This is a genomic window from Viridibacillus sp. FSL E2-0187 (genome assembly GCF_038006425.1).
Taxonomy (GTDB): domain Bacteria; phylum Bacillota; class Bacilli; order Bacillales_A; family Planococcaceae; genus Viridibacillus; species Viridibacillus arvi.
This window is the reverse complement of sequence record NZ_JBBOVG010000001.1, coordinates 1-57,671: the sequence shown is the minus strand read 5'-3', so window position 1 is coordinate 57,671 and position 57,671 is coordinate 1. Positions and strand designations below refer to the sequence as shown.

Sequence of the window (57,671 nt, the reverse complement as noted above, 5' to 3'; positions counted from 1 at the left end):
CGAACAAATCAACTTAGATCCAACATTAGCAAAAGGTTTATCCATTCGTCATGATCAGGCCACTGCAATCGTCGCTATCCTTGGCATTAATATTCAATAAGAATTACAAAATAACCGTCCTCCTTCGATTAGGAGGTACGGTTATTTTTTTCTTACGCGACTCTATAATATTGCTTCGCTTCAATCTCTTTTACTGAAACATGGAGCTTCCACAATTCAATTGCAATTTGTAAAACCTCTTCACTATTATCATTTTTAAGCATCATTTCTCTTGCCTTTAACAATGCATCCGCTTCAAGAGATAAGTCTGTCAATCCGGGTACCCATTTCTTAAACTGTTCCTTATACGGATTTCCATCTTTAAAAAGATAACCCAGTTCACCAAGTTCTTCTTTTAATATTTTCGTACTAATTTCTTTTTTATACCTGAAAATTTCTTGACCTTCATGCCCAATCACAACTAAATCTTTGTGATCTATGTAAATATAGCTAATATCATCTTTGAGATATTTCATTTCAACTTTCCCAATTTTAAAGACTAATGTATCCTCGCTAATATAAATATTTAATATTTCATCATAAATGAGTAACGTCAAAATTATACCCGCTAGTAATCCAAATGCCATTGTAGCGAAAATAACCCACCCAGCATTTAGACTTGCGACCAACTTAAACGGCCCTTGAAATGGAACCCACTCTAACTTACTTGCCCATTCTGAAATTGGAGGCAAAAAATAACCTATAACCAAACCAATGAGCGGCAACATCAACCATAAAAATAATTTATCAGCTTTAGAAAAATTCAAATGCACGGTTGTATGATTCATACATTTACACTCCCATCACTTTATCACATCTGTAATTGTTTGCTTCCAAATAGCAGCCTCCTCTATTTTCATATCTAGCATTTTATAATTCAGAATGTTATCCAGCATTAAAGCCAATACTCCAGCTTTCGCTTGAATATTATTTTCCTCCATTAAGCCAAACTCTATAGCTTTCTGTAAAACTTGGACAAAGCCATCTATAAACATTTGTTGTACTTCTTTTATCTTTTCGATAAAAGTTTCATCCACTTCTTTATTGCGATTAGCATACAAAGTAAATTCACTTAATAAATTCAGCAATATATCCTGTTCTTGAATCTCATTTATATAATCCATGCCACCTAAATAAAGCTGTTCAATCAAATTTTCTTTAGTCATGTCTTTTAAATGAAAATAGTCCTCAAAAGTATAATCTTCAAAGATATAATCAAAGACCTTTTTGATTAGTTCATCTTTCGACTCCACATAATAATAAAGAGAAGGCTTTGACATCCCCAACTCTTTCGCAATCATTGCAAAGCTTGTTTTCTGAATTCCTTCTTTAGCAAAAAAGTAAATGGCCACATCTAATACACGTTGATACGTTTCTTTACCTTTATTCATATTACACCTCTTTTTACCTATCGTTAGGTCAATTAAATCATTAAATAAAGTAAGTTGTCAATCTGGTATCTCCAGTTATGTGATTATCTAATCAATGAAACCAATTATTGATCTTAACGATAGACACGATGCTTAAAAAGACTCTACTGTATTCTACGAAAATCAGGGCAAAAAAATAAGCATTCCCGAAAGAATGCTTACTACCTTAATCTTGTTCGAAAATCGTATCAGCAATGTTGTTGGCATGGTCGCCAATACGTTCTAAATTACTAATAATATCAGCAAATACAACACCTGCTGAACCCGAGCAAATCCCTTCATTTAATCGACGAATATGATGCTTACGTAAACTACGTTCCATTTCATCAATACGTTCTTCTTGCGATCTCACTTGCTGTGCCAAGGACACATCACGTGTATCCAACGCCTGCATTGCTATTTTTACTGTATCAATAACAAGCTCAAACATTTCCTCTATCTCTTGCGTCGCTTCTTGACTAAGTTTTATGCGATTTGATTCTTTATAATCAATAAGCTCAATTAGGTTTTCGACATGATCACCAACACGTTCAATATCACGAATATTTTCAAGCAGAGCATGATGGATATGAGAATTCGCACCCGATAATGATTGTTTCGACAAACTTACTAAATAATCCGTTGTTTTGTGATCTAGATTATTTATGGCCTCTTCTAATTGTGCCGCTGTACTTGCCTGCTTCACATCTAGTGTTTTTAAATAGTCCATTGCTGACGATAATCCTTGTACACCGAAATCTCCCATACGAACCACTTCTTGTTTTGCTTGTCCTAACGCAATACCTGGTGATTTAGTAATTAACGAGTAATCTAAATACTTCGGTTTATATTCAACAATAGTATCCTCACCCGGTATTAACTTGGTAACGACATAAGCCCATACACCTATTAACGGTAGTTGAATAAGTGTATTGACAACGTTGAACGTTCCATGTGCGAAGGCAATTTGCATTTTAGGTTCTAAGCCTAATATGCCAGTAACCCATTCCATATAATTCGTAAATAACCCTAGCACGAGCAAGAAAATAATTGAACCAACTACATTAAATAGTACATGTGTTGCCGCTGCGCGTCTTGCCGCAACAGAAGCCCCTAATGCTGCCAGTATCGCCGTAATCGTTGTTCCGATATTATCACCGAAAAGTACTGGCAACGCACCTTGAAGCGTTATTAAGTTTTCTGCATACAAGCCCTGTAAAATACCCACTGTTGCAGAAGATGATTGTACAATTAGCGTAAATATTGCACCAACAATAACTCCGAGTATCGGAGAATCACTCATATTTAATGTTAAATCAATAAAGGCCGGCCAATCACGTAACGGCTTCATACCGCTCGACATCAACTCTAGACCGATAAATAAACCTGAGAAGCCAAATAACACTTGACCAATATTTTGAATCTTACTTTTCTTAAAGAAAAACAGCAGAACTGCCCCAAGTGCCATAATAGGATAAGCATATTCCCCTACATTAATTCCAATGATGAAGGCTGTAACCGTCGTCCCGATGTTCGCCCCCATAATGACACCAATCGCTTGTCGCAATGTCATAAAGCCTGCGCTGACTAAACCGACCGTAATAACGGTTGTCCCTGAGCTCGACTGAATAAGTACTGTGACAAAAATACCGACTAAGACACCCATAAATGGATTTGTCGTAAAACGATCTAATAAATCTCTTAAACGGTCTCCGGCTGCTTTTTGCAGACCATCCCCCATGTATTTAATTGCAAATAAAAAGAGTCCTAGACCTCCTAGAAATTCAAAAATCATTTCTTGCCAGTTTAACTCCATGCTGCCACTCCTTCATGTTTTATCACATTTATTATAAAAAATACTGACTTTCTGTGTTGGCTTTTCACAGAGTTTTTACAAGCTCTTTACACTGCATTTACAATTCGGTCGTAATTTCGGCAAATTTCTTTATATTTTTGTGATAAGCTAAAAGATTATAGAATTTTTAATCTATTTTTATTTAACACAGTTAATGTGTTGTATAAGGTTTTATTAATAATATTCCGTCCATTGTCGTTCATAGTTTTCCTTATTTTCTTCTACATATGCATTCACTACATCCCTAAATTTAATTGTGTCACGGAAAAATGAACCGACAACTTTTAACTGAGATGACTACTATGAACTTTATTTGATAGACTAAGCCCTACAGTACATTGATATCACGCAAACAAAAAAAGCTTGGAAAACCTACTAATGTAGGCTCTCCAAGCTTTAATATTATTATTCCCACTCGATAGTTGCTGGTGGCTTAGATGTAATGTCATACAGTACGCGGTTGATATGATCAACTTCGTTTACTAGACGTACTGAGATTTTCTCTAAAACTTCCCAAGGGATTCGTGCCCAGTCAGAAGTCATACCGTCGATTGACGTTACAGCACGGATACCGATTGCATAATCGTAAGTACGTTGGTCACCCATAACACCTACGCTTTTCAGATCAGGAAGTACTGTGAAGTATTGCCAAATGTCGCGATCTAAACCATTCTTAGCGATTTCTTCGCGTAAGATGGCATCCGATTCACGTACAATTTTTAATTTTTCTTCTGTTACTTCACCAAGTACTCGGATTGCAAGACCCGGACCTGGGAATGGTTGACGCCATACGATTTCATCAGCTAGTCCAAGTTCAGAACCTAGTGCACGCACTTCGTCTTTGAATAATGTTTTTAATGGTTCGATAAGTTCGAACTGCATATCTTCAGGTAATCCACCTACGTTGTGGTGAGATTTAATTGTTTGTGCAGTTGCTGTACCAGACTCAATAATATCAGTGTAAAGAGTTCCTTGTGCAAGGAAATCCATACCTTCAAGTTTTGAAGCTTCTTCATCGAATACGTAGATAAATTCATTACCAATAATTTTACGTTTTTTCTCAGGATCTGAAACGCCAGCTAATTTGCTCATGAAGCGTTCACGAGCATCGATTTTTATAACGTTCATGTTGAAACCTTCTGTGAAAGTTTTCATTACTTGTTCAACTTCACCTTTACGGTTTAAGTTGTGGTCAACAAACATACAAGTTAATTGGTCACCAATCGCTTTGTGAATAAGAACTGCAACAACTGATGAATCTACTCCACCAGAAAGTGCACAAAGAACTTTTTTGTCACCAACTTGCTCACGGATTTTTTGAATTTCAATTTCCACGAAACTTTCCATTGACCAATCGCCTTTAGCGTTACATACATCGAATACGAATTGACGTAATAAGTCATTTCCGTATACTGAGTGACGTACTTCTGGGTGGAATTGAACTGCGTAGAATTTACGCTCAGCGTTAGCCATTGCAGCAATTGGACATGAAGTACTTGTCGCAATTGTTTCAAAGCCTTCTGGAGTTACAGTTACTAAATCACCATGGCTCATCCAAACAACTTGCTCTTTTGGTAATTCGCCGAATAATGCATTGTCATTCATTACTTGAATTTCTGCTTTACCATACTCACGGTGTGCAGCTTTTTCTACTTTCCCACCTAAAGCATGTGTCATTAATTGCATACCGTAGCAAATCCCTAAAATAGGAAGACCTAAATTAAAGATTTCTTCATCGATATGGAATGCATTTTCATCATATACAGAGTTAGGACCACCAGAGAAAATAATCCCTGTAGCATTCATTGCTTTTAATTCTTCTGCAGTAATAGTATGTGCATGCAATTCGCTGTAAACACCGAATTCACGAATACGACGAGTAATAAGCTGATTATATTGGCTACCAAAGTCAAGAACGATAATCTTTTCTTGATCTTGTAAAATTGAACTAGCTGACAACGTTTCCACCTCTTCTAATATTAATAACTGTTTACCTACTCATTTTAACATTTCTATACGAAAAGAACGCGTCTGAAATTACATCCTACGCGTCCTTATGCTCTACATCAAAAAAGGTGAATGCTAGTACATGGATTAACCACGCTGTCATTCACCTTCATAGTCAAGTTATTTACGGTAACCTGGTAGAGACATCCGAACCTTATTTTCGAACATATATGAGGGTAATCAATATATAATTTTTCTCAATTTTACATGTTGTAACGCTTAAAATCAACCGCTTGTACGATTGATTAAATATTCCCAACTTTCTTTAATCTCTAACCAATCTAATTGAGTGTAATTATTACTATAAATTTGTTGCTCATATAAAGCAGTTATTTTACTCATATGCGTAGTACTTAAGCGTTCATCTACATACTTCGCAAAGTCTTGTAAAGTCTGCCCATTCCCCTTTTTCAAACCAGCATGCTCTAATTGTTTCAACAATTGGTGGTAAGCATGGTCTATCGAGATATTTCCTGGGTTCTTCATACGATAAAAAGCAATCATTGCTTTTGGTATCCACTTTCTACGGAATAATACTAGAATTAAAGTTAGTACTAATAAAACTCCTATAATTGTTGCTATCATCATTGTAGACTTCTTACTCATTACAGGTTCATTTGTTTTTTCTTTTTGAGCTTGTTTTTTATCTTTTTCTTGCTTCTGCTTCTCTTCTTTTATTTTTTCTTCTTTCTTCTTTTCAGCTTTTTGTTGCTTTTGCTTTTCTTCTTTGTCTTCATTTTTGGGATTGATCGGTGTAGGTTGTTGTTGATTTTTCACATCATCTAATACATTATCAAAACCTTCAAAGCCTATAGTAGGTTCAAATGACATCCAGCCTATTCCAGGTAAATATGCTTCTACCCATGAATGTGCATTATTATTTGTGATGACAAATTCCTTCTGTTCACCTGCAACATTCTGCACTTCTTCACCTTCAGAAAAGCCTTTTACCCAGCGTGCTGGAATGCCAATGGAGCGTAACATGACTACCATTGAACTTGAGAAATTATCACAATAACCCATTTTTGTATCGAACAAAAACTGATCTACATAATCATCATGTTTTCCTGGAATCGCCACTTTATCACGACTATAGACATAATTGTTATATTTAAAATAATCTACAATTGCGTTAGCTTTACCGTATAAGCTCTTTTCATCTTTCGTAATGTCTTTTGAAAGTTTCCTTACTCGCTTCGGTAGAGTTTTAGGTAATTGCAAATAAGCCTTATAATCCTTCGATAACTTATTCAAATCTTTTGTGTTAGTTTTCTTAAGTGCTTTTAAACTATACTTTGGTGAACTATAGGATATCGTATAAGCTTCTAACGAAATTTCATCTTCGTCCTTTACAGAGCGGATTTTTTCACCGTCTATTTCTCGGTAGAATGACACACCTGGTTCCACATTACTAACCTTCATCAAACCATATGTCTGCATAATGAATTTAAAATCTTTCTTCATTTCAACTTCTGCAGTAGTTTGATCCATTTTACTTCCTGGTTTAATAGACAAAGGGATATTCTCATTTTGATTAAAGGCTTCGACATAAACATCACCCTCTTTACGTTCCCACCCTTTTGAAGTATAAATATCCTTTGTTTCAATTCTCCAATATTGATTACTATCAGCCTTTGCATTAAAGACGACTCGAGCATCCATTTTAAATGGTCCGCCTAGCTTTTTATCGTCTTCGACATAACCAATTTTCCCTATTGCAGAACCGCCTTTACCTTCTTGGTCCATTAGAGTAGACAGTGATTTTGGTAAAGTTACCATCGGGCCTTTTTTTGGCATCGCATAGGCAAATACTGTACTCGCAATAAGCATAACTGCTAATGGAACAAGAACAGCGATATACTTCATACCTTTTCTCTCTACAGTATTTGTCTCAAATAAATGATTTGCATATAAAGTACCAAGCAAAAGTAATCCTAAAAACATAACTCTTATAATGGCAAACTTCGCATTATATTCACTAAAAGTATCTAGCAATACTAAAAATATTATTGTTACGAGTAAGAAATGAATAATAGTATGCTTCACAGTTACCCAATAGTGAATTAGATAAATTGACATCCAAAGTAAGATAAAGAATAAGATACTTCGGAAAGAATTCTCCACACCATTCCAATCTTTTTGCATCAATGCTAACCAACTATTTTGAAAATCACTAGTTAATGTTAGTACACTCTCAATCGAAAATACTTTCGTTCCTGTATAAACGTACATTAAAAACCATAGTATATAGGCAAATTTTATAACAGCCGATATCCAGCCATTTAAATGGACTATATTCGTCAGTAGACAGATAGCTACGAATAATAAGAATAAGTTTAAATGACCTGTATTGGTCAAATTTACTATAGGCAAAAGCCATTCTCTTAACATGAAGAAAATCACTATATAGAACGCCACTAATCCAATCATTCTCTTAATAGGGTAATTCGTCATTTCAACACCCCCATAAAAGCTTCTGTAAATTGTTCTTTAGCAATCGTATTAACTCTTATACCACGTGTGCGAGCTAATTTCTCCATAGCCTGTTCCTGAGTAGACATGACTTGTCCTTTACTTCGAATGACAAAACAAAGACAGGCACGAGATGACTTTGATGCCTTTGTTAAAGTATCAAGCCACTCGGTTGTAAGCTCACTTGTCACAAAAAGAATTTGAGCAGCATTCGCTAATGTACGATCTTGTCCGTACAAAAGATTGACTGAATCCCCCAAATCATCTTGTACACTCGCCAAATGAAACATCACCTCTTGCAATTGGCTTTCTGTTTGAATTGCTTCAAAAAGCACACGATTTCTACCTGCCGACAAAAATGCCATCGTTATTTGCTGACGAACGCTCGCATTCAAGATAGAAGCAACAAATTCAACTTGCTCTTCAAATAATGCTGATGGCGAACAATCTAGCACAAGGCATAAATCTTGTGATTGTTGATCTTCAAACTCTTTCGTACGAAGCTCTCCAGTTTTCGCAAATGTCTTCCAGTGTACCCAAGACATCCGATCTCCAGGTTGATACTCACGCAACCCTGACACCATCGTCGTATCTCGTACAATTGCGGAAGATACAGGTCCAGTTCCGGTTCGCATACTCATATCAAGTGGTCTGAAAATCATTTTCGTCACATTTGGATACACAACAACAGTACGTTGAGCAGGTATGGTTTGCGTTTTTTTAATCCAGCCAAAGAAATCGCTAACTGTTATTTCAACGCCTTGTAAATAGTGCTCTCCTCGCGGTATTTCTTCAATCTCATATGTCCACTTAACTTCCTTTTTAAACCCAACTAACAATAACCTTTGCATTGGTTGCGTCGTTGCATTTATCAATACTTCACTTGCCTTCGCTTCACGAATAACTGCATATACAATTGGCCATCTATTATTGCGCTTTAGAGTCATTGTCATCTTCAATGAATCACCATTTCTCATATGTTCCTGTTCAATACTGCGCTCTATTTTCATTTTTTTTAAAGGTGTAAAAAACAACAGCAATGAATATGTTGAGAAAGGCAGTAACATGAAAAAGACAAACCAGGTTACAAAGCCACCTTCTATGATGCCAAAAACTAATGTACTAAGCAGTAGCAAAACGACTAGCATCAGGCGTAGGATTCTCCCTGAAACATATCGTAATCTACTTATTGTCATTGATTTGCAGACCTTTTAATGGGCACAGCTGTATTAATTAAAATGCGTCCAATAATTTCTTCAGGTGATACTCCATCATAACGAGCTTCAGGTCTTAGCATTATACGATGGGAAAATACAAATGGTGCTAAAAACTGTACATCATCAGGTGTGACAAAACTACGACCACGAAGTAATGCGTATGCTTGCGAAGCTTTCATTAATGCAATCGAACCTCGTGGACTAACACCCAAATATACATATTGATTTTCTCTAGTTGCACGAGATAAATCGACAATATAACCTTTCACGACTTCATCAACAAAAACGTCTTTCACCTGTTGTTGCAAAGTAATTAACTCTTCTAAAGTAATGACAGATGATAAAAAGTCGATTGGCTTACCTTGTTCAGCACGACGCAGTACTTCAATTTCATCATCATAAGATGGATATCCCATTTTCATTTTCAATAAAAATCGATCAAGTTGTGCCTCTGGTAATGGATAGGTTCCCTCATATTCAATCGGATTTTGTGTTGCCATTACAAAGAAAGGTTTTGGGATACTATATGTTTCACCATCGATTGTCACAGCAGCCTCTTCCATACCTTCAAGTAAAGCAGCCTGCGTCTTTGGAGAAGTACGATTAATTTCATCAGCCAATACGATATTGCCCATGATTGGCCCCGGTCGAAAATGGAATTCCATATCTTTTGGGTTATAAATGGATACACCTAGAACATCAGAAGGCAATAAATCTGGTGTAAATTGAATACGCTTAAATTGTGCTCCTACTGATTTTGCTAAAGCACGTACCATCATCGTTTTACCAACTCCAGGTACATCCTCTAGTAATACATGCCCTTGAGCAAGTAACGATACTACACTCAATTCAGCTATATGCTTTTTACCTATCATGACCTTTTCAATATTACGTACGACCTCTTGAAGCTTTTCTTGTGTTTCCATCAATTGAACCTCCACTTTACAAAGTCTATCGTTTTAATTCATTAGACGAAAAGTAAGTCTTATGAACCGTATTTTCCAATATAATTGGACTTATTATACCATGTCCATTAGCTTTCGTTTGATTACAAACCTCTAACAAGTTAAAGAGTAGAAAAACTATTAGCTCCATTCATCTTTTTAGTTCCTTATATTATTGCTCCTTATAGCTCTTTACTAACCCCCTTTTTCTTTATAATTTTCAAATATACTTTAGAGCAGAACTTTCATTTAATAATAGGTAACTGTTTTATTAATTAATTGCTTGTTTATAATATCTTTCACCCATGCACTTCCTTGGATTGGGATAATAAAAAAACCGAATCCCCACTTCGGGATTCGGCTCATCTATTTTATTTAATTACTTCCAAAAATCATCAAATACAGTTATTGGTAGGTGACGTTTATGTTGTGAACGTAAGTAATGCCCTTCTAAGACTTTACGAGCCTCATCAGGAATTTCTTTACCTTCCAAATAATCATCAATTTGATCATATGTCACACCTAGCGCAACCTCATCGGGTAATGAAGGTCGTTCCTCTTCTAAATCTGCTGTTGGTGTTTTTTCGTACAAATGCTTCGGACATCCAAGCTCCTCAAGTAATGCTCTACCTTGACGCTTGTTTAAACGGAATATCGGCACAACATCTGATCCACCATCACCGAACTTAGTGTAGAATCCCGTAATGGCTTCTGCCGCATGGTCTGTCCCAATGACAATCCCAGCATTTGTTGCTGCAATTGCAAATTGAGCTTTCATACGCTCACGAGCTTTTTCATTCCCTTTTACAAAGTCAGAAAGCACAACACCCGCATCAGCCAAAGCTTGTACACCAGCATCTACAGCTGCTTTAATATTCACAGTATAGACTTTTGTAGGTTGGATAAAATCAATTGCGTCTTGGCAATCCTGTTCATCAGATTGTACTCCGTATGGAAGACGTACTGCCCAGAAAGAGTATTGATCTTTACCTACTTGTGCATTTAGTTCGTCTACTGCCATTTGAGCTAATTTACCACTTAAAGTGGAATCTTGACCACCAGATATACCTAAAACGAAACCTTTGACGAAAGAATGCTTAAGTGCGTATGCTTTTAGGAAATCTACTGAACGACGAATTTCTTCTTGTACATCAATTATAGGTAATACTCGCAACTCTTTAATAATTTGTTGTTGTAAATTTGACATACTACTTACCTCCTTAACCAAGCTCGATTTGTTCAACCATATCTTTCACTTCTTGAATGTTACGCATTTTATTATCCCAGCATTTTTGGCTTAAATCGACTGGATATTCCTCTGGATTTAAAGAACGCTTATATTCATCCCATAATAAGTCTAAATTTTCGGTCGCATACTCTCTCATCGCTTGTACAGAAGGGCTTTCGTAGATTACTTGTCCATTTTCTACTACTTTCGTGTGTAAATTTTTCGCTTCAAAGTTAGTGACAAATTTGGAGATGAATGTATGGACTGGATGGAACATTTTAATACGTTCCTCCAATTGAGGCTCCTCATCAAACATCGTAATGTAGTCACCTTCAGCTTTACCATTTTCACGATCAATGATGCGATATAATTTTTTCTGCCCAGGCGTAGTCACTTTTTCAGCGTTAGCAGAAATTTTAATGGTATCTTCCATTTGTCCATTTTCTTTTTCAATAGCTACTATTTTGTACACTGCACCTAAAGCGGGTTGATCGTAACCAGTAATTAATTTTGTACCAATACCCCACATATCAACCATTGCATTTTGAGCTTTTAAATTCAAAATAGTATACTCATCTAAATCATTTGATACAACGATTTTGGCATTTGGGAATCCAGCGTCATCTAACATTTTACGTGCCGCTTTTGATAAAAATGCAATGTCTCCACTGTCTAAGCGGATACCCATAAAGTTAATTTTATCGCCGAGTTCTTTTGCTACTTTGATTGCAGTTGGAACTCCTGATTTTAGAGTATTATACGTATCAACTAAAAATACACAGTCTTTATGACGTCTTGCATAAGCATGAAACGCCTCGTAGTCATTTTTATAAGCTTGAACAAGTGAGTGAGCATGAGTGCCCGCAACTGGCAAATTAAATAATTTACCTGCCCGCACATTACTTGTTGATTCCAATCCACCTATAATTGCTGCACGTGTACCCCAAATAGCTGCATCCATCTCTTGAGCACGACGTGTACCAAATTCCATTACCACATCATCTTTTACGATTTGCTTAATGCGACTTGCTTTTGTAGCAATCAATGTTTGATAATTAACAATGTTCAGTAGAGCAGTTTCAACTAATTGTGCTTCGACTAAAGGCGCTTCAATACGAACAATTGGTTCATTACCGAAGACTAGTTCACCTTCAACCATTGAATACACATCTCCGGTAAAGCGTAAATCTCTTAAATACCCAATAAAATCTTCACTATAACCTAAATCATTTTCCAAATACTCTAAATCGCTTTCACTAAAACGGAAATCACGTAAATATTCCAGCATTCTTTCTAGACCAGCAAAAATTGCAAAACCGTTGCCAAATGGTAATTTTCTGAAATACAGCTCGAACACTGATTTTCTATTATGTATACCATCCGCCCAATAAGATTCTGCCATGTTTATCTGATATAAGTCTGTATGTAGCGTTAAGCTATCATCTGGATATTTCGACTTCATACTTAGTCCCTTCTTCCACCATCGTAATTAGTCATAGTATACACTATTTAACGTTAAACATGTTTTGAAAACCGCTATTCTATCTCATGAACCTTATATTTCTTCATTAATCCCACTGTAAATTTCTAAATCTTCTCAGTAATCCATTAACTATAAATTTGAACATTAGTTTTAAAGGTGATAACATTGTTTTGAATCGAACAATCCCGTATACTTCCAAAAAAGTGTATTAAAAATATCTGGGTATTTATCGTGATATTGCAATTTAAGGATTATGTCACATTATTTTTTGATGATGCGCATTATTACGACTTAAATCATCTGAAAAATGTAAAGACTATTAGAGACCTATTTATATAGGCCATCGGGTATTTTTTGAATTTGTCTCATTAGTTATTTTGTAAATCGGAGGATTTTATGCAATGAAAACTTATGAATTACATGTCGCAGGTTTAAAACGACATTTACCTATTATTCAAATAAAAGAAAATCTCTCTATAGCTAGTTTTGTTTTATTAGGCGATATAGAGATGGTGGATGCAGCAGCTACTGCCCTTGCTGAAAAGCTACCTGATGTAGATCTACTCATTACAGCAGAAGCAAAAGGGATTCCTTTAGTTTATGAACTTTCAAAGCGAATGAAATTACCACGTTATGTCGTAGCGCGTAAATCATTAAAATCTTATATGCTTGAACCACTTATCCATGAAGTGAAATCTATTACGACAGAAGAAAAACAAATCCTTTGTTTAGATTTTCATGATGTTGCCTTTTTAAAATATAAACGGGTTGCAATTATTGATGATGTTATTAGCACTGGTGCGTCTATCAAAGTTTTAGAAGAGCTTGTGACAAAAGCAGGGGGTCGAGTTGTTGCAAAAGCTGCTATTATAGCAGAAGGTGATGCCACTAAACGGGATGATATTATTTTCTTAGGGGAATTGCCCCTCTTCCCTCATCACCAATAAATTTACAAATCCACAAGCCAATTCAATCAAATTTTGAATTGGCTTTTAATTTTTTCTAAATTATTTCAAAAATATATCATTAGGTTATGTGAACTAGAGAACAAGATAATACTTGCAAAATGATGTAAGAACTTCACAAACCTTAGTTATTTATTTTATCATTTCTATTTATATAGGAAGAAACTCAATTTTATTTCATCATTTTGGTAAAATAATTCTGTAATTACATGTTTCACGTACTTAGTTTTTCTAATGCAAGGAGTGCTTTTTTCATAGGGATTCCACTACGAAAACCTGTAAGTTGACCATCTTTTCCGATAACACGATGACAGGGTACGATTATCAAAATTGGATTTGCACCAATTGCTGTACCTACTGCTCGCACTGCCTTTGGATTATTTATTTGATTGGCAATGGCTGAATAAGTTGTTGTTTCACCATAAGGGATTCCTTGTAATGCTTTCCAAACAGATTGTTGAAACTCTGTGCCTCCTGTATCTAAGGACATCACAAATTCCTTTTTTTCACCTTTTAAATAGTCTATCAACTCTTTTTTATACACTTCTAAATTTTCTTCAGACTCTATTAAGTTGTACTTTTTGAACCTCTTTGCGGACATCATTTCTAACTCTTCCATACTAATGCCAGCATAACTAAGTCCTTGGTCTGTAGCAGCTAAATAAATTCTCCAATCCTCATGTTGAAAACATGTCCAATAAATTTCTTTTATCATACTAATACTCCCTTTTTTCGTTAATATTTTGATGTTTCATCAGTCTGTTGGCTGAAAAAGCTCAGCATATCAAACCTTACTTTTTTTAGTGTAATTATAATATACCCAATATTGTTAGTTGATGGTTATAGGTTGTAAAAGCAAGATATCAATAATCCCACACGCTTCTTACAGAAATAGAGCGTCTCTTGCTTTAATAATGGCGGCTGAAGCCATTCTAAAATAGAAGATTATTCTTCAACTATGGTACATTTATAGTAAAGACTTTTATTCAGGAGGCTTACAAATGGATAAGGTATATGAGCCAGCTATACATTTTAATCATGTTGATTTTCAAATTGGTGACTCTAAAATAATAAAAAAAGTTACTGGATCCTTTCCAAAGGGAAAAATCACAACACTCGTTGGACCATCTGGCGCGGGCAAGACAACTTTACTCAAAATGTGCAACGGCTTAATCTCCCCTACCGCTGGTGAAATTTTCATTCATAATAAACTCATTACTGATTATGACCCAATTGATTTACGTAGAAATGTTGGAATGGCGTTGCAAGCTGCTCCTATGATCAAAGGCACAGTTTTTGAAAATTTGGAGCTTCCATTAGCATTGCAGAGCAAAAAATTACCTGAAGAAGATGCTATCTCATACTTAGATGATGTCGGATTGGAACGAGATTTTTTACATAAAAATGCAAATGATTTATCTGGTGGCCAACGCCAAAAAGTATCGATTGCTAGAACCCTAGTAAATCAATCCGAAATTTTGTTGTTAGATGAAATTACATCTGCACTTGATCGTGCTTCATTAAAAGAAATAGAAGAACTAATCGTCAAAATCAACGAAAAATATAATGTGACGATGATTTGGATTACACATAATCTTGAGCAAGCATTAAAAATTGGTCACTATACTTGGGTTTTAATGCAAGGAGAAGTCATTGAGACCGGAGAGAGCAAACTATTAGAGAACCCTCAAAATGACCTTGTAAAACACTTTGTACAAGGAGTGATTAAATGAGCTATTTGGCATTATCCTTAACATTGATTTTCGTACTTATTCCATTAATTTTATCAAAAACTTTAAAACTCGGATTAGAAAAAGATACATTTATTGCAACGATACGATCTATTATCCAGTTACTTGCTGTCGGCTATGTATTAAAATTTGTTTTTGATTCCAATCATTTTATCTATATATTCTTAATGATTGCTTTGATGATTGGAACTGCTACATTAAACGCACGTAAAAAAGGTAAGTCCATAGACGGGATTACGTGGAAAATTGCTGTTACTTTACTGACTGTTGAAGTATTGACGCAAGCCATACTACTAGGCTTCCACATTGTACCCGCAACTGCACAATATATCATTCCAATTAGTGGAATGATCATCGGAAACTCCATGGTACTATCCATATTATTCTTAAATCGTTTCACAGCTGAAATGCATGCTCATCGTGATCAAGTAGAGCTTATTTTATCATTAGGTGGAACACCAAAACAGGCTATTCATCATCAATTAATTAGTGCCATTAAGGCAAGTATGATTCCAACTATAGAAAGCCAAAAAACGATTGGGCTTGTCCAACTTCCAGGCATGATGAGTGGTCAAATCATTGCTGGCGCTGACCCGATCCAGGCAGTGCAGTTTCAATTACTAATCGTTTTCATCTTGCTTACGACAGCGGCTGTATCGAGTATTTTCCTTGGATTTTTGTCCTATCCAACATTGTTTAATAGTCGTATGCAAATGTTGAAAGAAAAATTTTAATTAAAAAGCTTCTTCTCTATACGTCTTAGAGAAGAAGCTTTTTGTCATAATAATTGTACTGGGGAGCTATATATTATTTAGTATGTTTGTCGTAAAAAGCTATAAAGTTATCTACTACATTATCAAGGAACGCGATTGTACTTTCATCTGTTAGTTCGTCAGCTTCGTTTAACTTTGTATGAACTGCTCCTATATATACTTCATTACCTGGTAGTAGTACTGGTGCTAAAGCTGGATTTGAAAGTATTTCACGCAAATGGATTTGAGCGCGAACACTACCTAAAACACCCATTGATGAACCTACAATGAATCCTGGTTTATCTTTGATTGTATAATCACCACCACGTGATAACCAGTCAATTGCATTTTTTAATGCACCTGGAATTGAGTAGTTATATTCAGGAACAGCAAATAATACTGCATCAGAATCTTTAACATCCGCTTTAAAAGCTGTTGCACCAGCTGGTGGATTGTTTTCAATATCAATTGAGAACATTTCAACGTCATTAATTAATACCGGTGTAATTTCCAATTTGTTTGCATAGCGTTTTTTCATGAAGTTTACAAGTTTTAAATTATTTGAAGTTGAGCTAGTTGAACCTATTATTGCCTTTACTCTAATAGTCATTTAATGTCTACTTCCTTTTCTATTTTAAAATTTTGTAACATGTAAAGCATATACCCTAAAAATAGGATATTCCAACAATTTGACTCAGTGACGAAAAACTCCTTCTATAGCATGCTCAATTTTTTATAAATTAATAAATTTTCGGTAATTGTTTTGCAATTGGCTATTTAAAAAAAGAAAAAAACGCGAGGATTATTATCCTCACGTTTCATTTTAATACGGCTCTGCGTCATGCCCTTTTTCAATGGCATCTTCAGGAGCCTTATCTCCATCATTATTTGCTAAAGGTCTTTGCGTAGATGAGTATTTATTGGCATTTTGTAGTCCCTCTTTTAGTCTACGGCCGTAATTATCATCGGCTTCCTCTGCTAATGCAATCATTGCCTTTTGGATCTTTTCATCACAACTAGATAAATCACCGATAAGATTTTCTAGAAGCTCATCTTTTTCCCAGTCCTCAAAATTACGATACGTTTCCCCTGCTTGTTTTGTATTACTTTGACGATCGATGGATTCATGTACTAAATTGCCTTCAATAAATGGTGTATACTCTTTTGCATTTTGTTTAGCTTCGTGCAAGCCACCAAGCATGGATGGCTCGTAGTTAATGTGTGGATTCTGACCAGGCGCTAAATCACGCTTATATAACATTTGACCACCATTTTGGTTTGTAGCAACACGTTTCTTCGGTGCATTAATCGGGAGTTGTAAATAGTTTGCTCCAACACGATGACGCTGTGTGTCTGAATAAGAAAACGTTCTACCTTGCAACATTTTATCATCAGAGAAATCGAGTCCATCAACTAATACGCCTGTTCCAAACGATACTTGTTCTACTTCTGCAAAGAAATCTTCAGGATTTTTATTTAATACCATCTTCCCTACAGGATGCCAAGGAAATTGATCTTCAGGCCATAGCTTCGTATCATCTAAAGGATCAAAATCGAGTTCTGGATGTTCTCCATCAGACATGATTTGAACATTTAATTCCCATTCTGGATAATCTCCATTCGCAATCGCATCATATAAATCTTGTGTAGCATGGTTAAAATTTTTCGCTTGGATTTCTTCAGCTTCCTGTTGAGTCAAATTCTTGATTCCTTGTTTTGGTTCCCAGTGGTATTTGATCAAAACAGCTTCTCCATCACTATTCACCCATTTATAAGTATTCACCCCAGACCCTTGCATCATTCGATAATTTGCAGGAATCCCCCAAGGTGAATAGATAAAAGTGACCATATGGAACGATTCCGGTGAACTTGCACAAAAATCAAAAAAGCGCTCAACATCTTGTATATTCGTAATAGGATCCGGCTTAAATGCATGAATCATATCAGGAAATTTCATAGCATCACGAATAAAAAAGATCTTAATATTATTCCCTACTAGATCCCAGTTACCATCTTCAGTATAAAATTTCACTGCAAATCCTCGGGGATCACGTAAAGTTTCTGGTGAATGATTTCCGTGTATTACTGTTGAAAAACGAACAAAAACTGGCGTTTGCTTCCCTTTGTCTTGAAATACCTTTGCTCTAGTATATTTGGACACAGGTTCATTCCCTACCGTTCCATACGTTTCAAAATAGCCGTGTGCTCCAGCACCACGAGCATGCACTACACGTTCGGGTGTACGCTCTCTATCAAAATGACTCATTTTCTCTAGAAAATCATAATTTTCTAAAGTAGCTGGCCCACGATTACCAACAGTTCTCAAGTTTTGATTGTTTGTAATAGGATGCCCTTGTCTATTGGTAAGCGTGTCTTCCTTTTCAATATGATCATCATTATGCGTCATAAAATAGCCTCCTTGAATATCTTCACAATCCATCTTGTCCTGTATTTTAATGAATTAAACATTTGTAGCTTTTTGGGGAGCTTATTTAACCTACTCGCTCCTCTTTTTGACTTACTCGGGCTCCCTTTTAACCTACTCGCTCTCTTTTGACTCATTCGGGCTCTCTTTTAACCTACTCGCTCTCTTTTGACTCATTCGGGCTCTCTTTTAACCTACTCGCTCTTTCTTTTAACTCACTCGAGCTCTCTTTTAACCTACTCGCTCTTTCTTTTAACTCACTCGAGCTCTCTTTTAACCTACTCGCTCTTTCTTTTAACTCACTCGATCTCCTTTTTAATCTACTCGCTCCTCTATCAGTAATTTTTCCAACAAAAAAGCACCTCACAAGGAGATGCTGATTAATTTACAATATGGATTTATATAAAACTCACTTAGCCAGCTTTTTGCTCTATTTGTTCCATCCTTTTTCCTTAAAACGAGCGATTGCTTCAATTCGATTGCTTACTTCTAGTTTGTCTAAGATGGTTGAAATATAGTTTCGCACGGTACCGGGCGAAAGAAAAAGCTCCCCCGCTATTTCCTTCGTCGTTTTACCCTCCGCTACTAGCTCAAGTACTTCACTTTCACGTTCTGTGAGCGGATTTTCAATAGTCTCTTCATAAACAATATCGATTAACTCCGGTGCATATAGTCGTCGGCCTTCCATAATTACACGGATAGAATTTACAAGTTCTTCAATAGGGCTGTCTTTTAATAGATAACCACGCACCCCCGCTTTACGAGCGCGTTCGAAATAACCTGGACGCGCAAAAGTAGTTAAGATGATAATCTTACACGGATGATCTTGTAATTCTTCAGCAGCATCTAATCCGGTTTTCAAGGGCATTTCAATATCCATAATACAAATATCGGGATTATGCTCCTCTACAAGCGCGACAGCTTCAGCACCATTTTTGCCAATGCCGACTACTTCCATATCATCTTCCATATTGAGTAAAGATTTCATAGCACCTAATAGCATACCTTGATCTTCAGCTATGACGATTTTAATCATGTTGGTCACTTCCCTTTTGATGTGTGATGACGACAGGTACAGTAATATTAAGCACTGTGCCGTTTTGTTCAATAATTTGCAGATTGCCGTTGACGAACTCTAATCGTTCTCGCATGCCATTCAAACCATTACCTTCTGATTTCTCTTTTTTGGCTGATAGGCCCACGCCATTATCTGCAATGATAATCTGTAATTCATTTTTATTTTGGGCGAATGTAATTTCACACTTCGATCCATCACTATGTTTTACTATATTATTAACAGCTTCCTTTAGACACATGCTTAGAACGTTTTCAACTATTGTTGGAACTTTATCAAAATTAGGGTCGCCTACAATCGTCAATTCCATTTCTGCTGCATCTAAAATTTGCTGAATACGGACAAGTTCATCATGTAACTTCACTGTACGCATATCTGCTACAAGTTCGCGTACTTCCTTCAACGCAATACTTGCAGTTTGGCGAATATCTTTTAATTCCATCACTGCAGCCTGTGGATCCTTTTCCACTAAACGTGCAGCTAAATCACTTTTCAAACCAATCATGGAAAGCTTTTGCCCGAGGGTATCATGCAAATCACGCGCAATACGCTGGCGCTCTTCATAAATACTAAGCTCAGAAATACGTTCTTTTGCCGACTCTAGTTGTCCCTCAAGCTTTTCACGTCTATTCCAGTTATATAAATTAAATGGTAATAGTACCGTTCCAATAACCGAAATAATGATAAAGTGAATTTGAGGAAGAAACAAGTCAATTTCAACGAAAAACCCTGCTACTATCGCGCCTATTGTAAAAGCGATATGTAAGCCATACATAATATAAAACCCTACAGTATTACGGATATTCCCAATAAAAAACGCTGTAAATAATGATAGATAAACATAACCAAAAAGTAATGTCATCGCAACATTAATTATCATTTCAAAGGATACCCACATATATACGAGTCCATTGTGTGATCTATGTGAAAAACGATATGAAACAAAATATAAAAGTAAAATTGAAATCCCTATCGTTATTTCTAAAAATGAAGATGACCTAAATATGAAAAAGAACGGTAGTAAACAGAAAATTATCCAAGCATAAATACTTAGCCAAGGACTTTTCGGGAAAATACTAAACCAGCTCAGCATAAATTCATTCACCGCCCCATCTAATTGCCCCTATTATATCAAATGTCATATAAACAAAAACAGCCATCTCTGTTTAAAGAAATGACCGTTTTCATACTTAGCTTGCTTTTTTCATAGGTACTTCTTGATTTTTTGACAAACGATCATGTTCATCTACTAACCTTTGTACAGATTTGAAAGTCACAAAGGCTTTATGTGATGGATCATATAATTTATAACGTAATGATTCTAAACTTGTTTTGATAGTTACTGTTGTAGCTTTTTGAAGTGGCGGTACTTTTTCATGTGCTTCTTCTAATAAGTAATTTGGTACACGTGGTGATAGATGATGCACGTGATGGAAACCAATATTACCTGTTACCCATTGTAAAACTAGTGGCAGTTTATAATATGAACTTCCTTCAATCGCTGCCTTTACATAATCCCACTCAGACTCTTCTTCAAAATATGAATCTTCAAATGTATGTTGAATGTAGAATAACCAAATTCCTAATGCACCAGCTACAAACATCGTCGTACCATGTACGATTAAAAATGCTGTCCATCCGGCAGTCATCACGAGCGTAGTTGCTAATGCTACGATAATAATATTTGATAGATACGTATTCATACGCTCTTTTCGTTTTGCATCCTTACGATTAAAACGACTTGAAATTAAAACTAAATATAGTGGTCCTAATCCGAACATTACAAGCGGGTTACGGTAAGCACGATATTTGAATCGTTCCATTTTTGATGCTGCGATGTACTCATCAATTGTCATCACCCAAATGTCACCAGTACCACGTTTATCTAAATTTGAACTTGTTGCATGGTGAATTGCGTGTTCACGTTTCCATTTTTCATAAGAAAACAATGTTAATACTCCAGTTAATGTACCAACGATATCTGTTGCTTTTTTATTTTTAAAAAATGACCCGTGAGTACAATCATGAAATATAATGAATGTACGAACTACAAAACCTGCTGCGACTATACTTAAACCAACCGATGCCCAAACAGAAACTGGAACTAATAGATACGCTGCTGTCCATAAGATTATTAGTGGTAGCAAAGTGTTAACCATTTGCATAATACTTTTATTCAAATGAGACTTAGCGAATGGTGCGACGTCCTTACGTAATTGCTTCGTCTTTTCTATATTATTCATGTGATGTCCCTCACTTTTCTTCGCTTTTATATATTCTCATCTTAAAACTTATAGTTACATGTTAGTAGATATAGTTGTCATGATTAACATATGACATCTGTCATATAGCAAGTCTTAATACTTGGTAATAATATCGGAAAATTCACTTGATACTACTTACTTTGTTGTTTAATAGCCATCATTAAATAATTATGATGGCTTCTCGAAAAAAACCTACAATTTATCTAAAAGAATGCAAAAAGCGAGATGGCTTAAAACCATCTCGCTTTTTCTTATTCTACATTGAAATATCTTGCATCAGGATGTGCAAAAACAATTGCTGAAACAGATGCTTCTGGTGACATCATAAATTCCTCTGTAAGATGTACACCTATATCTTCTGGCTTGATCAAACCAAATAGTTTCGATTGATCTTCTAAATTTGGACACGCTGGATAGCCAAATGAAAAACGCTGTCCTTGATATTTTGCTGCAAAACGGTCACGCATTGTGAAATCTGTGGAATCTGGGAACCCCCATTGGTCTCTAATTTCTTGATGGATGCGTTCTGCAAAACCTTCTGCTAATTCTAGAGCTGTTGCTTGGAATGCATGACTTTCAAGGAATTTCCCTTGCTCTTTCAAACGCGCTGCAGCCTCACGTACACCGTGTCCAGCCGTTACTTGCATAAAAGCAACATAATCCATTTCCCCACTATCAACTGTTTTTAAGAAATCAGCTAAACATAAGTACGGTGTCTTATTTTGACGTGGGAAAGTAAAGCGCTCAATAACGGTCTTACTATCTTTTGGATCATAAATGACTACATCATCTCCGTCTGCTTGTGCAGGAAAGAATTGATACATACCTGATGGATTTAACATACCTGATTCCAAGAATTCTGTTACTAAATCATATAATTCAACTGCTCGAGATTCACCTTTTTCAAGCATTTCATCGCTATATCCTCTTAAACCTAAGTGATGGCCAATTAATGTTCGCATATTCACATATGGATATAAATGGGATACTGAATAGTCTTTTAATACGTGACGTCGTAAATCAGTCGGTACAAAAACCGGTGCATCTGAACGTACTGTTTTAATCGGTTTTTCTGCTACAGCAACTGCTGGTCTTGCAGCGCGCTTTTCTTCTGATGCTGCACGTTTTTCAATTGCGTCTTCTAACTCATGTAGCAATTTACCTTTATCATCACTTTGCAGTCTGTTAGCTAACTCAAGACCATGCATTGCGTCTTTTGCATACATTACTGGACCATCGTATTCTGCCGCGATTTTCGTTTCGGTAAAGCGTCTTGATAATGCCGCTCCACCTACAAGCATTGGAGTAATGATGCCTGCATCCTTGAAATCTTGTGCAGTAATCACCATCTGCTGTGCTGATTTTACGAGTAATCCCGATAATCCAACGATATCTGGATGTTCTTTTTTAATAACTTCAATTAGTGCTTGAGGTGTAACTTTAATACCAACATCAATTACCTTATAACCATTATTACTTAAAATAATATCAACAAGGTTTTTTCCGATATCATGTACATCACCTTTAACCGTTGCTAATATTACTTTCCCTTTACCAGTGTCATTTTCATTTTTTTCCATGAACTGTTCTAGGAATGATACAGACGCTTTCATAACTCCAGCACTTTGTAGTACCTCGGCTACGATTAACTGGTTGTCATTGAACAAACGTCCAACTTCAGCCATTCCTGTCATCAAAGGTCCATTAATAATTTCTAACGGTGAATCGTACATGTTCATTGCAGCTTCTAAATCAGGGATTAGCCCTTCTTTTGTACCTTCAATAATGTAATATGCTAGTCGCTCTGGTACTGTTTTTGGAATATCATCTTCGGTCTTTTCTTTCTTTTTGTCACGATAGAAATCTGTGAAATCAGCAAGTGTCTTGTCGTTTGTTTTATAGATTAAATCATTTGCTAAGTTAATCTCAGCTTCTGGAATTGAAGCATAGCGCTCTAATTTCTCTGTATTTACAATAGCGTAATCCAGCCCGGCTTGTGTACAGTGGTATAAGTACACAGCGTTTAATACTTCACGTCCAACTGGAGGTAAACCAAACGATACATTACTAACACCTAAAATAGTTAATACTCGCGGCATTTTTTCTTTGATTAAGCGAATGCCTTCAATTGTTTCTTCAGCTGCTCCTATATATTGCTCATCACCCGTGCCAACTGGGAACACAAGAGGATCGAAAATAATATCTTCTGGTGCGATTCCCCATTTGTTCACTAGCAGGTCATAAGAACGTTCAGCAACTTTTAATTTACTATGGCGGTCAACAGCCATTCCTTTTTCATCAATTGTACCGATAACGATAGATGCACCGTATTTTTTTACTATTGGTAACACAGCATCATAACGCTCTTCTCCGTCCTCTAAATTGATAGAGTTTATGATTGCCTTCCCTTGGGAATATTTTAGTGCTTCTTCGATTACCTTTTCATCCGTTGAATCGATTACAAGCGGAACTTTTACCTTCTTTACTACTTCCGTCATGAAGTTTTTCATATCTTCAAGTTCATCACGGTCAGGGTTTGCTAAGCAAATATCCATTACGTGCGCACCATTTTTCACCTGAGCACGAGCAATTTCTGCCGCTTCTTCAAATTTACCTTCTATAATTAAACGCTTAAATTTTCGCGAACCAATAACATTTGTACGCTCTCCAACAAATAAAGGGCGCATTGAATCATCATAAATAAGCGGTTCAATTCCAGCTACGACATGACCATGCTCAGCTTCAGGCATTTGACGGGGCTGCTTATTTTCTACTACTTTACGGATTGATTTAATGTGCTCAGGCGTCGTACCACAACAACCTCCAACGATATTTAACCAACCTTTATCAGCAAAACCTTCAAGCTTTTTTGACAAGGATTCTGGAGTTTCATGATAATGCCCTTCTTCATCTGGTAAACCTGCATTCGGATAACAACTGACATAGCTTGTTGCTAATTCTGAAAGCGAGCGTAAATGATCTGTCATAAATTCAGGGCCAGTAGCACAGTTCAACCCTACTGATAATGGTTTAATATGTTCAATTGAAATATAAAAGGCTTCAATACTTTGCCCTGCGAGAGTAGTTCCCATCGGTTCAATTGTTCCCGAAATCATCACAGGTAGCTCTTTACCAAGCTCTTCAAATGCTTGTTTAATACCTAAAGTACCAGCCTTAACATTCAGCATATCTTGACTTGTTTCAAGTAATAATAAATCCGCTCCACCTTCAACTAATGCCTTTGCTTGTACGTAAAAGTCATGTAATAGCTCATCAAATGTAATACCACCCGTTACTGATAGGGTTTTAGTCGTTGGTCCCATTGCGCCAGCAACATATCGAGGCCATTCAGGCGTTGACAATTCATCCACTACTTTTTTAGCAATTTGCACTGCTAATATGTTTATTTCATGCGCTTGACCACCCAGTGCATATTCATTTAATACCACAGGAGTCCCACCAAATGTATTCGTACTAATAATATCTGAACCTGCCTCTAAATAAGCGCGGTGTACATTTTCGATCACGTCAGGTCGTGTAATATTCAAATATTCATTACAGCCATCATATTCATCCCCACCGAAATCCTCTGGTGTTAAATTAGCATTTTGGAGCATAGTCCCCATTGCACCATCTAATATAAGAATATGTTGTTGGAGTCGTTCTTTAATTGGTTGCTTTAACATAGTTGTGATCTCCTACTTTCTGTTGGTCTAGCTCTTGAATATAATGAATCAATTCTACTGACATGTCGTAACGTGTAAATGGCGTAATGATATAAATGCCGTTGAATAACTCTGCCGCTGTATCAATTAATTCTTTCGCAATCGCTATACCTTCTGCGGTTGCAAGGTTTTTATCATCACCCGTTGCACGCATTCTTTCAAGCACTTCATCAGAGAGCTTAATTCCTGGTACTTCATGATGTAAAAACTCTGAATTTCGGATACCTGTTAGTGGCATGATTCCTATGAAAATAGGGGTTTCTAAATGTTTAGTAGCCTCATATATCTCTATTATTTTCTCCTTCGTATATACAGGCTGTGTGATGAAATAATCTGCTCCACACTCAATTTTCTTTTCTAATCTTTTTACAGCTCTATCAAGCACCCGTACGTTAGGATTAAATGCAGCTGCAATTGAGAAGTTAGCCTTTTTACGCAAAGGTTTACCTGAGAATGATATTCCTTCATTCAACTGTTTGATTAATTGAAGTAACTCTAAGCTTGAGACATCGTACACGCTAGTTGCACCCGGGAAATCGCCCACTTTTGTAGGGTCTCCAGTGACTGCTAAAATTTCATTAATACCTAATGCATCTAGCCCCATTAAATGCGATTGTAAGCCGATGAGATTGCGATCACGACAAGTAATATGTGCAAGGGAACGAATATTATTTTGCGTTTTCAAAATTGAGCCCATTGCCATGTTACTAATACGAGGTGATGCCAACGAATTATCAGCCATAGTGACAGCATCAATACCTGTAGAGTTGAGTATTTGCGCGCCTTCTATAAATGCGGTCGTATCGAGATGGCGAGGTGTATCAAGCTCTACAATGATTGTACGTTCCCTTTTTGCCTTTTCGTGAAGTGGCTCATGATGATCTGGAGTAGCTTCTTTAATTTCGATTACTTTTTTCTTCTTTACAATTTTATTTTCAATTGGGGGTAGATCAGCAATACGTTTTTTCACAGCCTCTATATGCTTCGGTGTCGTACCACAACATCCACCAATTAAGCGAACACCTTGGTCACGTAGCAAAACACCAGCACGACCAAAATAATCAGCCTCCGATTCGTAAACAATCTTGCCATCTTCTACATCTAGCAAACTAGCATTTGGATATGCAGATAAAAATGCTTTGGATGGCAATTCAACATCTTCAAACGCTTGGATTGTATGGTGTGGGCCTAAACGGCAGTTTACTCCGACAATATCTGCACCCAAAGCTTCTAATTGGTGCAGTGCATCATTTAACAATAAGCCATTTTGTAAAATACCTGGTTCATGCATTGATACTTGGGAGATGATTGGTACGTCAGTTAATTTTCTCAAATGTTTCACTACAGATGAAAGTTCCTCAAAATCATAGTAAGTCTCTAATAATAAACCATCAGGATTACCAGCTAATAGATACCCCGCCTGCTCATCTAATGCCGCTATAATCTCATCTAGTGTTGCTTCACTTTTACGAATACCGCGAATACCACCAATTGTCCCTAAAACAAATTGGCCTCCTGGTGCTGCAGCACGTTTTGCAATGGCGATTGCCGATTCATTAAACTCCTTTACTGAGCTTTCTAAACCATAACGTTCTAATTTAATGGCATTCGCTGTATACGTATTAGTCTGAATAATGTCAGCGCCTGCTTTAATATATTGTTGATGTATATTTTCAATCACTTCAGGCTTAGTAATATTTAATTCCTCATAACAATAGTCAATTCCGTAAGAATATAATAAAGTGCCCATCGCACCGTCAGCTGTTAACACTTGTGTTTGCAATTTTTCAAGTAGTCCCATTAAAATCCCTTCCTTTCTACATAAAAAAGCCTTCTTATGGATAAGAAGGCTTGACGATTACGATGTTCGCTCCTTCTTATCTTTTCGGACAATCTGTAAATCCGCTGGAGTTAGCACCTGACCAGATGGCTGGTTGCTGAAGCTTCAAAGGGCCAGTCCCTCAGCTTCTCTTGATAAGAAATATTTATTTAATTGTTAGAATAATTAAAAGAATCATAACCCTAGAAAAGAATATCGTCAAGAGGATTTTTTGAATTGTAGAAAAACTCTGTAATATACGTATATTTTGATTACAAAACAAAAAAAGAGGTATTTTGGTGATTACGTATTAAAACGTCAATCTTGCCTTCATAACTATTTATTTGCAAAAATATTATTGGCTGATGTCTTATCATAGCTCTTTATTTCAACCAATATCCCTTGAATAATCAGTCGTTTAGAACCATCATAATTACATGTTACAAGCGTTATCATTTTTTCCTTTGAATCATCAATCACATCAATTTGCTCCGGTTGTACAATATGCATTTTATCAATTTTATATTCATAGATTTTTTTAAAATCAGTTACATAAACTCGCATACCTTCCTTAGCATTTGTAAGAGGGCTAAAGAGTGCCTTCCCATTATTCATATTATGACCTGCTAAGGCATAATTAGCTTTACCCATCTTTTGTTCAGGTTTCATCGTACCAGCACCAATGGCTAAGTTTGTATTCGATACACCATATAAAATGGGTAATCGCATATTCACTTGAGGTACACTAATAGCTCCTATGGCATTTATTTTCTTTTGATTGAATTGTGCCTGTACAACATCTTTTACATTTAAATCATCCACTTGCTGAAAATCAAATGATGCATCCGGATTCTTCATCGCCAATGCTATGTCTTGTTGCTTAATCGTCGCCTTCGACATATTCGAAATGAAATACCCCATGATAGGTTGATAGAAAATAAATACTAAACCAATTACTAGCAAGAGTATGCCTAATATTAAACTTCCCTTTTTCCTCATGTTACCCACCTTCTTTTTACTCATTCATTTTATAGTAACAATTCATTTAGCTTTTTCAAGCGGTTAGATATATCGTTAAAATTTATCCAAAAAGAAAGAGCTAAAGAAATTGGTATCTCCTTAGCTCTCTTCTACCTACCTTGATAATTTTGCTAGAATTGATTCTGCTGTTTCTTTCCCATTCTCAATACAAGGACCAATACCTACACCGTAATAAGAACAACCTGCGAGCAATATATTGTCATAGCTAGAAGTCATTTTAGTTGATAAAGTTTCTACTGTTTTTGCATGACCAAGATGGTAAACAGGCATTAAATCATTCCATTTTGTCACATCTACAACAGAAGGCTGCGCTTCTATCTTCAAGCTTTTTGCAATATCATCTAAAGCGATTTTAGTTAATTCTTCTTTACTTAAATGCTTCATATTCTCAAAATCTGGATTTGAATTTTTATAAAATAAACGAACAAGTAATTTGCCATCTTTTGAAGTATGGCTCCACTTACGACTTGTCCATGTACAAGCATTACATTTGACGTCACTATTTTCAGACACAATAAAACCTGTACCATCTGCAGGTAATTGACTATCAGGAATGTTAAAACCTAAATAAATCGTAATTAGTGAGGCATTACTAAATTCATTGAAGTTCTCATCCAAATTTGGATCTTTTAATAGCTTTTTAGTTACATCATGTGGTGTTGTTAACACAATGAAATCTGCTTCAATTGCTTCGTGATTATCAAATGTCAGTATATATTTTTCATCTCTTTTTTCGATATGATTTGTTGAAACGCCTTTTAATATTGTAACGTCTGTTAGCTTCTCTTCAAAACGAGTAAATAAAGAAGATAATCCATTTTTAAAGGATATGAATTTTTTATTTGCCGCTTTTTGAAATTCTTCTTTATGTGCGCCAAACCCTTTAATAATGCTTCCGTACTGCTCTTTATAATCGAGTAAATAAGGTAAAGTTGAAGCCATTGTCAACGTATCTAATTTTCCTGAATAGACCCCTGATAACACTGGAGCAATTTGCTTTTCAACAAGTTCTTTTCCTAAAAAATGCTCTAAGAAAGAACCGATTGAGCTATCCTTTGTAAAATATTCATTAGGCAATTCTAAATCTTTTAACGCCTCTTTTTTTCCTTCTTCTGAAACTAATGTGCTACTTTCCAGAGACTCTACACTTGTAGGAATGCCAAAAACGCTGTCTGCTGGAATTGCGTGCAATGTATTATTTGTGTAAATATACGAAATTCCTGTACCATTATATACAAGGTCATCTTGTAATCCTAAATCTTCTACTAAAGGCATAACACTAGAATGACGTGCAACAATCGAATCTGCACCCGTCTCCAATATAAAGCCGTCCTTTTCGACAGAGTGCATTTTACCGCCTAAGTAGTCATTCTTTTCTATCAATACTAAATTTATATCTAAGCCTTTTTCTTCTTTTTCCTTTTGTAAATAGTGCATAGTAGAAAGACCTGTTATACCGCCACCAACTACAACAACTGTTTTCAATATATTCACTCCTCATAGCGGATTCTGTTTTATTTTAATTGGTTGTTTGTAATTCTAGTATAAACTTTCATTTTCAAAACTGTCATGATATCCATCACTTATTTAAGTACTTATTTGCGAACGTTTACATCTTTGTCAAAATTAACGTGGTCTTTTCGTAAATAGTCTTGAAAGTTTCTTTATCCAGTACATTTTTCTAAAAAAAGGGTAATGAATAATTACTTACTTTTCTATCGATACTTTTTTTGAAGGGAGCTTTTTATGGATTTATTAATTACAATCCTTTTACTATTAGTGTGCCTATTATTATCAAATGTAATTGGACATTATATTCCATTTATACCTACAGCACTAATCCAAATAGCACTTGGCATTCTACTGGCAATATTCGCAAATGAAATGACACTTCAGCTCGAATCTGAATGGTTTTTATTACTTTTTGTTGCCCCACTTTTGTATAATGATGGACGCAATTTCCCGAGAGAGGATCTATGGAGAATGCGCGCCCCTATTCTTGGAAATGCCATTATACTGGTTCTTCTAACTACACTTGGCGGTGGTTACTTTATTCATTGGTTAATTCCTGATATACCACTTGCTGCTGCATTTGCACTTGCAGCCATCTTATCACCAACAGATCCAGTTGCGGTAAACGGTATTGCAAAGCGTATCCAAATACCTGAGAAGATTTTAAATCTCGTTCGTGGTGAATCACTTATTAATGATGCTTCTGGTTTAGTTGCTTTCAAATTCGCAGTAGCTGCTGTTGTCACAGGGTATTTTTCAATTAAGGAAGCTTTTTTTGAATTTACTTATACATTTTTAGCCGGAGCTATTCTTGGCCTAATCTTAGGCGTCGTAATTACACAGCTGCGCTTCACCCTTAGGAAGAAGGGCATCCATGATGTCGTTTTCCATTCACTATTACAGCTATTAACACCTTTTATTATTTACTTAATTGCTGAAGATGTTTTCCATGCATCCGGGGTTATTGCAGTTGTTGTAGGTGGTATTGTTCATGCACTTGTAAAAGATCATACGGAGACTTTAATTGCAGAAGAACAGCTAATTACAGAAAACACTTGGTCTATCGTACTGTTTATCTTAAACGGGGTTGTATTCTTATTACTTGGGTTGAATATTCCATTGTCTATGACCGAAACATTAGAGAATCCATCTATGAATAACTGGAAAATCATCGGTTACTCTATTGCCATTGGCTTTGTTATTTTAGGTATTCGTTTCATTTGGTCATACGCTTTTTCTTACTATGAATATAAAAAAGACGCAATTCAAGAAATTGAAAAACCTAGTTTGAAAACGAGTTTACTAACAAGCTTAACAGGCGTGCGTGGTGCTGTAACAATGGCAGGGGTCTTATCCCTTCCTTTACTAGTCGATAACGGCAATTTGTTTCCAGAACGCTCCTTGATTTTGTTTTTAGCATCTAGTGTTATTTTATTTACATTGCTGATTGCTACAATTTTCTTACCTCTTTTAATTGATGAAGAAGAAGTTTTAGAAATACGTGAAGGAAAACTCACTTTCAATGAAGCAAAGAAACGCTTGCTGATTGCTTCAATTCGTAAAATCAATTCAGTGATGACTGAAGAAAACCAAACTGTCGCTTTTGAATTAATAGACGAATATAAATTAATGTTTAATCAGATCGATGTAGAGCTCAATGCAGAAAAGTTAGCTTCTAAAGAACGAAAACAACAGATAAAGAGCCTGCGTTTACTCGGCTTAAAAGCAGAAAAGGAGTATATAGAAAGGACCCAAAAAGAACTAAACTTAGACCCTGATATATACTCAGCATGCCAAGCTGCTTTTAAAGAACGTGAAAAAAATATTAGTAATCCAAATCGCCCTAAAGTAATTGCTATCCTATATAGAATTTTACTTCACTGGCGAACTTCTAGAAAAAGATACAGTCTAAATAAAGATAAGCGTATTGAATATTTCCGCCAAAAGAAAGAGTTGCGTATGCGCGCTTTAGGTGCAGGTATAGATGCTTTAGAACAACATGCTAAATCGGAAGAAAATCCTGATCTTGCAAATTCTATTATTTACGAATATCGAAAAATTATGGATAGGATGAAACAATCCGTCACTCAAAATTCCGAACGACGAGATGAAATAAAGGAAGAATTACGGGCTCTTTTAATCGAAACTGAACGTATGGAAATTCAGAAAATGTACGAAGCAGGTGAAATTGAACGAGCAGAAGAAAAAGAGCTACGAAGATTTGTAAATTATATTGAGAGCATTTCATTGTATGAAGTGATCGAATAAGTTAATAGTAAAATATAAAAGAAAGAACGACTGATAATATCAGTCGTTTTTTTTATTGTATAGATTTTTTGACAACTGTCTTATTTTATAGACATAGATAAAATAATTAACTCTTTTGGAGAAGAAGTCAAAATTTCTATTCCATCCTCTTTAATTAAAACATCATCTTCAATACGAACTCCACCTATATTAGGTAAATAAATTCCAGGTTCAACAGTCAACACCATTCCTTCTTGTAATACATCTTCCGAAACAGTAGACATGAAAATGTCCTCATGAATATCTAACCCTATTCCATGTCCAGAACCATGCCCATATTGTTTTCCGAATCCTTTTTCTTCTATATACTGTCTAGTCAAAGCATCAGCTTCTTTGCCAGTAATGCCTGCCTTCATATGAGCCAGTGCATTTTCTAATGCGCCATGAACAATATTATAGATTTCTATCATTTCTTCTGTTGGTTGTCCAATAGCAATTGTGCGTGTCATGTCTGAACGATAACCATCATAGTAAGCCCCAAAATCAAGCGTTATGATATCTCCTTCTTCTATTAACTTATTACTAGCGACACCATGTGGTAATGCCGATCGATGCCCTGAAGCTATAATCATATCAAAAGCAGACGAAGTAGCTCCTTTTTTTCGCATGTAAAACTCTAGTTCATTGGCAATATTTATTTCTGATATGCCTGGTTTTATATAATCTAATATATGCGTAAATGCCGCATCAGAAATACTTGCCGCTATTTTGATCTTTTCAATTTCTTCAGGCAATTTAATCATACGTAATTTTTCAACTGCGCCTGAAACGGGTACAAGTTCTGCTTGAATATGCTTAGCAAATAATGAATGTAAGTAATACGTAATATTCTTTTCCTCAAATCCAACTCTACTAATATTTTCTTCCTGTAATATATTAGAAATTACTTCATACATAACAGCGCGGTCAATTTCTTGTACAGTAAAGTCCGTTGTTTGATCGTGTGCTTGTTGAACATAGCGGAAATCCACAAACAAAAATGCTTTGTTTTTTGTTACCAACACAGTTCCTGCACTCCCTGTAAACCCTGTTAAGTAACGTCTATTCTGATCATTTGTCACAATTAAACTTTCCAACCCTCGCTCTTCCAATACGGCTCTTAGCTTTTCTAATTTCCCCATTATTACCCCTCCAATAATTTAATATTTAAGATGTTGCAAGTATTATGCCAGTCTTCCATTAAATTTGTACTTAATTAAAAATATAGGCATGAATATTGCATACTATTACTACGACTCACATTCAGAAGGAGGATATGACTCCTTTCGTTTGTAGGGATTTTAAAATAGGGGGGCTTATTTTATGAAGAAGAAATTTTTGTTTTCATTCATGTTATTATTTTCTTTAATGATTATTTTAACAGGCTGCTACGGTAAGGATGAAACTACTAAAACGGAAGGTGAAAAGGCTAATGACCCTAACAGTTCAACGGCTGAACAAGTATTAAATCTATCTGCGTCAGGGGATTTAACAACGATGAGTACACTCGGTAGCTTAGACGCCCTAGCAGTAACTGCTATGAACTCTGTTTATGAAGGCTTGTATCGTATTGGGCCTGAAAACGAAGCAGTTCCAGGTATCGCAGAGTCACATGAAATATCCGAAGACGGTAAGACTTATACTTTCAAACTTCGAAAAGATGCTGTTTGGAGTAACGATGCTCCAGTTACGGCACACGACTTTATTTATGCTTGGTCAAAGGCTATTAATCCCGAAACACAAGCTGTTTATTCTTACCTAATGCTAGACATTAAAAATGCTGTGAAAATTCAAGATAAAAACGACCCACTGTATGGTAAAATCGATCAACTTGGAATTAAAGCAGTAGATGACTATACATTAGAAATCGAACTAGAACGACCAATTCCATATTTCTTAAGCTTAACAACATATGCACCTTTCTTCCCTCAAAATGAGGAATTCACAGAAGCACAAGGCGACCAGTATGCACTTGAAACTGACAAAATGATATACAATGGTCCCTTTGTATTGGAATCATGGAAACAAGGTCAAGGCTGGACATTTAAAAAGAATGAAAAATATTGGGATAAAGATACTGTAAAACTAACTACAATTAACCAAAAAATTGTTAAAGATACGGCAACTGCTATGAACCTATACGAAGCAAATGAGATTGATACAGCTACTTTATCAAGCGAATTTGTTGATCAGTATAAAGATAGCCCAGAATTCTCAACTTTCTTAAAACCTAACACATACTTTTTACGTTTTAATCACGAAAATAAATATCTATCTAATCAAAATATCCGTAAAGCTATCGATATGGGCTGGGATAAAGAAGCGATGGCAAATGTCATTATGAAAAACGGTTCTATCGCAGCATATTTCTTAGTACCAGTAGGTTTATCTTCAGGTCCTGATGGTAAAGACTTCCGTGACGGCAATGGTGATATGAACAAAACCGATATTAAAAAAGCTCAAGAATATTGGGCTAAAGGATTAAAAGAACTAGGTACAGACAAAGTTACTCTAGACATACTAAGTTATGATACTGCACAAACTAAAAGTGCCGTCGAATACATTAAAAATCAACTTGAAAAAAATCTAAAGGGCTTAGAAATGACTATTAATATGCAACCTAACAAGCAAAAATTAGCTTTAGAAGCTAAAGTAGACTTTGACTTAGATTATGGTGGCTGGTCACCTGACTACCAAGATCCTATGACGTATATCGATTTATTTGAGACAGGTGCACCATACAATCAATCTAACTACAGTAATAGTAGTGTTGATAAACTAATCAAAGAAGCGAAAGTAACTGTCGACACTAAAAAACGTTGGGAACTAATGCAACAAGCCGAGAAGTTAATGCTAGATGATGCCGCATTCGCACCAACTTACCAAACAGGAATTAGCCGCTTGACGAAACCTTATGTAAAAAATCTTTATGAACATCCATTCTCTGCAGATATAAGTTATAAATGGGCATACATCGAAAAATAGAATGTGATTAACTAACTGACTCTTACATCACTATCCGAATAACAAGATTAAAAATCTCTAAAATAATTCATTAAAAAGAGATGTGAGCAAATTGCTCACATCTCTTTTTTAAAAATAAACAACTGAGATTATCAATACGAGTATAAATTGAATACCCCCTGCTATTAATATGGGATATGTGTAATCACTTGAAAAAACTGAAGTATATTCAACTTCTCCGTCAATCGCTGTAGCATACTCTCCTAATCTAGTTATTCGACTAAAAAATCTTTTAAAACTATAAGTAATACCATTGAAGAATCCCCCTTGAAGAACAAAAAATCCTCCACCGATTATTAACAATATAGATGCTATGATAAACAAATTATTTAATATACTCAAAAATACATTTGTTTGTCCAAACACATAGATGAATACGACTGATAAGACAATAGAAATCAACATACAAATTACGATTCTATAAACATCTTTAAAAGACATTAATGAGCCACCACCTCAAGATTGTTCTTATACTCTTCATATTCTTGTTCGGTGCACATCACAAAATGCCCTTTTCTAACTTCTCTTAGAATCTCATTTTCTCGATTTCTACCTTCATGAGATTTATCATCAAAGATAATACGTTCTCGCTCTCTTTCTAACAATGGATCAGGCAGTGGTAATGCCGATAGTAATGATTTTGTATAAGGGTGTATTGGATTTTCATACAATTCTTCACTGCTAGCCATCTCTACAATTTTCCCTCTATACATTACGCCAATTCGATCACTAATATATTTCACCATCGATAAATCGTGAGCAATAAACAAATAAGTAAGCCCTTTTTCTTTTTGTAACTTCTTTAGCAAATTTACTATTTGCGCTTGAATCGAAACATCTAGCGCAGAAATTGGTTCATCCGCAATGATAAAGTCTGGTTCCACTGCTAGAGCTCTTGCAATACCAATACGTTGGCGCTGACCACCACTAAATTCATGAGGGTAGCGATTAGCATGCTCTTTATTTAGGCCGACAGTTTCAAGTAATTCATATACTTTTTCTTGACGCTGCCCTAAATTTAGCTGATGAATATCAAGCCCTTCTGCAATTATGTCAGCGACTTTCATCCTCGGATTGAGAGAAGAATAAGGATCCTGGAAAATCATTTGAACTTTACGATTAAACTCCAGTAACTCCTTCTTAGACTTCACTTTTCTAATATCCTTACCATCTATAATTACTTCTCCCTCTGTCATCTCGTTTAGTTTAATGAGAGAGCGACCTGTCGTTGATTTTCCGCAGCCTGATTCACCTACTAAACCAAAAATTTCGCCCTTATATATATTAAAACTGATATCATCAACTGCTTTTACAGTGTTATGCTTATCCAATTTAAAATACTGCTTTAACCCTTTAACTAAAACTAGATTTTCCTTTGCAATACGATCCTTTTCCAGTGCATGATTCCTAGGTATTGGATCTACAGATTTATTTTCTAAAGGAGCTGTTTTTGGTGCAAGTTCATGCAATAGCCATGTCGCAGCAAAATGCGTATCTGAAATCTGAAATAAAGGCGGTTCTTCAATAAAATCTATTTTCAACGCCTGCTTATTGCGCTCTGCAAATGGATCACCTTGAGGGAGATTTAGTAAATCTGGCGGAGATCCTGGGATTGAATAGAGTTCATCCGACATCATGTTTGGCCTAGGCATGGCTGCAAGTAATCCCTTCGTATACGGATGTGTTGTTTTATAAAAAACCTCATCTACTAAACCGATTTCAATAATCTTGCCTGCATACATAACTGCAACACGATCTGCCATTTTTGCAACAACACCCAAATCATGTGTGATAAATACAATAGATAAACCCATTTGCTGTTGTATATGTTTTAAAAGTTCCAGTATTTGCGCTTGAATTGAAACATCTAATGCGGTTGTCGGTTCATCCGCAATAATAATCTTAGGTTCACATGCTAACGCCATCGCAATGACAATACGTTGTCGCATCCCTCCAGAAAACTGATGTGGATATTGCTTTATACGAATTTCAGCATCTTTTATTCCGACCATTTGAAGGAGCTCAATTACTCGTTCTTTAACCTTGGCACCACCCATACTAGTATGTTTTCGGATACTCTCCGCAATCTGTTTTCCAATCGTCATTGTTGGATTTAATGCAGTCATCGGATCCTGGAAAATCATTGCAATGTCTGCGCCACGTATTTTACGCATTTCTTGCTCAGTAATATTTAATATATTTTTCCCCTCAAACAGGATTTCACCGTTCTTTACCCTAGTAGAATCAGGGGGATTTAATCGAACCAAACTTTTTGATGTTACAGATTTCCCTGAACCTGATTCACCTACAATCGCTAGTGTTTCACCAGCCTTCAAATCAAAAGAAACACCTCTTACAGCTTGTACTTCTCCTGCATATGTATCAAAAGATACATGAAGATTTTTCACTTGGAGTATATTATCCATGTTTCATCCCCCTCATTTTCTCATTTTAGGGTCAAACGCGTCCCGTAAACCATCACCTAATAAATTGAAGCTAATCATGATTAAACTAATAATGATTGACGATACGATCATTCCATGTGGATATATTCGCAATAGTTTATAAGAATCATTCACAATGGTTCCTAAAGAGGCGACAGGCGGCTGTAATCCTAAACCAATAAAGCTCAATAAAGCCTCTGTAAAAATAGCACCTGGAATAGTGAAAGTTGTAACAACAATAATCGGACCAAATGTATTTGGTATCAAATGTTTCCATATTAAACGCTGGTTGCTCGCACCTAAAGTTTTAGAAGCTAATACATATTCTTGACCTTTCAGCTTTAGTATTTGCGCTCGGACAATGCGAGCCATTCCTATCCAACCTACGATAACCATTGCTAATGTAATTGAAAGAATCCCAGGCTTTAGTATTAAAATCAATAGTATATTGACAATTAAACCTGGAATCCCAACTAAAACTTCAATAATACGTTGCATCAATGTATCAAGTCTTCCTCCATAAAATGAAGATATCGCTCCATATGCTACGCCAATAATTAAATCAATAGTGGCTGCTAAAAAAGCAATATATAACGAAATCCTAGTCCCTTGCCAAACTCTCGTCCATAAATCTCGTCCCAATTCATCTGTACCAAACCAAAAGAACTCATCAACGTTTTTAGAAGCATATTGATCGACATTACGAATATCCTTGCCATCAACCCCTAAGAATGAAATATTCTCTAGCACAGGAATCTTCGGTGGCAAATTAGTGCGGGTTAAATCTTGTTCGTCATAACCATGACTGTTCATATAAGGTCCAAATATCGCCAATAAAATGACACCTGCAATAATCAGTAAACCTAAGAAAGCCGCTTTATTTTTTTTCAGCCTATTCCAGGCATCCTGCCAAAAGGATTGCTCAGGTCTCATGATTTGTTCTCTTTTTATTGCATCTTGATTGGATGGTTCAAATAAATCAGGTGTATACTTTTTTACTTTTAAATTTTCATCATGTTTTATTACCATTATCGGTTCCCCCCCGCTACTCTAATACGCGGATCAATAAAGCCGTATAAAATATCTACAATTAATACAACTACTATGAAGAGAACAGCGTAAAAAATAGTGGTTCCCATAATCAGTTGGTAGTCATTCGTAATAATTGAATTTACAAATTGTTCGCCCAATCCTGGTATACTAAAAATCTTCTCAATAACAAGTGAACCCGTAATAGTATTAACAATAAGTGGGCCGATAATTGTAATAATAGGAATAAGTGCGTTTCTTATTCCATGCTTACCTATGATTTCGAAACTGGATAGCCCTTTTGATTTTGCAGTTATAATATACTCCTGTCCTAAGACTTCTAACATTTCAATTCGTGTAAATCTAGCAATCGTTGCAACAACACTTACTGACAGCGCAAATGTCGGCAAAATTGAATATTCAAATCCTCCCCAAAAGGCAATCGGTAACCACTCTAGTTTGACTCCTATCCAATATTGTAAAAACCCTGCAAATACAAATGACGGAATTGAAATACCCAATACTGCTATTAACATGGCACCATAATCCCAAAATGAGTTATGTCTTAATGCAGCTAAAATACCTAATAATAAACCTACCATCGTCCCTAATAGAATCGCTTGTATCCCTAAAACGGCTGATGCGCCAATTCGTTCACTAATAATCTTCGTTACTGGACGATTATCAAAGGTAAAGGAAACACCTAAATCCCCTTGTGATAAATTTTTCAAGTAAATTACAAACTGTTCGGCTACCGGCTTATCTAACCCATACTTTTCATATAATAATTCTTTTTGTGCAGGTGGCAATTTTTCATCATTAAAAGGTGACCCAGGTAACGTCTGCATTAATACAAACGATAATAAAATAATGATAAACAATGTAATAAACATATAACCAATCCTACTCATAATATAGCGAAACATAAAATACCCCCCATCTCCCATTTAATTGAAATCCATCATTTTCATAAATTATTATATGCAATCTTCATGCCACTTCGAGTCTCCACCGACACAACACGACATATTTTGATTTTAAATTCAAAATAATCTATCATTAGTAAAAAACTACATTAGCCACCATTTTATTTACTTTAAATAGAAAAATACTCAGGGTTTAAACCTGGATGAATTCTTCTATGGTATATTTTCATAGAAATACTTATATTTTAAGAAATAGAACATGTGCTACAATAATCAAATAATGGTTGAATTAGAATAGAGGGGGATTATATGGAACTTGTAATTCAACAACGCCAGGAATTGAAAATGTTAATGACAGTTCAACTTAGACAGTCAATCGAGTTACTTCAATACTCTAATGATGATTTAGAACAATTTATCCGGCAACAAGAATTAGAGAACCCTTTAATTGAACTTCAAGAAAAAGCAGATGATCAATACGTCGAAAAGTTACCTATGTACACTTTTTCGAATCACTCAAGAAAAGAAACTACAGATATTACATATAAAGCTGAAATTGATTTTAGAGATTATTTATATAAATTAGTAAAACTTAATTTCAATGATGCCTACATACAAAAACAGTTAAAGTACATTATTTATAATTTAAATGATCAAGGATACTTCCAAACGGATCACATACATACCACTTCTGAAACAAAAGAAATTACTGAAGGAATACAACTATTACAACAAATCGGTCCTTCTGGTATTGGTGCCCGTACATTAGAAGAATGTCTAACATTACAAGCTCGTGATCGATATCCTGAACATCAACAACTAACTATACTTATTAATGAACATTTAAGTTTATTGGCAGATAAAAAATGGCAAGTTATCGCCAATAAAATGCATATTTCACTCTCAGAAATAAAAGAATGCAATGATTTGATTAAAACCTTGAACCCGAAACCCTGCGCTGTTATGAGTTATGAAACAACGGAATATTTGCGTCCAGATATTATTGTGGAAGAACATAATCATCAACTACTATTCCATTTAAATGATACTTACTTGCCAAATATCCATTTAAATAGTTTTTATATGAACTTACCAACTGCGAATCGTGATGAAAAAAAATATATTAATGAGCATTATAAAAACTATAATTGGCTCATTAACAGCATTGAACAACGTCGTAATACAATTATTAAAATCATGCAGGTACTTTTAGAAAAGCAGCAGGAATTTTTTCTTAAAGGTTTTTCTGCTTTACAACCACTTACTTTAAAAGAAGTAGCAGAAGCTATAGAAATGCATGAATCTACCGTAAGTCGAGCAACAACCAATAAATTTGTTCAAACACCAATTGGTACATTTGAACTTAAAAACTTATTTACATCTAAACTCGAAACAAAAGATGGCCATACGATTTCACAAGAAAAAGTAAAGACTCTTTTGCAAGAGCTCATTGCTGAAGAAAATAAAATAAAACCCTATTCAGATCAAAAAATGGCGGAATATTTCAACTCCGAATATGGCATCACAATCTCTAGGAGAACAATCAATAAATACCGTGAAGAAATGAGAATTCCCTCTGCTAGTAAGCGTAAGGAGCTTTAATCCGAACTACAAAATGCTCGATACCCCTTAATAGGATATCGAGCATTTTCTTTAATAGTAATATTGAAATGTTACTCTAAATTTTACGCAGACTTAAAACATCTCTTTTTAAAGTCGATTAATTATGAACGTTTAATATTCACAAATACACTCTTAACCTCAGTATAGTTTGCTAGACCATATTCTCCACCCATTTCTCTACCAACTCCGGATTTTTTATAGCCTCCAAACGGCATTGTTTCCCACTCAAGACCAAAATCATTAATCCATACAGTTCCTGATTGTAAGCGGTTGGCGATATAATGACCTGTTTTAATATTCTCAGTCCACACGCTAGCAGCTAAACCATAGTCACTATCATTTGCACGTCGAATAACCTCATCAACTGTATCAAATACAAATACAGCAAGTACTGGCCCAAAAATCTCCTCACGAGCAATAGTCATATGATCTTCAACATCTACAAAAATAGTAGGTTCTACAAAATATCCTTTATCAAATGGCTTGCCGCCACCTGCAACTAATTTTGCACCTTCAGCTTTTCCTTTTTCAATATAGCCTAAAACAGTATTTTGCTGTTTTGCAGATACTAATGGGCCCATATCTGTTGACGGCTCTAAACCACGTCCTAGTTTTAACTGATTAGCTCGCTTCACTAATTCCCCAACAACATAATCATGATGTTTGCGGTGAATAAACAAGCGCGAGCACGCACTACAGTTTTGACCGTGGTTGTACATAATCCCATTGAAAACACCTTCGATAGCTTCTTCCAAGTTAGCATCTTCTAAAATGATGCTCGGTGATTTACCACCAAGCTCTAATGTCACACCTTTAATTTGCTGTGCAGCTGTTTCCATTACTTTTTTACCTGTCGCAGTAGATCCTGTAAACGCCACTCTATCAACATGAGGATGTTCTACAATTGCTCCACCTGCTCCTTGACCTGATCCTGGGACAACATTTACAACACCATCTGGGAAACCAGCTTCTTTAAATAATTTAGCCGCGTATAATAACGACAATGGCGTTTCTGCCGCTGGCTTAATAACTACGGTACAACCTACTGCCAGAGCAGCTCCAAGCTTCCAAGCGGCCATCGCTAACGGGAAATTCCATGGAATTATCTGCCCTACAACCCCCACTGGCTCGTGAACCGTATAAGTTACGTAATCAGGAGATACCGGAACTGTATTGCCTAAACTTTTTGTTGCCCATCCTGAATAATATCTAAAATGCTGAATAGTACCATCGATATCATCCGCCAAAGCCACTTCATACGGTTTACCATTATCAAGTGACTCTAATTGTGCAAGTTCCTCACGATGTTCTTCTAATAAATCTGCAAATTTGTACATAAGACGTGATCGCTCTGCGGCTTCTAATTTCGTCCATTCACCCTCATCAAAAGCTTTCCGAGCTGCGGATACTGCTACATCAATATCATCTGCTTGAGCCTCACATACTTGTGTAATGATTTCCTCTGTAGCAGGATCAATTACGTCTATCGTTCCCCCACTAATCGATGGTACGTATTCTCCGTTAATATACAAGCCAATGGTTCCGTTTAGAAATTCTACTACTTTTTCTTTTAAACTATAATTAATCGTTGTCATACCCTTACTCCCTCCAAAATTAAATTCACCAAAAACAATCCTCTATTAGTTGTTCACTAAGAGAGGATTATTTTCTCTTTACTGTCATATTCCTTTAATAGTTTTCTATTAAACTATTGTGGTACTGTTTCTACATTTTTAATAAGTTCTTGTAATTGTGCTTCTTCTTCCTCATTCAATGGTAAGCGTGGTTTACGTGCTGGACCACCCGCTAATCCCTTAATCTCCATTGCGCGTTTAACGATTTGCACGTATTTTCCTGAACCTTCAAGGAAGTTACATAATGGTAATAAGCGATCATATACTGACCAAGCATTATCTAAATCGCCATTTTGTACACTCTCATATAGTTCCACCGCTAATTTTGGCGCAATATTACCTGCTACTGATATCCATCCTGTCGCTCCAACTAGGAATGACTCTAATACTAAATCATCTGCACCACAGAATGTTTTGATAAAACCTTTACCTTGGCGTGTAATATCACGTACTTTACGGATTTCACCACTTGATTCTTTAATATGTGTAATATTCTCTACGTCACGACCGACTTGTAAAATCGTTTCTTGGCTAATATTTACGCCAGATGTAAACGGGTTATTATAAATCATTATTGGTAATTTCACAGATTCTGCTACTTCTTTGAAATGCTCGTATATTTCATTTTCTTTTGGATGAGCATAGTATGAATTGATTAATAATGCTGCATCAGCACCTGCTTCTTCAGCTTGTTTTGTAAACTCAATTGCATCAGCAGTCGTTTCTGCTGCTGTACCAACAATTAACGGTATACGACCATTTACTTGTGCAACAGCGATTTCAACAGCTTTAAAACGTTCTTCTTTCGTTAAACTAACAAATTCTCCTGTACTACCATTAATCGTGATACCACCTACGTTTTGTGCAACAAAATACTCAATATTGTTTTTGAATCCTTCCCAATTCACTTCACCATTGTCGAACATAGGTGTGATTAATACTGGAAATACGCCTTCTAATTTTGTCATGTTAATTCCTCCTCAAATTTGTTTAAGCTAATATAAAACCGTTTTCTAACGGATCTTCCCGATCGAATATAAACTGATGTATACCTGTCACAAAAGCTTCTGTTGAAATACTATAAAGCGCTCCACTTGAATCCTTTTGCACTTTAAATGTACTGTTGAAAATACTGGAATTTTGTATTACTTCTTTCTGATAAACTTTTGCAATCGCAAGAGTACTATCGATACCTGGTGAACGTAAAATATAGCCATCACTCTCAAACGTTACTGAGCGTACTTGAGAAATATCATCAGTATCTTGCTCTATTAAAATGACACCCGTAACATTTATACCTTTTTCCACTAAGTTACGAATTTTTCCTTTACCCCATTTACTAAGTGAAGCTAAATTCTCCAAAGTAATTTCTTGAGCTTCATTTTCCTTCTCAAATAATGCATACTGTCTCTCTGCGTCTATTACTACTAGAGGCGTATCCTGAGAATTCTCAACTATTAAATCACTTGAGTGACGAAGTGTTACAGCAATAACTTCACCATCAGCTATTTCAGCATGTAACTCAAAAATCCCATTCACTGTTTCAACGGTATAAAGGTGTGAAGATTTTTGTTGTAAATTCCCTGTTTCTAATAGTCCTGTTAAAGTTGCAATTAAAGACTCGCATTTAAAATTACTTACTCCTTCATGAGTAAAGAATAGTAGGCTAAAATCTGCTACAACTGATGGTAGAACGATGCATCCGTGCATACCTCGATGGCCTCTAGGTTCTTTTAGCAACAGATTTTTAGTATTTTCAAATTGTGATTGTAGTTTTTCGTGATTCATTTTAATGTTATTTTCTGCAAAGGTGATGGGTGATTGAATTATGATACGGTATGCCTCTCCCGCAACATGCGCATCAATCGTGCTAAACATTTTCTCAAACTTCATTTAGACACCTTCTTTCTCTGTTTCATGTTCCATTGGTGGAATAAGTAGGAACCCTTCTTTTAAAGGATCACGTTCATTATAGAAGAAGCGATGCATACCCATAAGCCAAGCCGAACCGGTTACTTCAGTAATCACTGCATCTAATTGTTTAACTTTCGTTTTTTCTAATACTCTCGCTTTAAATAGAGTACCCACAATACTTTCATGTACAAAGAGCTCATCTATGCCAATTTCATCTTTACTAAACAATGTAGCCAGTTTTGCAGAAGTCCCTGTTCCACAAGGTGAACGATCAATTCCCCCAGGAGGAACAATTACTGTATTTTTCACATCTGCCGTTGGATGAACCGGATCTGTAAAAAATTCAATATGTGTTAGACCACGGATAAACGGAAATTCAGGATGCACAATATCTTCACGCTCATTGATAGCGTTACGAATTTGAATACCTATGTCGATAATGGTAGATGCATTGTTTTCAACTAATGGTAGATCCAATGATCGAGCATCTATAATTCCATAAAAATTCCCACCATAAGCAATGTCACATTTCACTTCCCCAATATCCGCCACATCAATTTCAATAGACTTCAATAAAAATGCTGGAACATTAGCAAAAGTTACTTCTTTTGCTATGCCTTTTTCCACCTTCACTTGTACATCTACTAATCCTGCAGGTGTATCTACTTTAATATTTGTGTACGGTTCAACAACCGGCACCATTCCTGTTTCAATCAATGCCGTACACAGACCAATTGTGTCGTGTCCACACATTGGTAAATAACCGCCTGTTTCTACATAAATTACGCCTACATCTGCCTCTGGATGACAAGGGTCCGTAATAAAAGCACCGGACATCACATCGTGTCCACGAGGCTCATTCATCAAAAATTTTCTAATCCAATCATAGTTTTGTTGCATGTAGAGCATTTTTTCAGACATAGTTTTACCTTTTAAAGGTGGTAACCCACTAACTAATGTTCGTGTTGGATTCCCTCCCGTATGAGTATCAACGGTTGTAAATAATCTTTGCAGATTCATTAGGTCAACATCCTTTCCCTAAAACGTTGTAATCTTAAAGGTTCAATTGGAACACAAGTAGCTTTTTCAGTAAGCATTTCTTCAATTAGTTTTCCAGTCACAGCTGCTAAACTAATACCATCACCTTCATGTCCTGCTGCAACATAAAATCCAGGAATATGTTCAACTTCAGAAATTATAGGTAAATGATCCTCTGTCCATGGTCGTAATCCTGCATACGTTCGAATTACTGTCATATCAGCCATTTTAGGATAAAAACGAACTGCCCTCTTTGCTATATACTTCGTTACTTCATGGTCTACTCTTGTATCAAACCCAGCAAACTGGCGGCTACTACCAATTAAAAAATTTTGACTCTCTGTTGGTTCAAAAACTAAAGCAACACCGTATTGTTCAGTCGCTTTATCCACCTGTCTTTCTCCACCGAATTTCGAAATTAAATAACCAAATTCCATCACTTTACGCAGACCAACCGGCTCTTGACGAGATGCCACAATAAGCTGACCTTTCCTTGGTAAGATGGGGATATGTACATCTAACATTTCACCAATTTTTGGAGCCCAAACTCCGCATGCATTAACTACTTTATTTGCTGAAAAGATGCCATTTGATGTTTCGATTGTAAATCGACCATCAGGATCCTTCTTTATATGCTTTACTTCAATATTTTTATGAATTCTTGTACCTTGCTTTTCAGCACTATGAAACATAGAAAACGTCAACATATATGGGTTTACAGTTGAGTCAGTTGCACACTCTAGCCCCCCATATAAATCATCTGCAAAATATTTTGATTCGTTGCGTAAATCTTGTCGATCTAACATTCTAAAATCGAGGCCAGCTTCTTGTTGCCTTTTCACCCATTGATTTGCTGCTTCCATTTCCGCATCATTTTCACAAACTAAAATACTACCCGGATTTCTATATTCAAAAGGTATTTCTAATTCATTGCTCAATTTATGAACAAGTTCCTGGCTTTTTAAAGACATTTGGCTATCAAAACCTGGATCTTTATCTATTGCTAAAATATTGCCGTCGCATCTTGAGGATGTTCCACTAGCTAGTTCATTTTTTTCAAGTACTGATATATCTAAACCAGCTTTTGAGCCATAATACGCGATTGCTGCACCAATGATCCCACCACCTATCACAACAATATCTCGATGTTGTATAGCACTCACTATGTCTCCTCCTTTTTCTTTCCGTCAGCAATATATAATGCAGGAACCGTGCCAACTTTTAATTTTGCTCAGAAAATATCACGTATTTAATAAAAATTGATAAATAAATCAATATAATAAACCTCTCTATTTCTGTTGTATTGAATTATCTATTTAGCATTCATCTTATAAAATAAAGATGAATTGCTAAAATAAAATCACTATTAATATGTAACAATCCATTTTTAAGATATTTTTAGAATTGATGGATTAACTTTCTATTTTTTCTTATATTGTGTAAAATAAATTAGACAATTCTAATTTATTAAACAATTAAGGTAGGGGATATTTATGAATAATGAACAAAAATTACTTCTTAAGCTCTTATCAAAAAAATTTTCAATACTGAATTCAAACGAACTTTTAACTTCTTCATTACAAACTAATCCCTCAGAACAAACTTTTTTTCGTAATGATACTGGGGAAATATTTATTAAATTAGATGATTCACGAATCTTTTGCGATATCTTTTCTTTGGATACTCCGATATCAACTATTCTTAATGCTTGTAAGCATAATAAGCCTTTATTATTTACTATGAATGGTGACTTTATCGGCTATACTTCTAGCACTCTATTACTTTCAAATTTATTTGCAGAGCACATAAAAGCTAATATATTTTTTGATACGATTTTAAATACGATTGATGAATCTTGCACAGTTATTGATGAAAATCAGAACATATTATATTGGACAAAAGGAGCAGAAGAGTTATTTACGTTAAAGGAACGTGATGTATTAGGTCGACCGATCACTGATTTTTTCCAGGCTGAACACCTCGAAATTCTAAATTCATTGCAAAAGGGTACATCTATTCAACACGCTCAGCATCAGCCACGAGAAGATTTAGTTGTAAGAATTAACTCAAATCCAGTAATTTGGCAAGATACTATTATTGGGGCAGTTGTCTCAGAAGCTAACATTACAAATCAAATTCGTTTAAATAATGAGCTTTACGAGACTTCAGAAAAATTATTTTCTTTAGAAGAAGAAGTAAGGAAAGTAAAAAATGCTGATAATCCCTTCACTTACATAAAAGGAAATAGCCCTACACTAAAAAAGACATTAGAGAGAGTAAAAAAGGCTGCTACAACGCATGCCAATATTTTGATTAATGGTGAAAGCGGTGTCGGAAAAGAGTTATTTGCTAAAGCTATCCACACTATTAGAGAAGATGATAAAGCTCCATTTATAGCTATTAACTGCGGTGCTATCCCGCCAGGACTATTTGAAAGTGAAATCTTTGGTTATGAAAAAGGAGCATTTTCAGGAGCAGATCAAAAAGGGAAAAAAGGAAAAGTAGAACTTGCAAAGGGCGGAACATTATTTTTAGATGAAATCGGTGAAATGCCACTCGATATGCAGGTTAAAATCTTACGGCTTCTGCAAGAAAAGAAATTCTATCCTGTTGGGGGTACTAAGGAAATTGAAGTTGATTTCCATGTTGTTGCAGCTACTAATCGTGATCTTATGGACCTTATTAAAGAAGGAAAGTTTAGGGAAGATTTATATTATCGCTTAAACGTAGTTAACATTAAAATTCCTGCTCTACGTGAAAGAATTAGCGACATAATCGAATTAACCCATTATTTCTTATATGAAATTTCTATTAAGTATAACCGCCCTGTTCACGGTATTTCTCAAGACATACTACAAAATCTAATGAACTACTCATGGCCAGGAAATATTCGCGAACTAAAAAACGTAGTTGAAAGACTTGTTGTATTCTCTGATAACGGAATCATAAAATCTGAAGACTTACCAATTGAATTACATGTTCCCTCTATTACCAATAGTAAAAAAGAGGAAAGCGATTCTTTGAAACAATTCGATTCCCTTCCCTTGAATCTCCAATTGCAGGAATACGAAAAAGATATATTACTTAAAGAGTTACATAAAGCCGATGGGAATAAAAATACATGTGCAAAAAATCTTGGTATCACCCGCGCTACACTTTACAACCGTCTAAATAAATTAGGCATAAAATAACTACAGTTGGTTTTTGGCATAGTTCTTGCATTTATTTTAAGAATAGATTGCAAACATTTTTGAAAGTGGTGAGCGTATTGTCAGAAAATAACATGATAATTTGTAGATGTGAAGAAGTAACTTACGGGCAATTGGTCGAGACAGCAACAACCTACGATTGCACAGCACGCGAACTAAAGCTTCGCACTAGAGCGGGTATGGGCTACTGTGGAGGTAGAACATGCCGTAATTTAGTCGACAGTATAGCTAATAAAGTCCAACCGCGTAACGAGAAACAAGTTTCCTTGAAATATCAGCCACCTATTCGTCCAATTCACTTCGGAGACTTGGGGGGTGTAAATAAATGACAATGCGTATTATAGATCACCCGGTATTAGGACGATTAAATGACTCAAATACAATTTCATTTACATATAACGGTGAAACACTAACAGGTTTATTAGGAGAGTCTATTGCTGCTGCTTTATTGGCAAATGGTATTCGTACAATCCGTTATCATGAGGAGAGCGGTACACCAAGAGGTATTTACTGCAATATTGGACATTGTTTCGAATGCAGAGTACATGTTAATGGCCAACAAGGAGTCCGTGCATGTTTAACACCTTTAGAGGAGAATATGGACATCATAAGTGGTGGAAAATTACCGACACCTGTTCGTGATTGGAGGGCTAATAATGAATAATGCTATCGTAATCGGTGCAGGGCCTGCAGGCTTATCTGGGGCTATCTCCATGGCACAACAAGGATTCAAAGTAACAGTTATTGATGAATATATGAAAGCTGGTGGTAGATTACTTGGTCAATTATATGAAGAACCAACAGGTGGTTGGTGGAATGGCGTCAAGGAATCCGCAAACCTATATAATAGCGCACTAGCATTAGGTGTTGATTTTAAATTAAGTACCCCAGTCTCTAATATCGAAAAAATTGATGGCCAGTGGGTTGTATATACTAATGAACATACCTATACAACACCAAATTTATTATTAGCGACAGGTGCTGCTGAATCGCCAATCCCTATACCTGGGTGGACGCTACCAGGTGTAATGTCTGTAGGCGCTGCTCAAGTTATGACAAATGTTCATCGTGTTAAACCAGGGAATAAAGGCGTAATAGTAGGGGTCAATGTACTTTCTTCTGCGATTGCAATGGAGTTAAAAATAGCAAATATAGAAGTTGCATGTATTGCTTTACCTAAGCTAACAAAGGTATCGGAAGAAACTGGGAATCCATTAGCCGTAATGAATTCCTTATTAAATGTGGCTCATATGGCTCCTTCCCAATTAGTAAAAATGGGCAGTAAATTAATGAAAAATGATTTTCTAAAGAAAATGGGCATCACCTTCTATCCTAAAAAAGGGATGAAAATGTGGGATATTCCCATTATGCTTCGTAAAGCTGTTATTGAAATCTATGGTAATAATTCTGTAGAAGGCGTTGTCCTAGCAGATATTAGTCCATCCGGTGAAATAATCCCTGGGACAGAAACAAAAATTAGTGCTGATTTTGTCTGCATTGCTGGTGGCTTATATCCTTTAGCAGAATTAGCCGCTTTAGCAGGCTGTCCATTCCATTGGATTGAAGAACTTGGTGGCTATGTTCCCCTACATAATGAGACGATGGAAACAGTTCTAGATGGCCTTTACGTAGCTGGTAATATCACAGGGATTGAAGGTGCTAAAATTGCTATTAAGCAAGGACATTTAGCGGGTTTAACAATTGCCAATAAAAATTATAATGGCAAATTAGAACACGAGATACAAGATGCACTTAAACAATTGAACTCAACTAGGGCAAATGCATTTATTCAATTCCACCCGGATATCAACATTGGAAAACAAAAATTACAGCAATACTGGATAAAACATCAACAAGATATAAAACTAGTAAAAAACTAAAAGAAAAAGAGCCCCTCCATTCAAGTTTAGCTTAACTAATGGAGTGGCTCTTATTTTATTTTCAAAGTAACCCCAAAAAATCTTGGCACAAAAATTGCATAATCTATAACTCAGGAAGGAATTATTCATTTTAGATTTAGAAAGGAGCGTGAATATACTACATCAGTAAATCTCAACCACTACTATCCAATGTCAACTGAACTTACTTTTACAAAGGGGGTAATTTTTAATAAGTACTTTATTCCTTCATCTATTTTATTACTAAGAAAATATCGAGTTCACCAAATAACTATTTAGAGTTATACAGCATGATGCTTCAATCATATACGCCACTGAGTAATGCAGTTATTGAAATTTTATCATTTAATTATTGTTATAAATTCTATTTGCAATCATGAGGGGGAGTCAAGATGGAGACAATCGTAACTTGGTTAGTAGATCAGGTGTGGAGTACAGGACTAGTTGTATTTGCTTTAGGAGCAGGTTTATTTTTTACGCTTATGACAAAGTTTGTGCAGTTTAGATACTTCAAAGAAATGATCATGCTACTATTTGAAGGTAAAAATTCTGATCATGGTATTTCTTCTTTCCAAGCTTTCTGTTTAGCTTTATCAGGAAGGGTTGGTATAGGGAATATTGCAGGTGTTGCTACAGCTATCGCATTTGGTGGACCAGGTGCAGTATTCTGGATGTGGGTTATGGCTCTACTAGGCGGTGCCAGCGCTTTTATCGAATCTACACTTGCTCAAGTTTATAAAAGTAAAATAGGTACTCAATATCGCGGGGGGACACCTTACTTTATTGAAAAAGGATTAAAGATTAAATGGTTTGCGATATTAGTCGCTATTGTTGTGACAATATCTTACGGTATATTACTGCCAGGCGTTCAATCAAACAGTATTGCATCAGGTTTTGAAAACGTTTTTGGTATCAATAAAAGTATTTCCGGCATTATTATCGTAGTGCTTTTAGGGGTTATCATTTTCGGTGGTGTTAAACGTATTGCAACAGTTGCCGATAAAGCAGTTCCGTTTATGGCTATCGGATATGTAGCAGTAACACTTATTGTATTATTTGCTAACTTTTCAGAAATTCCAGCTATGTTCTCTCTTATCATCTCAAGTGCATTTGGTGCACATGAAGCATTTGGTGGTATTGTAGGAGCGGCCATTTCATGGGGTGTCCGTAGAGCGGTATTCTCAAACGTAGCAGGTGTAGGCGAGGCAACTTATAGTTCTGCAGCAGCTGAAGTATCTCACCCTGCTAAGCAAGGTCTTGTACAAGCATTTTCTGTATATATTGATACAATTGTCGTCTGTACAGCAACTGCCTTTATGATATTAATTTCAGGTATGTATAGCGTAACACCTGAAGGTAAGGCACCGATTGTTGATAATATGAAAGGAATCGATGCAGGCCCTATTTATACACAATCCGCTGTAGAGGCTGTATTACCAGGGTTCGGAGGCATTTTCATATCAATCGCAATATTCTTCTTTGCTTTCACGACTTTAATGGCTTATTACTATATCGCTGAAACTACATTAGTATATTTAGACAAACACACAAAATTCCGTTGGCTAAATTTTGTGTTGAAAATTGGGTTATTAGGTATGGTCTATATTGGAAGTGTAGAATCCGTTTCGTTCATTTGGGCTTTAGGTGATTTAGGTATAGGAAGTATGGCTTGGCTTAATTTAGCTGCTATTTTGTTACTTTCTAAGCCAGCCTTAAAAGTATTAAAAGACTATGATAGTCAGAAAAAAGCTGGTTTGGATCCGATATTTGACCCTAGAAAAGTTGGCATTGAAAATGCTGATTTTTGGATTGATAAATGTGATGAAATGAATAGTAAGAATGGAATGGCTGCAATTCTCGATCCAAAGGAAGCTGTTGTTGAGCATGCCAATTCATTAATTAATAAAGAAGATAAAGTAACAAGAAAAACTCCTCTCAACAAATAATACTCTCATTCAATAACATGAGTAGTTTATTACTCAACGTACTAGTATTGAATATCTATATTTAGTTTTGCAAAAAGCCTCCAAAAGTTAGAATATCAACTCTTGGAGGCTTTTATATAATCTAGTTATGCAGTTTTTTTTATTAATTTTCACTTATCATTCATAGATTGCGCTATAGCTTCGCGAACAATTGTGGCATAAAATTCGCCACCCTTTTCATTTGGATGAATCATATCAGGATAGAAGATGTCTTTATCATTATTTGTTTCACTATACCAATCTACTAATGTTACATTACTATTTTTTCTTGCAGCTTCACTTAATTTTTTATTTACCCCGTCTTGCCAATTGCTTTTAATAATGTATCTAATTGCGTTGTACTAAAATCGCCATTAGAACCAAGACCTATTACAACAACTTGTCCGAGTTTACCTTGGCTTTTTAAATCCGTTACAACTTTCGAAGCATCGTATACTTGACGACCTATTTGGGCGTCAACAATAATTTGAGGTATTTTCTTTTGTAACTCCGTAGCAGCACTTAACATAACCGAATCACCAATCGCACTAACTGATACTTCACTTGGTATTTCTTGTGCCTTTTTAGCCTTTTCTTTTTCTAAAGCTTCAACTTGTTCTTTTGCAGCTTCAGCTTTCGCCTTTGCTTCTTCGCGTCTCTCTTCTTCCTCTTGAATCATTTTCTCTTCATTAGCTTTCTTTGCTTCTATATTCTGTTCTTGCTGTACTTTTTCAAGTTTTTGTTGTTCTGCTATTAAATGTTCTTCCAATTGTTCACTCGCAGACTGCTTAGTTGGCGTGAAAATCATCCCTAAAATAAAAATAATCAGTACACATCCACCTATTGCTGAGCCAATACGATACGGTAATTCCCATTGAGCCCACGACCATGACCATTCTTTCGATTGAAAGTTTTTTAGCCATATCCGCCATTGCCCTCTGCGAATCGGATCCTCCACATATCGCCAAGATAATCCAGCAAATAATAAAGTTAAAATAATAATAACCATTAATTTAGTAAAACTTATTTGCTCATTTCCAACTCCTGCTCCCATTAAAACAACGATAGGAAAATGCCAAATATAAATTCCGTAAGAGCGTACCCCTATCCAAATAAGAGGTTTAAAACTAAATAGATTTCCTATAAAACTTGCCGGATGCACTATAACTGCAATTAAAATAGCAGTCACAATTGAAGCTAATAACATACCGCCCATATATAAAAACGAACCTGCCTCATCCATCGTCATCATCATTAATACTAATAAGGCAAAGCTAATAATTCCTACAATGTTAAGAAGTTTTTTAGCATCATCTGTAACGTTTTTAGCAAGCTTTCTACTTGGCCATACAAATGCCAACGCTGCCCCTATTAAGACTGAAAATGCTCGAGTATCTGTGCCATAATAAACTCGACTTGGATCCACACCTGGTTCATACATTACTAACATTAAAATAGCAGATACAAGTGCCCCTAAGAAAATACCTATTGCAAGAGTTCCTCTATTCTTAACTACTTTCAAACCAATCATCATAATAATTGGCCATAATATGTAAAATTGCTCCTCTACAGCAAGTGACCACATATGTTGCAACGGGGATGGTGGAGCAAACGACGTAAAATACGAATGATCCTGTGCTATGTAAAACCAGTTGCTAACATATAAAACTGCCGCTACAATTTCTGAACGTAGCCCTACTAAAAACGTTCTCTGGAAAAGTGTAATCCAAGTACCAACTAGGACTAACATGATAAATAATGCTGGGATTAACCTTCTAAAACGTCGAATCCAAAATCCTTTCAGATCAATCCTGCCAGTCTTATCCCATTCATTTACTAGTAAATCTGTAATTAAATAACCTGACAAGACAAAGAAAATGGTTACACCTAAATATCCACCGTCTACTGATTTAAAATGTAGATGATATAGAATGACCGCCAATACTGACAAAGCCCTTAGTCCATCCAAACCACTTATATATCTGCGATTATCTTTCACTGGCTTTGGCATTACACTACCCCCTAAATACGCACTACTGTTTTCTATTTATATTTGACGAATTAAACAAAAGAATAGTTTTCAAAATATAGTTTTTTCTTCAAAAAACTATATTTATTTATTAGTTAGATCATGTTACTTCTATACTGCTCCTAGCATTTTATAGCAAACTCTCTATTTATTCATAAATAGAACTACTTAATTTCAAAAAGTACTTTCTCCTATTTATTTTCAAATTAAACCCAATAAAAAAATACCTTCCTGATTTACATTAAAGTAAATCTAAAAGGCAACTTTTTAATGTTTTAGTGCTCGTTTTAGTATGTTTTTTTAAATCACAATTTGAATATAATGAAAACCCGGAATAACTTACCAATAATAATATAGTGTGAATTTATCTGTAATGTAGTATGTTAAAAAGTAACGTATGTAATCTGCACGTTAAATATGAACCTAGTAATTATATATAGTCTAAAAACTCATTAAACCTTCCATATTTCACTAGCAATTCCATAGAGTCACTGTACTTTAGCTCCTATCCTATCATTATTAAACCATTTCCTTTTCAAGTTAAAGTACAACCTCGATATTGACTCTGATTTAACATATCTCTCTTTTTTCCATGTATTGCACTTTGATTTTACAGGCTCAGATACGTTACCTTTATGCTTCTCACTACCACATAAAAAGCTAATCTCGTACATTTTTCTGACGTGCTTTTCATACCTCGGAAAGCCTCTCAAACCTTCTACATCATTTCAGAGATATTGATATTTTCAAAAAAAACATTTAAATCAAATGATTCTATTTACTTATCGAAAATACCACCACAGAAACAATACTTTAGTCACCTAAATATATTTATTTGGTTATATAGATTCATTTCTATATAACACACTTAAAGGTGATTTAATAGTTATATATAGATTAATTTTATTAAAAAAACATTACATTTAAGTAACAAATAATATAAAATTCTCACGTTTTATTTAAAATACGCCTTTTTTACTAAATAAGCATTAATATAGCGAATGAGGAGGTATAGAATGAAAAATACTAGATTCAAATTCATGTTTTTACTTCTCCTATGTAGCATATTAATCATTCCTTCCTTTGCCGGTGCAAGACAAGCAAACGCTGCGTCAACCGTCACTATGAAAGTGAATGCTGAATCACTCAATATGCGATCAGGTCCAAGTACAAACTACAAAGTTGTAAAAGTTTTAAAAAAGGGCAACAAGGTAACAAAGATTTCAACAAAGGGTACTTGGACAAAAGTGAAATCTAGCAGTACAACAGGTTGGGTTTCTTCAAAATATGTTGTGAAAGTCTCAACAACAGCAACGTCAAGTACTACGAAAAAAGCCATCGCTACAGTAAGCAATTTAAACATTCGCAGTGGAGCTGGAACCTCGTATAAAAGTCTTGGTAAGCTATCTAAAGGAACATCAGGAACAGTCCTTGCTGAAAAAAACGGCTGGGTACAAATTAAAACGAGCAAGTATACAGGTTGGGTAAGTAAATCGTATGTCTCTATTACGGCTAAGCAAAGCACTTCAACTGGCAGTTCAAATGGTTCAACAGTAAAACCAGCAGCAACTTCAACTGCTAATGTTGGTAAATATTTTACCGTAAAAGTTGATTCATTAAATGTTCGAAAAAGTTCTTCAGCTAGTTCCACAAAATTAGCAGTAATTAAAAAAAATAGCTCATATAAAATTCTTGCTCAGTCTAGTAATAATTGGGTTAAAATTACATACGCTACAGGCAAAACAGGTTGGGTTTCTGCAAGTACTAGCTATGGTAAAATTACAAAAACAAAGCCAACAACTACATCTAACGGTAATTCAAATACAGGGACAGTAGTACCCTCAGCTGACATTGGAAAATACTTTACTATTACAGCTGATTCTTTAAACGTACGTAAAAGTGCTTCAGCAACTGCAACAAAATTAAGTGCTGTTAAATATGGCAGCTCATTTAAAATTTTGGATAAATCGAGCAATAACTGGATTAAAATTACATATGCTACAGGTAAAACAGGTTGGGTTTCTGGCAGTTACGGTAAAATTACAAAATCTAAACCTACAAAACCCGTATCAAATGATGGGACAAATTCATCAGGTGGTTCTTTAAGTGGTAAGGTTATTGTTGTTGATGCAGGTCATGGAGGAACAGACCCAGGTTCTGTCGCAAACGGTGTACTAGAGAAAGATTTAAATCTTCAAGCTGCATTAGCTTTGCGATCAAAATTGCAAGCTGCGGGTGCTACAGTGAAAATGACACGAACTACGGACATTTTCCCTACATTATATGACCGCGTTGCCTTTTCAAATATGATGAAGCCGGATGCTTTTATAAGTCTTCATCATGATTCTGCTACAGCTTCAGCTCGTGGTTTCAGCGTTCTATATACAAAAGGGAAAGAAAGTACTCTTGCCTCATACGTCAAACAGGGAATGAGCAGCTCACTACCGAACATGGTTAATCGTGGACACAAATATCAAAATTTATATGTACTCAGAGAAAATCCACAAATCGGCGTCCTTGTTGAATTAGGTTTCATTACGAATGTGCAAGAAGTCCAAACTTTAAAAACGGCTACTTTCCGTAATTCTGCAGCAAACGGAATTACAAATGGTTTGATAAACTATTTTAACAAGTAAAATGAAAAAGAAACGCCTCTCTAATCAGGGGCGT

At 35.7% G+C, this 57,671-nt stretch carries 43 protein-coding genes and 2 riboswitches (1 of these 45 running past the window's edge); of the genes, 13 read left to right on the top strand and 30 right to left on the bottom strand.

The window, feature by feature from the left end; genetic code table 11:
* A protein-coding gene (locus MHH85_RS00215; RefSeq protein ID WP_340705613.1) for a pentapeptide repeat-containing protein crosses the window boundary here: on the top strand, positions 1–100 show its 3' end. It extends 524 nt beyond the left edge of the window; only the last 100 of its 624 coding nucleotides appear in the window; the start codon falls outside the window, past its left edge; it ends in the stop codon at positions 98–100.
* A gap of 52 nt (positions 101–152) precedes the next feature.
* On the opposite strand, the gene MHH85_RS00210 is transcribed toward MHH85_RS00215, so the two are convergent.
* The 9 genes from MHH85_RS00210 to MHH85_RS00170 all read right to left on the bottom strand — a co-directional run bounded on the left by MHH85_RS00210 (position 153) and on the right by MHH85_RS00170 (position 12,633).
* The gene (locus MHH85_RS00210; protein ID WP_340705612.1) at positions 153–827 is read right to left on the bottom strand and encodes a YqeB family protein; all 675 of its coding nucleotides are present in this window, start codon (positions 825–827) and stop codon (positions 153–155) included.
* Positions 828–842: 15 nt separating this feature from the next.
* Positions 843–1,430 carry a TetR/AcrR family transcriptional regulator gene (locus MHH85_RS00205; RefSeq protein WP_193737572.1) on the bottom strand — a complete coding sequence of 196 codons (588 nt, stop codon included), beginning with the start codon at positions 1,428–1,430 and terminating at the stop codon, positions 843–845.
* A 205-nt stretch (positions 1,431–1,635) separates the two neighbouring features.
* Positions 1,636–3,264, bottom strand: coding sequence for a Na/Pi cotransporter family protein (locus MHH85_RS00200; protein ID WP_340705611.1), 1,629 nt, complete (start codon positions 3,262–3,264; stop codon positions 1,636–1,638).
* A gap of 444 nt (positions 3,265–3,708) precedes the next feature.
* Positions 3,709–5,262, bottom strand: a complete 1,554-nt coding sequence (gene guaA, locus MHH85_RS00195) for a glutamine-hydrolyzing GMP synthase (RefSeq protein WP_340705610.1) — start codon at positions 5,260–5,262, stop codon at positions 3,709–3,711.
* 140 nt (positions 5,263–5,402) lie between these two features.
* A riboswitch (purine riboswitch) is annotated at positions 5,403–5,504 on the bottom strand.
* Between the two features lie 31 nt (positions 5,505–5,535).
* Positions 5,536–7,764, bottom strand: a complete 2,229-nt coding sequence (locus MHH85_RS00190) for a DUF4129 domain-containing transglutaminase family protein (protein ID WP_340705609.1) — start codon at positions 7,762–7,764, stop codon at positions 5,536–5,538.
* Positions 7,761–8,930 (bottom strand): DUF58 domain-containing protein, encoded by a 1,170-nt coding sequence (locus MHH85_RS00185; RefSeq protein ID WP_340705608.1) that lies wholly within the window; start codon positions 8,928–8,930, stop codon positions 7,761–7,763. The genes MHH85_RS00190 and MHH85_RS00185 overlap by 4 nt, the downstream gene beginning before the upstream one ends.
* 44 nt (positions 8,931–8,974) lie before the next feature.
* Positions 8,975–9,925 carry an AAA family ATPase gene (locus tag MHH85_RS00180; protein ID WP_193737577.1) on the bottom strand — a complete coding sequence of 317 codons (951 nt, stop codon included), beginning with the start codon at positions 9,923–9,925 and terminating at the stop codon, positions 8,975–8,977.
* Positions 9,926–10,322: 397 nt separating this feature from the next.
* Positions 10,323–11,150 (bottom strand): ammonia-dependent NAD(+) synthetase, encoded by an 828-nt coding sequence (nadE, locus tag MHH85_RS00175; RefSeq protein ID WP_340705607.1) that lies wholly within the window; start codon positions 11,148–11,150, stop codon positions 10,323–10,325.
* Positions 11,151–11,163: 13 nt separating this feature from the next.
* Complete coding sequence (locus MHH85_RS00170; protein ID WP_053418908.1) at positions 11,164–12,633, bottom strand: nicotinate phosphoribosyltransferase; 1,470 nt, start codon at positions 12,631–12,633, stop codon at positions 11,164–11,166.
* A 422-nt stretch (positions 12,634–13,055) separates the two neighbouring features.
* On the opposite strand from MHH85_RS00170, the gene MHH85_RS00165 reads away from it, so the two are divergent.
* Positions 13,056–13,601 carry a phosphoribosyltransferase family protein gene (locus tag MHH85_RS00165; protein ID WP_193737579.1) on the top strand — a complete coding sequence of 182 codons (546 nt, stop codon included), beginning with the start codon at positions 13,056–13,058 and terminating at the stop codon, positions 13,599–13,601.
* Positions 13,602–13,833: 232 nt separating this feature from the next.
* On the opposite strand, the gene MHH85_RS00160 is transcribed toward MHH85_RS00165, so the two are convergent.
* A complete protein-coding gene (locus MHH85_RS00160; protein WP_340705606.1) occupies positions 13,834–14,334 on the bottom strand; it encodes a methylated-DNA--[protein]-cysteine S-methyltransferase in 501 nt (166 codons plus the stop codon).
* Positions 14,335–14,620: 286 nt separating this feature from the next.
* Between MHH85_RS00160 and MHH85_RS00155 the strand changes: the two genes are divergently transcribed.
* Both MHH85_RS00155 and MHH85_RS00150 read left to right on the top strand, forming a co-directional pair.
* Complete coding sequence (locus MHH85_RS00155; RefSeq protein ID WP_340705605.1) at positions 14,621–15,352, top strand: ABC transporter ATP-binding protein; 732 nt, start codon at positions 14,621–14,623, stop codon at positions 15,350–15,352.
* Positions 15,349–16,104: an ABC transporter permease gene (locus MHH85_RS00150; protein ID WP_053418912.1), complete on the top strand. Its 756-nt coding sequence runs from the start codon at positions 15,349–15,351 to the stop codon at positions 16,102–16,104. The genes MHH85_RS00155 and MHH85_RS00150 overlap by 4 nt, the downstream gene beginning before the upstream one ends.
* 73 nt (positions 16,105–16,177) lie before the next feature.
* Here MHH85_RS00150 and MHH85_RS00145 read toward each other — a convergent pair whose 3' ends face one another.
* From MHH85_RS00145 to MHH85_RS00105, 9 genes are all read right to left on the bottom strand, one after another.
* A complete protein-coding gene (locus MHH85_RS00145) occupies positions 16,178–16,732 on the bottom strand; it encodes an NADPH-dependent FMN reductase (protein ID WP_340705604.1) in 555 nt (184 codons plus the stop codon).
* A gap of 213 nt (positions 16,733–16,945) precedes the next feature.
* The gene (locus tag MHH85_RS00140; RefSeq protein WP_340705603.1) at positions 16,946–18,529 is read right to left on the bottom strand and encodes a catalase; all 1,584 of its coding nucleotides are present in this window, start codon (positions 18,527–18,529) and stop codon (positions 16,946–16,948) included.
* 448 nt (positions 18,530–18,977) lie between these two features.
* Positions 18,978–19,583 carry a response regulator transcription factor gene (locus MHH85_RS00135; RefSeq protein WP_193737584.1) on the bottom strand — a complete coding sequence of 202 codons (606 nt, stop codon included), beginning with the start codon at positions 19,581–19,583 and terminating at the stop codon, positions 18,978–18,980.
* Entirely contained in the window at positions 19,576–20,715 is a 1,140-nt protein-coding gene (locus MHH85_RS00130; RefSeq protein WP_340705602.1) for a sensor histidine kinase, read from the bottom strand. Before MHH85_RS00130 ends, MHH85_RS00135 begins: the two co-directional genes overlap by 8 nt.
* 97 nt (positions 20,716–20,812) lie before the next feature.
* Entirely contained in the window at positions 20,813–21,865 is a 1,053-nt protein-coding gene (locus MHH85_RS00125) for a fatty acid desaturase (protein WP_193737586.1), read from the bottom strand.
* A 272-nt stretch (positions 21,866–22,137) separates the two neighbouring features.
* A complete protein-coding gene (gene metH / locus MHH85_RS00120) occupies positions 22,138–25,572 on the bottom strand; it encodes a methionine synthase (protein ID WP_340705601.1) in 3,435 nt (1,144 codons plus the stop codon).
* Positions 25,553–27,412: a bifunctional homocysteine S-methyltransferase/methylenetetrahydrofolate reductase gene (locus tag MHH85_RS00115; protein ID WP_193737588.1), complete on the bottom strand. Its 1,860-nt coding sequence runs from the start codon at positions 27,410–27,412 to the stop codon at positions 25,553–25,555. The genes metH and MHH85_RS00115 overlap by 20 nt, the downstream gene beginning before the upstream one ends.
* 73 nt (positions 27,413–27,485) lie before the next feature.
* Positions 27,486–27,592: riboswitch (SAM riboswitch) on the bottom strand.
* Between the two features lie 174 nt (positions 27,593–27,766).
* A complete protein-coding gene (locus MHH85_RS00110; protein WP_193737589.1) occupies positions 27,767–28,429 on the bottom strand; it encodes a class A sortase in 663 nt (220 codons plus the stop codon).
* A 135-nt stretch (positions 28,430–28,564) separates the two neighbouring features.
* A complete protein-coding gene (locus tag MHH85_RS00105) occupies positions 28,565–29,956 on the bottom strand; it encodes a protoporphyrinogen oxidase (protein WP_340705600.1) in 1,392 nt (463 codons plus the stop codon).
* Between the two features lie 261 nt (positions 29,957–30,217).
* Here MHH85_RS00105 and MHH85_RS00100 point away from each other — a divergent pair, with 261 nt between their 5' ends.
* A complete protein-coding gene (locus MHH85_RS00100; protein WP_340705599.1) occupies positions 30,218–32,251 on the top strand; it encodes a Na+/H+ antiporter in 2,034 nt (677 codons plus the stop codon).
* Between the two features lie 80 nt (positions 32,252–32,331).
* On the opposite strand, the gene MHH85_RS00095 is transcribed toward MHH85_RS00100, so the two are convergent.
* Positions 32,332–33,411, bottom strand: a complete 1,080-nt coding sequence (locus MHH85_RS00095) for a M24 family metallopeptidase (protein WP_340705598.1) — start codon at positions 33,409–33,411, stop codon at positions 32,332–32,334.
* Positions 33,412–33,592: 181 nt separating this feature from the next.
* Between MHH85_RS00095 and MHH85_RS00090 the strand changes: the two genes are divergently transcribed.
* On the top strand, positions 33,593–35,254 hold the full coding sequence (locus tag MHH85_RS00090; RefSeq protein WP_340705597.1) for a peptide ABC transporter substrate-binding protein: 1,662 nt from the start codon (positions 33,593–33,595) through the stop codon (positions 35,252–35,254).
* Positions 35,255–35,362: 108 nt separating this feature from the next.
* Here the strand turns inward: MHH85_RS00090 and MHH85_RS00085 are convergent, their stop codons facing one another.
* The 4 genes from MHH85_RS00085 to opp3b are packed head-to-tail and all read right to left on the bottom strand — an operon-like array spanning position 35,363 to position 39,692.
* On the bottom strand, positions 35,363–35,734 hold the full coding sequence (locus MHH85_RS00085) for a DUF3899 domain-containing protein (RefSeq protein WP_245639572.1): 372 nt from the start codon (positions 35,732–35,734) through the stop codon (positions 35,363–35,365).
* Positions 35,734–37,719 (bottom strand): ABC transporter ATP-binding protein, encoded by a 1,986-nt coding sequence (locus MHH85_RS00080; protein ID WP_340705596.1) that lies wholly within the window; start codon positions 37,717–37,719, stop codon positions 35,734–35,736. Before MHH85_RS00080 ends, MHH85_RS00085 begins: the two co-directional genes overlap by 1 nt.
* Before the next feature lie 12 nt (positions 37,720–37,731).
* A complete protein-coding gene (opp3C, locus tag MHH85_RS00075; protein ID WP_053418925.1) occupies positions 37,732–38,766 on the bottom strand; it encodes an oligopeptide ABC transporter permease in 1,035 nt (344 codons plus the stop codon).
* Positions 38,766–39,692, bottom strand: coding sequence for an oligopeptide ABC transporter permease (gene opp3b / locus MHH85_RS00070; protein ID WP_193737596.1), 927 nt, complete (start codon positions 39,690–39,692; stop codon positions 38,766–38,768). Before opp3b ends, opp3C begins: the two co-directional genes overlap by 1 nt.
* A gap of 309 nt (positions 39,693–40,001) precedes the next feature.
* On the opposite strand from opp3b, the gene rpoN reads away from it, so the two are divergent.
* Positions 40,002–41,294 carry an RNA polymerase factor sigma-54 gene (gene rpoN, locus MHH85_RS00065; RefSeq protein WP_340705595.1) on the top strand — a complete coding sequence of 431 codons (1,293 nt, stop codon included), beginning with the start codon at positions 40,002–40,004 and terminating at the stop codon, positions 41,292–41,294.
* Positions 41,295–41,416: 122 nt separating this feature from the next.
* Here rpoN and MHH85_RS00060 read toward each other — a convergent pair whose 3' ends face one another.
* The 5 genes from MHH85_RS00060 to MHH85_RS00040 all read right to left on the bottom strand — a co-directional run bounded on the left by MHH85_RS00060 (position 41,417) and on the right by MHH85_RS00040 (position 47,055).
* Positions 41,417–42,910 (bottom strand): aldehyde dehydrogenase family protein, encoded by a 1,494-nt coding sequence (locus MHH85_RS00060; RefSeq protein WP_340705594.1) that lies wholly within the window; start codon positions 42,908–42,910, stop codon positions 41,417–41,419.
* Positions 42,911–43,023: 113 nt separating this feature from the next.
* Positions 43,024–43,917 carry a 4-hydroxy-tetrahydrodipicolinate synthase gene (gene dapA / locus MHH85_RS00055; protein ID WP_053418929.1) on the bottom strand — a complete coding sequence of 298 codons (894 nt, stop codon included), beginning with the start codon at positions 43,915–43,917 and terminating at the stop codon, positions 43,024–43,026.
* A gap of 22 nt (positions 43,918–43,939) precedes the next feature.
* A complete protein-coding gene (locus MHH85_RS00050) occupies positions 43,940–44,842 on the bottom strand; it encodes a proline racemase family protein (RefSeq protein ID WP_340705593.1) in 903 nt (300 codons plus the stop codon).
* Positions 44,843–45,883 carry a proline racemase family protein gene (locus tag MHH85_RS00045; protein ID WP_340705592.1) on the bottom strand — a complete coding sequence of 347 codons (1,041 nt, stop codon included), beginning with the start codon at positions 45,881–45,883 and terminating at the stop codon, positions 44,843–44,845. It abuts the gene before it with no gap.
* Positions 45,883–47,055, bottom strand: coding sequence for an NAD(P)/FAD-dependent oxidoreductase (locus MHH85_RS00040; RefSeq protein ID WP_340708104.1), 1,173 nt, complete (start codon positions 47,053–47,055; stop codon positions 45,883–45,885). Before MHH85_RS00040 ends, MHH85_RS00045 begins: the two co-directional genes overlap by 1 nt.
* Before the next feature lie 339 nt (positions 47,056–47,394).
* On the opposite strand from MHH85_RS00040, the gene MHH85_RS00035 reads away from it, so the two are divergent.
* From MHH85_RS00035 to MHH85_RS00015, 5 genes are all read left to right on the top strand, one after another.
* Positions 47,395–49,092 carry a sigma-54 interaction domain-containing protein gene (locus MHH85_RS00035; RefSeq protein ID WP_340705591.1) on the top strand — a complete coding sequence of 566 codons (1,698 nt, stop codon included), beginning with the start codon at positions 47,395–47,397 and terminating at the stop codon, positions 49,090–49,092.
* Between the two features lie 92 nt (positions 49,093–49,184).
* A complete protein-coding gene (locus MHH85_RS00030; RefSeq protein ID WP_053418989.1) occupies positions 49,185–49,439 on the top strand; it encodes a (2Fe-2S)-binding protein in 255 nt (84 codons plus the stop codon).
* A complete protein-coding gene (locus tag MHH85_RS00025; RefSeq protein WP_053418933.1) occupies positions 49,436–49,774 on the top strand; it encodes a (2Fe-2S)-binding protein in 339 nt (112 codons plus the stop codon). The genes MHH85_RS00030 and MHH85_RS00025 overlap by 4 nt, the downstream gene beginning before the upstream one ends.
* Positions 49,767–50,990, top strand: a complete 1,224-nt coding sequence (locus MHH85_RS00020; RefSeq protein ID WP_340705590.1) for an NAD(P)/FAD-dependent oxidoreductase — start codon at positions 49,767–49,769, stop codon at positions 50,988–50,990. The genes MHH85_RS00025 and MHH85_RS00020 overlap by 8 nt, the downstream gene beginning before the upstream one ends.
* A 410-nt stretch (positions 50,991–51,400) precedes the next feature.
* Entirely contained in the window at positions 51,401–52,954 is a 1,554-nt protein-coding gene (locus MHH85_RS00015) for an alanine/glycine:cation symporter family protein (protein ID WP_340705589.1), read from the top strand.
* Positions 52,955–53,285: 331 nt separating this feature from the next.
* Here the strand turns inward: MHH85_RS00015 and MHH85_RS00010 are convergent, their stop codons facing one another.
* Positions 53,286–54,983: an acyltransferase family protein gene (locus MHH85_RS00010; RefSeq protein ID WP_340705588.1), complete on the bottom strand. Its 1,698-nt coding sequence runs from the start codon at positions 54,981–54,983 to the stop codon at positions 53,286–53,288.
* Positions 54,984–56,017: 1,034 nt separating this feature from the next.
* Here MHH85_RS00010 and MHH85_RS00005 point away from each other — a divergent pair.
* Entirely contained in the window at positions 56,018–57,637 is a 1,620-nt protein-coding gene (locus tag MHH85_RS00005) for an SH3 domain-containing protein (RefSeq protein WP_340705587.1), read from the top strand.
* Positions 57,638–57,671 lie beyond the last annotated feature (34 nt).

What these genes read in the sequence shown, in the direction of transcription:
- MHH85_RS00210 (WP_340705612.1), bottom strand. Translation starts at nt 827, where the DNA reads ATGAATCATACAACCGTGCATTTGAATTTTTCTAAAGCTGATAAATTA.
- MHH85_RS00205 (WP_193737572.1), bottom strand. Translation starts at nt 1,430, where the DNA reads ATGAATAAAGGTAAAGAAACGTATCAACGTGTATTAGATGTGGCCATT.
- MHH85_RS00200 (WP_340705611.1), bottom strand. Translation starts at nt 3,264, where the DNA reads ATGGAGTTAAACTGGCAAGAAATGATTTTTGAATTTCTAGGAGGTCTA.
- MHH85_RS00190 (WP_340705609.1), bottom strand. Translation starts at nt 7,764, where the DNA reads ATGACGAATTACCCTATTAAGAGAATGATTGGATTAGTGGCGTTCTAT.
- MHH85_RS00185 (WP_340705608.1), bottom strand. Translation starts at nt 8,930, where the DNA reads ATGCTAGTCGTTTTGCTACTGCTTAGTACATTAGTTTTTGGCATCATA.
- MHH85_RS00180 (WP_193737577.1), bottom strand. Translation starts at nt 9,925, where the DNA reads ATGGAAACACAAGAAAAGCTTCAAGAGGTCGTACGTAATATTGAAAAG.
- nadE (WP_340705607.1), bottom strand. Translation starts at nt 11,150, where the DNA reads ATGTCAAATTTACAACAACAAATTATTAAAGAGTTGCGAGTATTACCT.
- MHH85_RS00170 (WP_053418908.1), bottom strand. Translation starts at nt 12,633, where the DNA reads ATGAAGTCGAAATATCCAGATGATAGCTTAACGCTACATACAGACTTA.
- MHH85_RS00165 (WP_193737579.1), top strand. Translation starts at nt 13,056, where the DNA reads ATGAAAACTTATGAATTACATGTCGCAGGTTTAAAACGACATTTACCT.
- MHH85_RS00160 (WP_340705606.1), bottom strand. Translation starts at nt 14,334, where the DNA reads ATGATAAAAGAAATTTATTGGACATGTTTTCAACATGAGGATTGGAGA.
- MHH85_RS00155 (WP_340705605.1), top strand. Translation starts at nt 14,621, where the DNA reads ATGGATAAGGTATATGAGCCAGCTATACATTTTAATCATGTTGATTTT.
- MHH85_RS00150 (WP_053418912.1), top strand. Translation starts at nt 15,349, where the DNA reads ATGAGCTATTTGGCATTATCCTTAACATTGATTTTCGTACTTATTCCA.
- MHH85_RS00145 (WP_340705604.1), bottom strand. Translation starts at nt 16,732, where the DNA reads ATGACTATTAGAGTAAAGGCAATAATAGGTTCAACTAGCTCAACTTCA.
- MHH85_RS00140 (WP_340705603.1), bottom strand. Translation starts at nt 18,529, where the DNA reads ATGACGCATAATGATGATCATATTGAAAAGGAAGACACGCTTACCAAT.
- MHH85_RS00135 (WP_193737584.1), bottom strand. Translation starts at nt 19,583, where the DNA reads ATGATTAAAATCGTCATAGCTGAAGATCAAGGTATGCTATTAGGTGCT.
- MHH85_RS00130 (WP_340705602.1), bottom strand. Translation starts at nt 20,715, where the DNA reads ATGCTGAGCTGGTTTAGTATTTTCCCGAAAAGTCCTTGGCTAAGTATT.
- MHH85_RS00125 (WP_193737586.1), bottom strand. Translation starts at nt 21,865, where the DNA reads ATGAATAATATAGAAAAGACGAAGCAATTACGTAAGGACGTCGCACCA.
- metH (WP_340705601.1), bottom strand. Translation starts at nt 25,572, where the DNA reads ATGTTAAAGCAACCAATTAAAGAACGACTCCAACAACATATTCTTATA.
- MHH85_RS00115 (WP_193737588.1), bottom strand. Translation starts at nt 27,412, where the DNA reads ATGGGACTACTTGAAAAATTGCAAACACAAGTGTTAACAGCTGACGGT.
- MHH85_RS00110 (WP_193737589.1), bottom strand. Translation starts at nt 28,429, where the DNA reads ATGAGGAAAAAGGGAAGTTTAATATTAGGCATACTCTTGCTAGTAATT.
- MHH85_RS00100 (WP_340705599.1), top strand. Translation starts at nt 30,218, where the DNA reads ATGGATTTATTAATTACAATCCTTTTACTATTAGTGTGCCTATTATTA.
- MHH85_RS00095 (WP_340705598.1), bottom strand. Translation starts at nt 33,411, where the DNA reads ATGGGGAAATTAGAAAAGCTAAGAGCCGTATTGGAAGAGCGAGGGTTG.
- MHH85_RS00090 (WP_340705597.1), top strand. Translation starts at nt 33,593, where the DNA reads ATGAAGAAGAAATTTTTGTTTTCATTCATGTTATTATTTTCTTTAATG.
- MHH85_RS00085 (WP_245639572.1), bottom strand. Translation starts at nt 35,734, where the DNA reads ATGTCTTTTAAAGATGTTTATAGAATCGTAATTTGTATGTTGATTTCT.
- MHH85_RS00080 (WP_340705596.1), bottom strand. Translation starts at nt 37,719, where the DNA reads ATGGATAATATACTCCAAGTGAAAAATCTTCATGTATCTTTTGATACA.
- opp3C (WP_053418925.1), bottom strand. Translation starts at nt 38,766, where the DNA reads ATGGTAATAAAACATGATGAAAATTTAAAAGTAAAAAAGTATACACCT.
- opp3b (WP_193737596.1), bottom strand. Translation starts at nt 39,692, where the DNA reads ATGTTTCGCTATATTATGAGTAGGATTGGTTATATGTTTATTACATTG.
- rpoN (WP_340705595.1), top strand. Translation starts at nt 40,002, where the DNA reads ATGGAACTTGTAATTCAACAACGCCAGGAATTGAAAATGTTAATGACA.
- MHH85_RS00060 (WP_340705594.1), bottom strand. Translation starts at nt 42,910, where the DNA reads ATGACAACGATTAATTATAGTTTAAAAGAAAAAGTAGTAGAATTTCTA.
- dapA (WP_053418929.1), bottom strand. Translation starts at nt 43,917, where the DNA reads ATGACAAAATTAGAAGGCGTATTTCCAGTATTAATCACACCTATGTTC.
- MHH85_RS00050 (WP_340705593.1), bottom strand. Translation starts at nt 44,842, where the DNA reads ATGAAGTTTGAGAAAATGTTTAGCACGATTGATGCGCATGTTGCGGGA.
- MHH85_RS00045 (WP_340705592.1), bottom strand. Translation starts at nt 45,883, where the DNA reads ATGAATCTGCAAAGATTATTTACAACCGTTGATACTCATACGGGAGGG.
- MHH85_RS00035 (WP_340705591.1), top strand. Translation starts at nt 47,395, where the DNA reads ATGAATAATGAACAAAAATTACTTCTTAAGCTCTTATCAAAAAAATTT.
- MHH85_RS00030 (WP_053418989.1), top strand. Translation starts at nt 49,185, where the DNA reads ATGATAATTTGTAGATGTGAAGAAGTAACTTACGGGCAATTGGTCGAG.
- MHH85_RS00025 (WP_053418933.1), top strand. Translation starts at nt 49,436, where the DNA reads ATGACAATGCGTATTATAGATCACCCGGTATTAGGACGATTAAATGAC.
- MHH85_RS00020 (WP_340705590.1), top strand. Translation starts at nt 49,767, where the DNA reads ATGAATAATGCTATCGTAATCGGTGCAGGGCCTGCAGGCTTATCTGGG.
- MHH85_RS00015 (WP_340705589.1), top strand. Translation starts at nt 51,401, where the DNA reads ATGGAGACAATCGTAACTTGGTTAGTAGATCAGGTGTGGAGTACAGGA.
- MHH85_RS00010 (WP_340705588.1), bottom strand. Translation starts at nt 54,983, where the DNA reads ATGCCAAAGCCAGTGAAAGATAATCGCAGATATATAAGTGGTTTGGAT.
- MHH85_RS00005 (WP_340705587.1), top strand. Translation starts at nt 56,018, where the DNA reads ATGAAAAATACTAGATTCAAATTCATGTTTTTACTTCTCCTATGTAGC.